At 42.0% G+C, this 57,671-nt stretch carries 48 protein-coding genes (1 of these 48 running past the window's edge); 35 read left to right on the top strand and 13 right to left on the bottom strand.

Going from position 1 to position 57,671, the window contains the following annotated elements:
- Both DV872_RS18165 and DV872_RS26645 read left to right on the top strand, forming a co-directional pair.
- A protein-coding gene (locus tag DV872_RS18165) for a YifB family Mg chelatase-like AAA ATPase (RefSeq protein ID WP_114631370.1) crosses the window boundary here: on the top strand, window positions 1-563 show its final stretch. It extends 994 nt beyond the left edge of the window; 563 of the gene's 1,557 nt are visible here — the last part of the coding sequence; the start codon falls outside the window, past its left edge; it ends in the stop codon at window positions 561-563.
- A gap of 144 nt (window positions 564-707) precedes the next feature.
- Window positions 708-2,759, top strand: a complete 2,052-nt coding sequence (locus DV872_RS26645; RefSeq protein WP_158547043.1) for a methyl-accepting chemotaxis protein — start codon at window positions 708-710, stop codon at window positions 2,757-2,759.
- A 211-nt stretch (window positions 2,760-2,970) separates the two neighbouring features.
- Here the strand turns inward: DV872_RS26645 and DV872_RS18155 are convergent, their stop codons facing one another.
- The 3 genes from DV872_RS18155 to DV872_RS18145 all read right to left on the bottom strand — a co-directional run bounded on the left by DV872_RS18155 (window position 2,971) and on the right by DV872_RS18145 (window position 4,881).
- A complete protein-coding gene (locus DV872_RS18155) occupies window positions 2,971-3,288 on the bottom strand; it encodes a CcdB family protein (RefSeq protein ID WP_114631369.1) in 318 nt (105 codons plus the stop codon).
- The gene (locus DV872_RS18150; protein ID WP_158547042.1) at window positions 3,288-3,506 is read right to left on the bottom strand and encodes a type II toxin-antitoxin system CcdA family antitoxin; all 219 of its coding nucleotides are present in this window, start codon (window positions 3,504-3,506) and stop codon (window positions 3,288-3,290) included. The genes DV872_RS18155 and DV872_RS18150 overlap by 1 nt, the downstream gene beginning before the upstream one ends.
- A 148-nt stretch (window positions 3,507-3,654) precedes the next feature.
- The gene (locus DV872_RS18145; RefSeq protein WP_114631367.1) at window positions 3,655-4,881 is read right to left on the bottom strand and encodes an ROK family transcriptional regulator; all 1,227 of its coding nucleotides are present in this window, start codon (window positions 4,879-4,881) and stop codon (window positions 3,655-3,657) included.
- A gap of 169 nt (window positions 4,882-5,050) precedes the next feature.
- On the opposite strand from DV872_RS18145, the gene DV872_RS18140 reads away from it, so the two are divergent.
- From DV872_RS18140 to DV872_RS18100, 9 genes are all read left to right on the top strand, one after another.
- Window positions 5,051-6,157: a Gfo/Idh/MocA family protein gene (locus tag DV872_RS18140; protein ID WP_199563512.1), complete on the top strand. Its 1,107-nt coding sequence runs from the start codon at window positions 5,051-5,053 to the stop codon at window positions 6,155-6,157.
- A gap of 7 nt (window positions 6,158-6,164) precedes the next feature.
- Complete coding sequence (locus tag DV872_RS18135) at window positions 6,165-7,277, top strand: Gfo/Idh/MocA family protein (RefSeq protein WP_114631366.1); 1,113 nt, start codon at window positions 6,165-6,167, stop codon at window positions 7,275-7,277.
- A 49-nt stretch (window positions 7,278-7,326) separates the two neighbouring features.
- Window positions 7,327-8,364, top strand: coding sequence for an ABC transporter substrate-binding protein (locus tag DV872_RS18130; RefSeq protein WP_199563511.1), 1,038 nt, complete (start codon window positions 7,327-7,329; stop codon window positions 8,362-8,364).
- An 82-nt stretch (window positions 8,365-8,446) separates the two neighbouring features.
- The gene (locus tag DV872_RS18125) at window positions 8,447-9,934 is read left to right on the top strand and encodes a sugar ABC transporter ATP-binding protein (RefSeq protein ID WP_114631365.1); all 1,488 of its coding nucleotides are present in this window, start codon (window positions 8,447-8,449) and stop codon (window positions 9,932-9,934) included.
- The gene (locus DV872_RS18120; RefSeq protein WP_147283206.1) at window positions 9,900-10,898 is read left to right on the top strand and encodes an ABC transporter permease; all 999 of its coding nucleotides are present in this window, start codon (window positions 9,900-9,902) and stop codon (window positions 10,896-10,898) included. The genes DV872_RS18125 and DV872_RS18120 overlap by 35 nt, the downstream gene beginning before the upstream one ends.
- Window positions 10,895-11,857: an ABC transporter permease gene (locus tag DV872_RS18115; protein WP_114631363.1), complete on the top strand. Its 963-nt coding sequence runs from the start codon at window positions 10,895-10,897 to the stop codon at window positions 11,855-11,857. The genes DV872_RS18120 and DV872_RS18115 overlap by 4 nt, the downstream gene beginning before the upstream one ends.
- A gap of 57 nt (window positions 11,858-11,914) precedes the next feature.
- Window positions 11,915-13,051, top strand: coding sequence for a Gfo/Idh/MocA family protein (locus DV872_RS18110; protein WP_114631362.1), 1,137 nt, complete (start codon window positions 11,915-11,917; stop codon window positions 13,049-13,051).
- 12 nt (window positions 13,052-13,063) lie between these two features.
- Complete coding sequence (locus tag DV872_RS18105) at window positions 13,064-13,981, top strand: sugar phosphate isomerase/epimerase (RefSeq protein WP_114631361.1); 918 nt, start codon at window positions 13,064-13,066, stop codon at window positions 13,979-13,981.
- Complete coding sequence (locus tag DV872_RS18100) at window positions 13,978-15,249, top strand: uroporphyrinogen decarboxylase family protein (RefSeq protein WP_114631360.1); 1,272 nt, start codon at window positions 13,978-13,980, stop codon at window positions 15,247-15,249. The genes DV872_RS18105 and DV872_RS18100 overlap by 4 nt, the downstream gene beginning before the upstream one ends.
- A 65-nt stretch (window positions 15,250-15,314) precedes the next feature.
- Here the strand turns inward: DV872_RS18100 and DV872_RS18095 are convergent, their stop codons facing one another.
- Window positions 15,315-17,633 (bottom strand): AraC family transcriptional regulator, encoded by a 2,319-nt coding sequence (locus DV872_RS18095; protein WP_114631359.1) that lies wholly within the window; start codon window positions 17,631-17,633, stop codon window positions 15,315-15,317.
- A 192-nt stretch (window positions 17,634-17,825) separates the two neighbouring features.
- Here DV872_RS18095 and DV872_RS18090 point away from each other — a divergent pair, with 192 nt between their 5' ends.
- The 4 genes from DV872_RS18090 (at window position 17,826) to DV872_RS18075 (ending at window position 23,405) form a co-directional block, all read left to right on the top strand.
- Window positions 17,826-18,740 (top strand): sugar ABC transporter permease, encoded by a 915-nt coding sequence (locus DV872_RS18090; RefSeq protein WP_230391599.1) that lies wholly within the window; start codon window positions 17,826-17,828, stop codon window positions 18,738-18,740.
- Window positions 18,734-19,633, top strand: coding sequence for a carbohydrate ABC transporter permease (locus tag DV872_RS18085; RefSeq protein ID WP_114631358.1), 900 nt, complete (start codon window positions 18,734-18,736; stop codon window positions 19,631-19,633). Before DV872_RS18090 ends, DV872_RS18085 begins: the two co-directional genes overlap by 7 nt.
- A 31-nt stretch (window positions 19,634-19,664) precedes the next feature.
- On the top strand, window positions 19,665-21,308 hold the full coding sequence (locus tag DV872_RS18080) for an ABC transporter substrate-binding protein (RefSeq protein WP_114631357.1): 1,644 nt from the start codon (window positions 19,665-19,667) through the stop codon (window positions 21,306-21,308).
- Between the two features lie 69 nt (window positions 21,309-21,377).
- A complete protein-coding gene (locus DV872_RS18075) occupies window positions 21,378-23,405 on the top strand; it encodes an alpha-amylase family protein (RefSeq protein ID WP_114631356.1) in 2,028 nt (675 codons plus the stop codon).
- A 112-nt stretch (window positions 23,406-23,517) separates the two neighbouring features.
- On the opposite strand, the gene DV872_RS18070 is transcribed toward DV872_RS18075, so the two are convergent.
- The 6 genes from DV872_RS18070 to DV872_RS18045 form a co-directional block, all read right to left on the bottom strand.
- A complete protein-coding gene (locus DV872_RS18070) occupies window positions 23,518-24,714 on the bottom strand; it encodes an MFS transporter (protein ID WP_370446659.1) in 1,197 nt (398 codons plus the stop codon).
- A 112-nt stretch (window positions 24,715-24,826) separates the two neighbouring features.
- A complete protein-coding gene (locus tag DV872_RS18065) occupies window positions 24,827-26,176 on the bottom strand; it encodes an MATE family efflux transporter (RefSeq protein ID WP_199563510.1) in 1,350 nt (449 codons plus the stop codon).
- A complete protein-coding gene (locus DV872_RS18060; protein ID WP_158547041.1) occupies window positions 26,173-26,616 on the bottom strand; it encodes a MarR family winged helix-turn-helix transcriptional regulator in 444 nt (147 codons plus the stop codon). Before DV872_RS18060 ends, DV872_RS18065 begins: the two co-directional genes overlap by 4 nt.
- 262 nt (window positions 26,617-26,878) lie before the next feature.
- The gene (locus DV872_RS18055; protein ID WP_114631353.1) at window positions 26,879-27,769 is read right to left on the bottom strand and encodes a carbohydrate ABC transporter permease; all 891 of its coding nucleotides are present in this window, start codon (window positions 27,767-27,769) and stop codon (window positions 26,879-26,881) included.
- 10 nt (window positions 27,770-27,779) lie between these two features.
- A complete protein-coding gene (locus tag DV872_RS18050) occupies window positions 27,780-28,625 on the bottom strand; it encodes a carbohydrate ABC transporter permease (protein WP_114631388.1) in 846 nt (281 codons plus the stop codon).
- Window positions 28,626-28,687: 62 nt separating this feature from the next.
- The gene (locus DV872_RS18045) at window positions 28,688-29,998 is read right to left on the bottom strand and encodes an ABC transporter substrate-binding protein (protein WP_158547040.1); all 1,311 of its coding nucleotides are present in this window, start codon (window positions 29,996-29,998) and stop codon (window positions 28,688-28,690) included.
- A gap of 338 nt (window positions 29,999-30,336) precedes the next feature.
- Here DV872_RS18045 and DV872_RS18040 point away from each other — a divergent pair, with 338 nt between their 5' ends.
- The 9 genes from DV872_RS18040 (at window position 30,337) to DV872_RS18000 (ending at window position 42,383) form a co-directional block, all read left to right on the top strand.
- A complete protein-coding gene (locus DV872_RS18040; RefSeq protein ID WP_114631351.1) occupies window positions 30,337-33,789 on the top strand; it encodes a hypothetical protein in 3,453 nt (1,150 codons plus the stop codon).
- 112 nt (window positions 33,790-33,901) lie between these two features.
- Window positions 33,902-34,789 (top strand): glycosyl hydrolase family 17 protein, encoded by an 888-nt coding sequence (locus tag DV872_RS18035; RefSeq protein WP_199563509.1) that lies wholly within the window; start codon window positions 33,902-33,904, stop codon window positions 34,787-34,789.
- A gap of 15 nt (window positions 34,790-34,804) precedes the next feature.
- Window positions 34,805-35,728 (top strand): glycosyl hydrolase family 17 protein, encoded by a 924-nt coding sequence (locus DV872_RS18030; RefSeq protein WP_114631349.1) that lies wholly within the window; start codon window positions 34,805-34,807, stop codon window positions 35,726-35,728.
- A gap of 66 nt (window positions 35,729-35,794) precedes the next feature.
- Complete coding sequence (locus DV872_RS18025) at window positions 35,795-36,967, top strand: ROK family transcriptional regulator (RefSeq protein WP_114631348.1); 1,173 nt, start codon at window positions 35,795-35,797, stop codon at window positions 36,965-36,967.
- A 10-nt stretch (window positions 36,968-36,977) separates the two neighbouring features.
- Entirely contained in the window at window positions 36,978-38,315 is a 1,338-nt protein-coding gene (locus tag DV872_RS18020; RefSeq protein ID WP_114631347.1) for a glycoside hydrolase family 30 beta sandwich domain-containing protein, read from the top strand.
- Window positions 38,316-38,354: 39 nt separating this feature from the next.
- Window positions 38,355-39,077, top strand: a complete 723-nt coding sequence (locus DV872_RS18015; RefSeq protein WP_199563508.1) for a Crp/Fnr family transcriptional regulator — start codon at window positions 38,355-38,357, stop codon at window positions 39,075-39,077.
- A 95-nt stretch (window positions 39,078-39,172) separates the two neighbouring features.
- Complete coding sequence (locus DV872_RS18010; RefSeq protein WP_114631387.1) at window positions 39,173-40,396, top strand: FprA family A-type flavoprotein; 1,224 nt, start codon at window positions 39,173-39,175, stop codon at window positions 40,394-40,396.
- A gap of 20 nt (window positions 40,397-40,416) precedes the next feature.
- On the top strand, window positions 40,417-41,115 hold the full coding sequence (ric, locus tag DV872_RS18005; RefSeq protein WP_114631345.1) for an iron-sulfur cluster repair di-iron protein: 699 nt from the start codon (window positions 40,417-40,419) through the stop codon (window positions 41,113-41,115).
- A gap of 86 nt (window positions 41,116-41,201) precedes the next feature.
- Window positions 41,202-42,383, top strand: coding sequence for a DUF438 domain-containing protein (locus DV872_RS18000; protein WP_114631344.1), 1,182 nt, complete (start codon window positions 41,202-41,204; stop codon window positions 42,381-42,383).
- A gap of 28 nt (window positions 42,384-42,411) precedes the next feature.
- Here the strand turns inward: DV872_RS18000 and DV872_RS17995 are convergent, their stop codons facing one another.
- Window positions 42,412-46,779, bottom strand: coding sequence for a DEAD/DEAH box helicase (locus DV872_RS17995; RefSeq protein WP_114631343.1), 4,368 nt, complete (start codon window positions 46,777-46,779; stop codon window positions 42,412-42,414).
- 109 nt (window positions 46,780-46,888) lie between these two features.
- Between DV872_RS17995 and DV872_RS17990 the strand changes: the two genes are divergently transcribed.
- From DV872_RS17990 to DV872_RS17970, 5 genes are all read left to right on the top strand, one after another.
- Window positions 46,889-47,278: a YbaN family protein gene (locus tag DV872_RS17990; RefSeq protein ID WP_114631342.1), complete on the top strand. Its 390-nt coding sequence runs from the start codon at window positions 46,889-46,891 to the stop codon at window positions 47,276-47,278.
- Window positions 47,279-47,302: 24 nt separating this feature from the next.
- Window positions 47,303-47,842: a cupin domain-containing protein gene (locus DV872_RS17985; protein ID WP_114631341.1), complete on the top strand. Its 540-nt coding sequence runs from the start codon at window positions 47,303-47,305 to the stop codon at window positions 47,840-47,842.
- The gene (locus DV872_RS17980) at window positions 47,842-48,774 is read left to right on the top strand and encodes a YafY family protein (RefSeq protein ID WP_114631340.1); all 933 of its coding nucleotides are present in this window, start codon (window positions 47,842-47,844) and stop codon (window positions 48,772-48,774) included. The genes DV872_RS17985 and DV872_RS17980 overlap by 1 nt, the downstream gene beginning before the upstream one ends.
- Window positions 48,775-48,862: 88 nt before the next feature.
- On the top strand, window positions 48,863-49,309 hold the full coding sequence (locus DV872_RS17975) for a GyrI-like domain-containing protein (RefSeq protein WP_114631339.1): 447 nt from the start codon (window positions 48,863-48,865) through the stop codon (window positions 49,307-49,309).
- A 62-nt stretch (window positions 49,310-49,371) separates the two neighbouring features.
- Complete coding sequence (locus DV872_RS17970; protein WP_114631338.1) at window positions 49,372-50,013, top strand: GyrI-like domain-containing protein; 642 nt, start codon at window positions 49,372-49,374, stop codon at window positions 50,011-50,013.
- A 29-nt stretch (window positions 50,014-50,042) separates the two neighbouring features.
- Here the strand turns inward: DV872_RS17970 and DV872_RS17965 are convergent, their stop codons facing one another.
- On the bottom strand, window positions 50,043-51,215 hold the full coding sequence (locus DV872_RS17965) for an iron-containing alcohol dehydrogenase (protein WP_114631337.1): 1,173 nt from the start codon (window positions 51,213-51,215) through the stop codon (window positions 50,043-50,045).
- 140 nt (window positions 51,216-51,355) lie between these two features.
- On the opposite strand from DV872_RS17965, the gene DV872_RS17960 reads away from it, so the two are divergent.
- From DV872_RS17960 to DV872_RS17935, 6 genes are read left to right on the top strand one after another with little or no spacing between them, the layout of a single operon-like run.
- Entirely contained in the window at window positions 51,356-51,967 is a 612-nt protein-coding gene (locus tag DV872_RS17960; protein ID WP_114631336.1) for a TetR/AcrR family transcriptional regulator, read from the top strand.
- Window positions 51,968-51,981: 14 nt separating this feature from the next.
- Window positions 51,982-52,887: an HlyD family secretion protein gene (locus DV872_RS17955; protein ID WP_114631335.1), complete on the top strand. Its 906-nt coding sequence runs from the start codon at window positions 51,982-51,984 to the stop codon at window positions 52,885-52,887.
- Complete coding sequence (locus DV872_RS17950) at window positions 52,880-53,806, top strand: ABC transporter ATP-binding protein (RefSeq protein WP_114631334.1); 927 nt, start codon at window positions 52,880-52,882, stop codon at window positions 53,804-53,806. Before DV872_RS17955 ends, DV872_RS17950 begins: the two co-directional genes overlap by 8 nt.
- Window positions 53,803-54,540, top strand: a complete 738-nt coding sequence (locus DV872_RS17945) for an ABC transporter ATP-binding protein (RefSeq protein ID WP_114631333.1) — start codon at window positions 53,803-53,805, stop codon at window positions 54,538-54,540. Before DV872_RS17950 ends, DV872_RS17945 begins: the two co-directional genes overlap by 4 nt.
- Window positions 54,541-54,543: 3 nt before the next feature.
- Entirely contained in the window at window positions 54,544-55,650 is a 1,107-nt protein-coding gene (locus DV872_RS17940) for an ABC transporter permease (RefSeq protein WP_114631332.1), read from the top strand.
- Between the two features lie 2 nt (window positions 55,651-55,652).
- Window positions 55,653-56,765: an ABC transporter permease gene (locus DV872_RS17935; RefSeq protein ID WP_114631331.1), complete on the top strand. Its 1,113-nt coding sequence runs from the start codon at window positions 55,653-55,655 to the stop codon at window positions 56,763-56,765.
- A gap of 109 nt (window positions 56,766-56,874) precedes the next feature.
- Here DV872_RS17935 and DV872_RS17930 read toward each other — a convergent pair whose 3' ends face one another.
- Complete coding sequence (locus DV872_RS17930) at window positions 56,875-57,492, bottom strand: N-acetyltransferase (RefSeq protein WP_114631330.1); 618 nt, start codon at window positions 57,490-57,492, stop codon at window positions 56,875-56,877.
- Window positions 57,493-57,671: the final 179 nt, after the last annotated feature.

Here is a 57,671-nt window from a genome sequence, read left to right as displayed (position 1 = left end):
GGGTGACCCTGGTCCGGGCAGGGAAGTCCTACTGGTTCCCTTCAGATTTTCAGTTGATCATGGCGGCCAATCCCTGTCCCTGCGGCAATATGGGTAGAGGTAATTCTGTCTGTATCTGCACGGAACTGGAGATAAGCCGCTACTGGAAAAAAATAGGTGGGGCGTTGATGGACCGGATTGATATCAGGATGCCCGTGGAAGCGGTAGCACCTGAAGTTCTCCTTACAGAAAGTGAGGAGAGTTCTGAAGATCTCCGCTTGAAGATTGATGATGCCGTGGAGAGGCAGAAACATCGGTATAAAGAGATAGGAATTTACAGGAACAGGTCCCTTTCCGGGGCAATGACTCAGGAGTTCTGTCCTCTAAGTAAAGATTTAGAGGAATATTTTACCTTGATGGCCAGGAAAATCAGTTTTTCCTCCCGGGCCTGTCACTCTGTTCTAAAAGTAGCCCGTACCATTGCTGATCTGGCAGGTCATGAAAATATCCAAAAGGAGGATCTGGAGGAAGCCGGGCAGTACAGGCGGTATGGGGACAGCAGTTTATTCTGGAATGAGGGGTAGAACCCAGGGAGTGTCTGAATACTGAGATAGAACGACCTTTAATAGAAAACAGTTTTAGAATTGGATTTCTGAATTATTATAAAAATATTGGAATCATGAGTTAAATGAATAACTTTCTCCTATACTTTATGTCGGGAGATCAATATGAAAAAAATGGGTTTGTTATTTAAAACATCTGTTTCTATAGGCTTTATTACAGTTCTTCTTCTAGCAATTCTTTTAATCATGGTTTCAACAATTTCAATTAATAATGTTAATGATAATATTGCAATAATCACTAAAGAAACAGCTAGTAATTATGCACAGATAGTTAAAAATTATCTGCAGGAACCACTTGATGAATCAAGATCTTTAAAATCGATTTATCAGGGGATTGTTCAAAATCAGAAAACAATTGAAATCAGTAGAGACGAGTCCAATCTTATATTGAAATCCTATATTGAGGATCATCCAAAATACCTGGGAGTATATGTTCTTTTTGAGCCGGATCAATTTGATGGGCAGGATGATGTTTACAGAAACACATTGCATCATGATGAAACCGGGAGATATATCCCTTACTGGTATCTCGATGATAACGGAAAAGGTGCTATTGATATTCTAATGGAATATGAAGAGGATTCTTCCGGCTGGTACCAGTATCCAAAAAGAAACAATCGTGAAGCAATACAGGACCCTTTTCTATATCCAATCGGTGGAGTTGATGTTCTGATGACAAGCCTTACAGTTCCTATTCAAAACGTATCAGGAAATTTTATTGGTATAGCCGGAATCGATGTCTCAATTGATGAAATAGCACAAATGGCCGCAAATCTTAAAATAGAAGAGTATGAGGATGCTTATATAACGATTTTTTCACAAAATGGTATTGTTGCAGGTAGTCAAAATGTTGAATGGCTTGGTCAATCAGTTGAGGATATCATTGATCAGAATGATTATATCCAGTCTATTAAATCTGGTAAATCTTTTTCAACTGATGTTGAAAATAATGGAAAATTGTACTTCACATATGGAGTTCCTTTTAATATTGGTTATACCGATAGCCAATGGATGGTAACTTTCAGTGTAGCCCGTAATGAGCTCTATCAAACTGTAAACCGTATGATAAGTATTTTTGTGGTTATTGGTTTGGGATTTCTGCTAATACTGATGTTTGTGGTTTTTATTATTATTCGAAGCATCACTACAAGTGTGAAACAAATCACATTAATGGCATCAGATGTTTCAAAAGGTGATTTAACCCGTGAGCTAAAGTTAAACCGCAATGATGAAATTGGTATCATGGGAAATACTCTTCATTTGATGGGTGACAGCCTCTCTGAAATTGTTTCGAATGTTAGAAAATCAGCTCTAACAGTGACTCAAAGCAGTAGCGAAATAAATAAAACGGCTCAATCCTTAAGTCAGGGTGCTTCAGAACAGGCCGCATCCGCTGAAGAAGTCTCTTCTTCTATGGAGCAAATGGCTTCAAATATTCAACAGAATACTGAAAATGCAAAAAAAACAGAATCCATTTCAGAACAAGTTTCTATTGATGCCGAAGAAGGTGGAAAAGCAGTTGCTGAAGCTGTCGTCGCTATGAAACAAATTGCAGAAAAAATTTCAATAATCGAAGAAATTGCAAGACAGACTAATCTTCTTGCTTTGAATGCCGCAATTGAAGCAGCCAGAGCAGGAGAAGCAGGAAAAGGATTTGCTGTTGTCGCTTCTGAAGTCAGAAAACTTGCAGAGAGAAGCCAGAGTTCAGCTACAGAAATTAGTAATCTATCTACTTCTTCTGTGAATATTGCAGTAAAAGCTGGTGAATTATTGAATCAACTTGTTCCAAGAATTAGAGAGACAGCTTCACTTGTTCAGGAAATCAGCCATGCCAGTGAAGAGCAGAATTCCGGAGTTGAACAAATCAACATAGCACTTATACAACTGGATAAAGTAGTACAGCAGAATGCTACATCATCTGAAGAGATGGCTGATACTGCTTCGGTGATGAATAATCAGGCAGTTGAGTTGAATTCATTTATGAGTTTTTTCACACTCAAGAAGCGATATAGAGATACTGAACAACTACAGTCTACTAACTCAGAAAAAAAACATATTACTCATGAATCAATGATTAATGAAAAAAAGAGCATAGAAACAAGACTCACTCAAATTGATTCAAAGGATAATAAAGATTCAGACTTTACTGAGTTCTAGATATTCAGACGTTTGGTAAAAAATCTCTTTTGTCATGAACTGTGAAAAATCATATAATTCTAATTAAATAAGGAATATGTTGTGTCTACCACTATCCGGATTGCTACAGTTCGATGCAAAGAGGGTATTTTTTCCTATAAAAAAGTACTATTACATAGAATACTGCTAAAAACTCTTGTCTGTACAATACTGGAAGAGGCGGGTGCCTGTTTTAAAATCCGGTAAACAATAAATCAATGGCAGATGTAAATTCTTGTCTCAGAGCTGCAGCATTCATGACTCTCTCACCCATCAATTCAAGGGGAACGGCCGCCAATTCTGATATGAATATTATATATTCTTCATTTTCAATACTTATAGGGATATGAATCCGGGAAATTTTCTGGTCTGAATAATCTGCTTCTTTTCTGAGAGGTGCAACAATTCTGCTTACCAATAGATCCATTGGATCAGATTGAAGGTTGATAAGAAAGGGAACCACCTTTGAACTTTTCTGATTTTTATTTCTGAATATATCAAATTGATTCATTAAAAAGTCCTCAATTCATCACTGAATACACCATCTTCAGTAATGCGCTGATTATATCTATTGAGATTGGCTTTATTTTCTTCGACCCAGTCTTCTTCAGCCTTCTTTTTTAATTCATCTTTTATTGCTTTTTCAAGTAGGGTTGAGATCACTATATTCTGACTCTTTGCAGATTCCAGTAATTCCTTGTCTATACTCACATTTGTTCTCGTTTTCATGTGCATAGATTATCACATTAAATGTGTGTAGTCAAAATATTCATAGAGCGAGAGGGAAATCAACATCCCTCAGAATTATTGAATCCAGTTATATCTCAGCTTGGAGAGATCTTCTGGTTCATGGTGGTTTAAGAATTCAAATAAACCTTTATAATTTTTCTTCAATTGTTTTCGTGAAATTGGGTGATGAGAAAATGTCTTCTATGATCAGACGGCCTGAACCGATTGGTCCGCATTTATCCTGCAGGTCCGTGTATCTTATCTGCAGGTCTATGGTAGCGATGTGAGTTGCTCTCCGGAGAATCTCTTCCCTTATTGCAGAAAGGAATAAATTACCAGAATTAGTGATCCCACCGCCGATTACAACCATTCCGGGATTGGCAAAGATGACTAATTTAGCCAGGACACTACCTAAATTCTTTCCGCTCTCCTTAATGATTCTCAAAGCGAACATATCTCCCATCTGGGCAGCTTCACCGACATCCTTTGATGTCACCTTATGATTTTCAGTAAGTTTTTTTTCAAGAAGGGGACTGTCTCCCGTCATTGCGACTTCAAGACCCTTCTTCGCTATGGCAGGAGCTGCAGCGATTGTCTCAAGACATCCAATATTACCGCAGTGACAAAGCTTTGTTTCCCTGTCTAAAGCGATATGTCCTATATCTCCGGCACTCCCTTTTGCACCTCTGTATACTCTGCCTTCCATGAAAAGGCCACATCCTATTCCATTACCCACTTTTACAAATATGAAATCATTTTCATCCTGGGCGATTCCCGAATATGCCTCTCCCAGAGCCATTACATTAACATCATTATCCAGTAGTACAGGACATGAGAAATGGTTTTCATATATGGATTTTATCGGATATTGATGCCACAGCGGTAGATTTGGAGGTGTTTCTGTAATTCCCTGATGAAAATCAACAGGAAAGGGAAAACCGAGACCGATACCCCATAAGTCTTTTTTTATGATTTTGGCTTCGGAGATGAGTAAATCTATTTTTTCAATGATAAGTTTGTTGATGAACTTGGGATCCAGAATCGATTCAAGGTCGTAGACTGCTTCTTTGATTGTTTCCATTCTAAGATTGAAAAGACTGATACTCAGGCGGTGAACTCCCAAAAATACACCCAGGACGTATCCGGCATCAGGAACGATTTCAATCTGTAATTTTCTGACGGTATTTCCAGATTCTTTCGGTTTTATTTCCCTGATGATTCCTGTTTCTATCAATTTGTTGATTTGAAGAGACACAGTAGATTTAGCAAAACCGGTTTTGGCAACTAAATCGGTTCTATTTATGGAACCTTCATTCCTTATTATGTTGAATATAATCGAATCAGCAGATGGAGATACATAACTAGTTTTTCTCATTTTAACTAAATTAAAGGATCATCACCGGGAAGTCAATACCTAATTCTTATAAGATCGATAGTCGTACAAAAGTGTTTGACAAAAGACGAATAAGGTTTTACCATAATTCTAAAATAAGCTGAATAAAAAATCTTACGAATCCTTCGTTCTTGCCTGGACAGGATGATAAATGAAGCAGCATGAAAACTGTGAAATGGAGATAGATGTGATTAAAGTAGCAGGAATAGAATTCTCCCACTTACATATGGGTGATAATTTGAGAATGGTTTTTGAACATCCTGAGGCAGAAATCTGCGGAATCTGTCATTCTGAAAAATCACTGATGGGTCAGGCTGTTCAGAATTTTAAAATTCCGGAAAATAAAATTTTTACTGATTGGGAAGAGTGTATGAAGCAGACACAGCCCGATATAGTAATACTTTGTCCTCCAACAGCCGAACATACCCTGTGGGTAGAACGGATCGCTGCCTATGATGTCCATATCATTTTGGAAAAACCATTCGCCTCTACTCTGGAGGAGGCTGACAGGATCATAAATATACTTAAAGGCAGGAACAAACTTTTTGCCGTTAACTGGCCGCTGGCCTGGTATCCACCTCATGTTAAAGCAAAGGAGCTCCTCGATCAGGGTCTTATCGGAGATATCCGGGAGGTCCATTTTTATGATGGAAACAGGGGGCCTCTCTGGCATCTGGCTGATAAGGTTGAAACAAGTGCAGAAGAAGTGGAGAGAGGGAAGACCAAAAGCTGGTTCTATAAAAAAGAATTCGGCGGAGGGTCACTCCTTGACTACCTTGGTTATGGAACGACCCTGGGTGCCTGGTATCATGGCGGGGCTAAACCTCTGGAAGTTAGTTCTTCAACATTTCAGACTGAAGGACTTGAGGTCGATGAACACAGCATTACGACAGCCCGTTTTGAATACGGTCTTTCAAAATTTGAGACCAGGTGGGGCACTTTTACTGATCCCTGGGTCTATCAACCTCAGCCTAAATGCGGGTTTTATCTTGTAGGGACCGAGGGGACAATCAGCAGTTTTGATTTTGAAAAAACTGTACGGGTTCAGACCCGGACACACCCCGAAGGGATAGAGTATTCCGCCGATTCTCTGAAAGCTCCCTTTCATAATCCCGTGGCCTATATGATTCACTGTATCCAGAACAGTCTTTCCATTGAGGGACCCCTCTCAATAGAAATGGCCCGGATAGGACAGCAGATAGTTGACACAGCTTTTATATCTGCAAAATCAAAGAGAACTATGGATCTCATAGGGTAAGTGCGATATGGAAGATAACGAGAGTTATGGTTTAGGAAAAGTCGGGAGCACAAAAAGATTTGAGGCTCCTCTAATTGAATATATGCCTCCCAAGCCCCGTCATTATAAACCTTCAATAGCACTTATCGGCTGCGGCGGGATATCAGAACAGCATCTGATTGCCTATACAAAAGCCGGATGGAATATTTCGGTACTCTGTGATGTTAACCGTGAAAAGGCTGAAGGGGCTAAACATAGATTTAACCTGAGCTCAAGAATTGAAGAGAACTGGGAGAATCTGATTAATGATGATGAGATAGATGTGGTTGATCTGGCTGTTCATCCCAGGGTAAGGGATAGGATGTTTGAACCCTTTATCAACAGAAAAAAACATATCCTGTCTCAAAAGCCTTTTGTTACGGATATCGCGAGAGGGGAGGAAATCGTCGCTAAAGCCAGGGATGCCGGTATAAAACTGGCAGTGAACCAGAACGGGCGATGGTCTCCCCATTATTCCTATATAAGAGGTTTGATAGATGAGGGAGCCCTGGGTGATATTCAGGCGATCCGTCATTCAATATCCTGGGATCATACCTGGACTAAGGGGACTCCTTTTGAGGATATTCATTTTTTAATACTTTATGATTTCGGAATCCACTGGTTTGATCTGCTTGCCTGTTTTCTGAAAGGGCGAAAGGTAAATTCAATCTATGCAAAAGCTTCTTTTGCTGCAGGTCAGGATGTAAAACCTCCCTTTTTATCTTCTGTTATCTTTGATTATGAAGGGGGACAGGCATCCATCGATTTCAATGCTTTGACCCGTTACGGTCAGGAAGACAGAACTCTTGTCATCGGAAACCGGGGAACGGTTGAAAGCGTTGGTCTGGATTTATTATCACAAAAAGTAACATTCAGCTGTGAATCCGGTCAGGCCACTCCCGAATTGAAGGGAAGCTGGTTTCCAGATGGCTTTGTCGGTTCCATGGGTGAACTATTGTGTGGAATCGAGGAGAACAGGGAGCCTTCAAATAATGCTGCGGATAATCTCCTCAGTCTCCGTTTTTGTTTTGCGGCTCTTAAAAGTGCCAAGACAGGTCGCCCCGTTGATCCCTATGAGTCCGGTCTGTCTATAGTTAAGTGAATTCCCTATCCGTTGGAATGGGTTAATTATATTGTTAAAGGAGATCTTTATGAAAAGAAGTCTGTTATTTCTGTGTGTGATGATGCTGATCGGTAGTCTTTCCGCTTTTGCCGGAGGACAGGGTGAAGATGGAGAAGGTTATACTATCGGTATCAGTAATGCCTGGGTTGGAAGTGAATGGCGTACTCAGATGGTGGATGATGTAAAAGCTGCTGCCCAGCCTTATATTGATCAGGGACTGATTAAAGAGATCATTGTTCAGAGTTTTGATGTGAGCACTGAAGGTCAGATCGATCAGATCAGAAACCTGATTTCCAGCGGTGCAGATTTAATTCTTGTAAATCCTGCAGATGCCACTGCTTTGACCCCTGTTATCGCTGAAGCTAAATCCCAGGGAGTCATTGTTATCGGGACAGATACAGAATTATCATCTCCTGATGCCGTCAATGTTGCTATTGATCAGAAAGAGTGGGCAGCAATTTCCGCCCGCTGGCTTGTTGAAAAACTTGGTGGAAATGGTAATGTTGTATGTATAAACGGTTTTGCCGGACACCCTGCCAATTCAGCCCGTGTTAAAGGGTATACAGAAGTATTTAATTCTTATCCCGATATAAAAATCCTCAATGAAGTCAATGCCGACTGGGATAATGCAAAAGGTCAGGCTGCCATGGCTGATATGCTTGCTACATATCCTGATATCAATGGTGTATGGGTTCAGGATGGTATGGCTGCCGGTGCTTTCAGAGCTATTCAGGCTGCCGGAAGAGATGACATATTCTCAACTGGTGAAGCCAGAGTTGACTTCCTGAAAATGTGGAAAGAGGAAGAACTGGATATGATTGGTGTTGCCAATCCTCCGGGAGCAATGACTTCCGCATTCTTTGTAGGAATGCAGATGCTGGCCGGAAAGGAATTCAAGGATGGAATCTTTGAAGGTGCCTATGGAAACACAATTTATGTTCCTGTCCCCACAGTTGTGACAAATATTAACTTCGATACAGTCTACAATGCCTATAAAGACTATCCCGATTACTTTGCTGTTGACGGACATCTTACAGAGGCCCAGGCTGCTGCTTATTTTAAATAAGAGATTTCTATTAGCGTAAATTATTGTTCCCGGAGATACTGAAAGTATTCTCCGGGATACATATTCTCAGGATAGGTATAACATGGTTCCACTGTTAGAGCTCAGAGGTGTAACTAAAAGGTTCGGGGGGGTGCAAGCCCTCAGTCAAGGAGATTTTGTTCTTAATAAGGGCGAAATTCACTTTCTTGTAGGAGCCAACGGTTGCGGTAAAAGTACCCTCAGTAAAATTATTGTATGTGCCCTTGAAAAAGACGGGGGCGAGATTTTCTATAAAGGCGAGACTCTTAAACTTACAAGTCCGGCGGAAGCCCGTAAAGCGGGGATTGCCGTAGTATTTCAGGAATTGAGTCTTGTTCCTGACTTAACTGTTCAGGAAAATATGTTTCTGGGGAGTCAAAATCAGGGAACCCTGGGTTTTGTCGATTCAATATCTCAGAAAGAGATCTGTGAAAAGGCTCTCAGTCGCTTCAATGATGTCCTTTCTCAGGATATTGGCCCTGAAACTCCTGTGACCCACCTGTCTGCGGATGAACGGCAGATCGTTGAGATTCTAAAGGTCCTTATCCGGGAACCGGAGGTCATTATTCTTGATGAAGCGACTTCATCACTCCATGCTGCACAGGTAGAGATCCTTTTTGACATAGTCAGAGAGTTGAGGGATAAAGGATGTTCCATCATTCTTATCTCACATAAAATGAAAGAGCTTTTCGAGATAGGCGATAGAGCCACCATCATAAGAAATGGTGTAACCGTCGCCACTGTAGATTTGAAATCAACAACACATGATGAAATTGTCACTCATATGGTGGGTGAAGAACTTTCATCTTCTCAAAAAGAGGAGAGAGAGATCAGTGATCATGTACTTCTTGAAGTTAAAAACCTCAGTGCCCAGGGCTTGAAAGATATAAATCTCTCTCTCAAGAAAGGAGAAATCCTCGGTTTGAGTGGACTGCAGGGACAGGGACAGTCTGAACTTCTATTGACTCTTTTCGGGAACTCTCCTGATTTTAGAGGGGAGGTCTTGCTGGATAATAAACTTATGGGATTAAAATCTCCCGGTCACTGTATACGGGACGGTTTTTCTTATATCTCCGGCGATAGAAAAAAATACGGTGTATTTCAGATCAGATCAATTCTGGAAAATACAGTGTTGGCTCATATTAGGAAAAAGGGGTTCCTTTTTTTCAGTAGAAAAACACTAAAGATATCAGTTCTGCCTATATTGGAAAGACTCGGTCTTGTCTATGACAGTCTGGATCATTCCATCTCAAATCTGAGCGGTGGAAATCAGCAGAAGGTTATAATTGGCCGATGGCTGATGACCAATCCCAAGATAATACTGATGGATGACCCCACAAAAGGGGTGGATATAAAAACTAAAGAAGAGCTTTATACCTTGATGAAAGAACTTTGTGATGCAGGAGTTTCAATCCTTTGGAATTCCTCGGAAGATCAGGAAATCCTGAAGAATGCAGACAGGGTCCTGGTTCTGAATGAAGGCAGAATTGTTGATGAGCTCAGTGGGGAAAGATTAAGTGAATACGAACTCTATAAAGCCGCAATGGCTTAAAATAGATTGGAAGGAACGCTTCCGGAAGACTCCCTATTTACTGGGAATTGTGATTGTAATAATTCTTATGATCCTCTTGGGAATTCGTAATCCGAAATATTTGAGAATTGCTTCTCTGACAGTAAAGCTGAAGTCATGGATGCCATTATTATTTGCATCCTTCGGGCAGACCTTTGTCATTCTAACAGGGGGTATCGATCTTTCCCAGGGAACTATGATTGCCCTTGTAAATGTTATTGTTGTTCAGCTGGTGATGTATTTTGAAGGATCTATGCTGGGGATCATCATTGCCGTATCTGTCGGCCTTCTTGTGGGAACCGCCGCAGGGATAATTAATGGATTAATTTTAACCAGGCTGAGACTTCAGGCTCTTATTACAACCTATGCAACGGGAGTCATCTGGAGAGGTCTGGCTCTGGCAGTTATGGGAGAACCGGGAGGTCAGGTTCCCATGAGTTTTTACCATTTTTTTTCAGGTAAATTCCTATATATTCCGGTTGCTGTGTACTTACTTGGTTTTTCTATACTTCTGTATGTCTTTCTGCTGAAGAGAGGGACGGTCACAGAACTCAAAGCTGTTGGAGGATCTACAATGGCCGCCTTTGAGTCCGGTGTTAATGTAAATTCAAAAAAAGTCATGGCATACGGGATCTGCGGATTTTTTACTTCTCTGGCAACCCTGGCCATTATCGGCGAGACTATTTCAGGGAGTCCTCTTGCGGGTACGGGCTATGAACTTGAAGCCATCAGCTCCGCTGCCATCGGAGGAGCGAGTCTTTCAGGAGGATTCGGAAGCCCTATTGGAAGTCTTTTTGGTGGAGTCATAACCCGCCTGATAAATGATGTCATTTTTTTCTATGGTATAGATGTTAAATACCAGCAGTTGATGCAGGGAGTCATTATTATTCTTGCTCTATCCTTCGGATCTTTGCTGGCTCGGTCTTTGAGCAGGAGAGATAAATGAGTTCTAATAATATATTATCCAGACTTAAAAATCCTACAGTCATAGCCGCCGGCATCGCAGTTCTTCTGCTGATCATCGGCGAGATGAGAGCTCCCGGATTTGCAAGTTTTTCTCAGATTATTAATATGCTGACTGTTGCTTCATTCCTGGGAATCGTAGCCGCCGGGCAGAACCTGGTAGTCCTATCCGGAGAGGGAGGGATTGATCTTTCTGTTGGTAAAGTTGTTACTCTGGGAGCCATTATAGGCGGAGCCATAGCCAATGGTATGGATTCAGGTGTTCTTACGGCTTTTGCGGTGGTTATGATAGCTACATTTTCTGTTGGTCTACTGAACGGCATCGGAGTGACTCTTATTGGAATTCCCCCTCTTATTATGACTCTCAGTATGGGGATTGTTGTTGAATCGATCAGTCGTTTTATAACGGGGGGACTTGCTGTAAAAGGGGCAACCCCTTTTATGCTTATGGTCGTCACAGGGCGTTTTCTGGGCATCCCCGGTATTGTTTATATCTGGATTCTATTTACCATCCTGTTCATTTTGTTTCAGAGAAATTCGCAGTTTGGAATGAGCCTGTACACTATGGGCAGCAACAGTAAAGCAGCACGTTTGTCGGGAGTGAATGTCAAATGGATCAGAATCCTCACATATGGACTGAGTTCCATGCTTGCCGGTCTAGCCGGATTCCTGTACCTGGGATATCTGGGATCAATCTATAATATCTCTCTTGGAAATAAATATAATCTCTCTTCTGTTGTTGCAGTTGTGGTGGGAGGGGTCTCTCTTGCGGGTGGGAAAGGCGGTTACCTAGGCGTGGCTGTCGGTTGTATTCTGCTGCAGTTTCTCGAGAGCTTTCTGACTGTTCAGAGCATTCCACCGTGGGGAAGAGAAATTGTTATGGGAATAACACTCCTGGTTCTATTGACTGCCTATGCACGGGAAACCAAGCTGCGCCAGTAATATAAAGAGCCGGTAATTGAAAGTAAATGAGTAATTTTATTAAGGAGATCATCAACTATGACTTATGATAAAAGCGTAGCGGTAATAGGATGCGGATTTATAGGTCCCGTTCATATAGAGGCATTGAGACGTTTGGGAATAACGATCAAAGGTGTATTGGGAAGCAGTCCTGAAAAGTCAAAAAAAGCCGCTGAAGCCCTGGGACTCGGGGTAGGATATGATTCTCTGGATGATCTTCTTAAGGATGATGAAATTGGCGCTGTCCATATTACATCTCCCAATAAATTTCATTTTGAACAGACAAAAAGATGCCTGGGAAGCGGTAAACATGTGATGTGTGAAAAACCACTGACCATGAACTCATCTGAATCGGCCCGCCTGGTTGAAATAGCTTCAGACAGCGGTTTGATCACCGGGGTGAACTACAACATTCGTTATTATCCCCTTAACATCGAATCAAAAATCCGCGCCGGAAAAATGGGAGCTATCCATGAAATCTATGGCGCCTATGTGCAGGATTGGCTTCTGGAGAAGACTGATTACAACTGGCGCGTACTATCCGATGTCAGCGGCCCTCTCAGGGCTATCGGCGATATCGGTACACATTGGCTGGATTTGATCTGTTTCATAACAGGCAAAACAATCGATTCTGTCTGCGCGGATCTATATACAATTCATCCTGTCCGAGAGCGTCCTGTGGGAGAAGTGGAAACATTCTCCAATAAAAAAGCATCAAACCTTGAAGAAGTTCAGATTGATACGGAAGACGGTGGAAATGTGCTTATCCGCTTCACCGACGGCAGTCGCGGAAGTCTCAGGGTTTCTCAGGTTGCGGCAGGAAGAAAAAACAGGATCAGCTATGAAATCTGCGGTGCTGAAGAGACAATCGCATGGAATGGCGAGTCTCCCAACAGTCTCTGGATCGGTAAAAGAGATGAGATGAACAGTAGGTTGATCAAAAATCCCGCTCTACAGTCAGAAGAAGCTAATTACTTTACCAGCTATCCCGGAGGTCATGCAGAAGGTTTTCCTGATAGTCATAAGCAGTGCTTTAAGGCTTTTTATGATGCCATACTCGAGAATAATCCCCCCGTTCCTCACCCCAGCTTTAAAGACGGTCATAAAGAAATGCTTCTTTGTGATGCAATATTAAAGAGTGCCCGGGAATCCAGATGGATAAAAATCAATAAATAAAGGAAGGATAAAATGATTGAATTAGGATTTGCATCTGCCATCGTACCAGATTTAAATTTTGATGCTGTAATAGATAAGGCCTCAGAAATCGGTTACTCCTGTGTCGAAGTAATGTGCTGGCCCAAAGGAAAGGCCGAACGAAGATATGCAGGAATTTCCCATATTGATATGGATACCCTGAATGATGAAGAGATTAGCCGTATTCAGGAAAAATGCCGGGCAAAAGGGGTCAGTATCAGCGCTCTGGGTTATTATCCCAATCCCCTTGATCCCGACATGGACGCTGCTGAACAGGCGGTAGATCACATTAAAAGTGTCATACGGGGATCTGCCCGACTGGGTATTGGCAAAGTAAATACATTTGTCGGTAGAGACTGGACAAAATCTGTGGAGGATAACTGGCCCCGTTTTCTCAGTACCTGGAAAGACATCATATCAGTAGCGGAAGAGTTTAAAGTACAAGTTGGAATCGAAAACTGTCCTATGTTCTTTACAGACGATGAGTGGCCCGGTGGGAAAAATCTTGCAACTACTCCGGTTATTTGGGAAAGAATGTTCAATGATATTCCCTCTGATTACTTCGGATTAAACTACGATCCTTCCCATTTCGTCTGGCAGCAGATGGATCATGAAGCTCCTTTGCGGGACTTTTCTGAGAAAATATTCCATGTTCATGCCAAGGATGTCAGGGTAGACCGTCACAGCTTGAACCGCGTTGGGATTATGGCCAATCCATTGGAATACCATACTCCTAAACTGCCGGGAGCCGGAGAAATCAATTGGGGCCGTTTCTTCTCGATATTGGGAGATACGGGATATGATGGACCGGTTTGTGTAGAAGTTGAAGACCGGGTCTTTGAGGGAAGCGATGCAGCACGAATCAAATCTCTTGAGCTCTCATACAGATACCTGAAGAATTTTATAGCATGAGTAAGAAAGAATTTATAAATACAATAGAGCATCAGGGAGGGAAAATCCCTCTGGATTTCGGATCAGGACCGACAACGGGTATTCACTGCAGTGTCATAAGAGATCTGCGTCAACATTTCGGACTGGAGAATAAACCCGTTAAAATAGTTGAATCCTATCAGATGCTCGGTGAAGTTGATGAAGAGTTGAAAGGTATTTTAGGGATCGAAACTGAATCGGTAGCCCCCAGGAACGGAATGTTCGGTTTTGCCAATGAAGATTGGAAAGAGTGGAAAACTCCCTGGGATCAGGAAGTGCTCGTTCCCGGCAAGTTCAACACTGATGTTGAAGATAACGGTGATATTCTTATTTATCCAGAAGGGGACAGAGCTTCCAAACCCAGCGGTAGAATGCCGGCCAGTTCCTATTTCTTTGACAGTATTATCCGCCAGGGTACTTTTGATGAGGATAATTTGAAGCCTATGGATAATCTTGAGGAATTCGGACTCTGGGGACCGGAAGACATGGACTATGTAAGCAAAGAGGCGGATAGAGTCAGAGATCTGGATCGTTATGTCCTGGCTAATCTTGGTGGGACTTCACTTGGTGACATTGCTCTTATTCCGGCACCTTTCCTGAAGAATCCAAAGGGAATTCGTGATATTACGGAGTGGTATATGTCCACGGTCATCCGTACTGATTATATTCATGAAATATTTGAAAAACAGTCTGATATTGCTCTGGAAAATCTCAAGATGGCTTTTGCGTGCAGTGGTACAGCCTTTGATGCAATTTATCTCTGTGGAACGGATTTCGGTACCCAGAATTCAACATTCTGTTCGGCCGATACATTCAGGGCACTCTGGATGCCCTACTATCAAAAAATGACTGACTGGATTCATAAGAATACGCACTGGAAAGTGTTTAAACACTCCTGCGGGGCGGTTTCTTCATTTTATCCTTTATTTATTGAAGCGGGCTTTGATCTGATCAACCCGGTGCAGATCTCTGCAGAGGGAATGGATCCACGAATACTCAAATCTGATTACGGCAGAGATGTGGTCTTTTGGGGCGGTGGAGTGGATACTCAACAGACGCTTCCATTCGGCAGCCCTGAAGATATCAGGAAAGAAGTTCTGGAAGGGTGCAGAATCTTTTCGGAATCAGGCGGTTTTGTTTTTAATGCTGTTCATAATGTTCAAGCCGAAACACCTGTTGAAAACTTTATTGCGATGATTGACGGTTTGAATGAATACAACAGAATTTTTAATAATTCTTTGAATGAATAGCCCTTGTTGGGCAGATATTAATAAATAATGCCTCCAAATATAAGTGTATTAAATCAGCCCTGTAATCAGAAAATATCAAGCACATTTGTGACTTGAAAATCTGTCTTTCCAGATGGAATCAGCAGACTTTTTTTATATATGGTGGGAGAAACGTCGAATCTCCTTTTGAAAGCCCTTCTGAATGAATGGGCACTTCCATACCCTGTATTTTCTGCTATCGAATCGATTGTATTGCTTCTGGTTTTGAGTAATTCGCAGGCTTTTGTCAGACGAAGAGATTCAAGATATGAAGCAAATGACTGTTCGAATGAATCATAAAAAAAATGATACAGATAGGATTCCTTATAGCCTAATTGATCTGCAACAGCATCCAGATTAAGATTCTGATCTGAGTAATTTTTATCAATATATTTCAGGATTGTTTCTTTTAGATTTTGCAATTCTGTGTTGTTCAGTTCTGTTACTTTATGTACCAGCCGGGTGAACAGTTCCCTAATTATATTAAATTTTTCAATGGCTGATGTCGGTGATGATATTGTGTGTGTATCAATGGTACTCTTGTTATTATCCTGATATTTCTCATTAACTCTTATCAACGTATTCTGGAGTGTTTTGAGAAGCTGATTCATCATAAAAACTGAAAGGTTTCTCTTCTCAAAGTTCTCCCTATATATTACATCAAGAACTTCATTCATTTCATTAACTTGACCTGTTTTGATGTAAAGTATCAATCGGGATTCAAGATCAATATTGTATAGGAACACATCGGACCTTTGGGGTCGTTCATCGAAATTGCATATGGGCTTGTCCTTACCTATTGTAAGCATATAAGCCATTCCCTGAGAGGCCTCCTGATAAGATTTACATATGTCATTTATTTTTTTCTGGGATCGACCGCGTGACAACAGGATATTTATGCTGTTGTCCAGCTTCAGCCTCGAATGAAGTTGGGTCATATTTTTTTTCAATTGCTGAGTCTCTGATTCACCATAAATCCAAACGATATGTTCTGTATCAATCTGTAGAAAGTATCCCTTCTCTGAGAAAATATTCTTCCAAGTATTGATAATAACAATCCTTACAAGATCTTTTTCGGCAAGAATCTCATCATTGAGGTGTGGTCCGTAACCTTCTATGAAAATCAGAATTACATTATAAGGAGGATTGCCGAGTTCAATTTCATTATATTTCAACATGGCATCCATATTGCCTGAAAAGCTATTTTTACAGTTCAGCAACTTTTCAAGAAATGAGTTTCTGCTAAGTGGTATCTGCATTTTTTTGTAATCAAACAATTCTTTATTACTCTGAATGAGGTTTGTCATACCGGTTTTTATTATATCGAGATCATTGCCCCCACAATTGATATTATCCAATTGTTTCCTGGCGATATCTGATAATTCCAATACCGGTTTACTATTTCTATAGCTGAGATAGAGGGCGGATAGTGTTCCCAGAATTAATAAGAAAACAGTTATTGTTAAAATTATTTTCTCAATATATGAAATCTTTTGATCGATGTAGGTCGAGGGTAAAATGGATAATATTCTAAAGCCGGCTATTTTCGATGTTGTTTGAGAAATCAGCCATTTTCTGTTTTCAATTTTAAGGTTTTCAATGGAGGTTCTTTCACTGGATAATAATTCCAGAGGATCCAGGTTTAGTTCTGTATCTCCAAATGTAGCCAGCAATGAGTCACTGCTGTTAAAGAGATATACGCAGCCCATTTCTTCCCGATTTAGTCTCATAAGGAGAACTCCCAGTTTTTCAACATCAATGAAGCCCATAATATTACCCTTGAAATGCTTTCGGCTGAAAAAGGGAACAGACTGTATGAATGGAATAACTTCGTGAACGTTACCCGCAAAAAAAACATTTATTGCCGGAAGAAACGAGTAGTGGTGATAGGAGTTTAATATTTCCTTATTCCATTGTTCATATGTAAGATCTCCAAATTTAAAAAAATAATCGTAATCATTTTTAATCTCGGTATGAACTCTTTCGGTTGTAATTATAAAATCGTTTGCACGGGAATATACCAGCAATTCTTTAATAAAATCTGTGTTGATTGTATAAGAGTGAATTTCATAAGAGGCGAGCATCACTTTGAAGAAATCGGATGATCCCGAAGAAGGGGTTTCTGTATTCAAAAATGAATTTACATCGTTGTTCATTATCAAACGATTAATTGTGTAGTCAATATTTGCTAATTCCTTATCCAGTATCTCTATACTGTCCTCAAGGAACTGCTTATTTGAAAGAATGATATCGGATTCGACCATCTTCGCAGTGCTCATATATATTAAAACTGATGAAACGATTGGAATCAGAAGAAATAAAAGGTAGGAAATAAGAAACCTGTGAATAATTTTATGCTTTTTCATTTATCCCTCCTTTCGTGGAATTCTATCATGAATAAAACAACGATAGTGAAAAAATAAAAATTGTACTTTGTCTTAAAAAATGTACCTCCTCCAATAATACGCTTTGTACCTCTGATAAAAAATTGTCCCTTTGACGATGAGAAAAGCAGGCATACACTTGCAACACATGGACTTATATTTCAGGAGGATTTTTTGACAGATTTAAGAATTGCGGGACGGAAGGCAAAAAAACATTGGCAGTTTTATGTTATAATTCTTTTACCGCTACTCTATTTGATTATTTTTAAATATATACCAATGTTCGGTCTTCAAATCGGATTTAAGCAGTATAGAGTTTCTAAAGGAATTTGGGGAAGTGAATGGGTCGGTTTGAAGAATTTTATAAGGTTCTTCTCCTCACCTTCGAGTATGCAGATAATCTGGAATACCATATCCCTGAGCCTATATAGCATTCTAATCTCATTTCCCTTTGCCATTATACTTGCCGTTGCTCTCAATGAGGCTGCAAGTAAACGTTATAAGAAATTTACTCAGATGATTACCTATATGCCTTATTTTATTTCTACAGTAGTCCTTGTTTCCATGATCATACAGTTTACTGATACAAGGATGGGACTGGTAAATCATTTTATCGGGCTATTCGGAATGAAACCGGTCAATTTCATGGCAAAACCAGATCTCTTCCGCCATATTTATGTCTGGACTAACGTCTGGCAGACCACGGGTTACAATGCCATCATTTACCTGGCCGCTCTCACCACTATTGATCCGCAATTGTACGAGGCGGCGAAAGTCGATGGGTGCTCGAGAGTTCAAAAAATCTTGCACATAGATCTTCCTGGAATACAGTCTACAGTAATAATTCTACTCATTCTCAATATGGGCTACGTCATGAGCATCGGGTTTGAAAAAGCTTATCTAATGCAAAACGGGCTTAATCTGCAAACATCGGAAATCATCTCTACCTATATTTACAGAATCGGACTGATCAATTCTGATTTCAGTTTCTCTACGGCTGTGGGATTTTTCAACTCGATTATTAATCTGGTTCTGCTGCTGACAGTAAACAAACTGGCCAGAAAAACAGGAGAAACAGGATTATGGTAAAAAATAAAAAAATAAAACAGCTGAAATCGGACAGGTTTTTTGATCTGGTAAACAGCATTTTCCTTGGATTCTGTGTTTTGTTAGTCTCTTATCCACTCATTTACATCCTAAGTGCTTCCATCAGTGATCATAGAGCTGTGGTATCAGGAAAAGTATGGTTTTTTCCAGTGGGATTTGATCTAACTGCCTACAAGGCCGTATTTAGTAATAAAATGATACTTAGTGGATATTCAAATTCAATTTTTTATATGATAGTTGGTACCGCTCTGAGCGTGTTTCTTACTATTCTGGCAGCTTTTCCTCTCTCTAGAAAAGAGTTTTACGGCAGAAACATCTTTATGGGAATATTCCTGTTTACGATGCTATTCTCCGGTGGTCTTATTCCAACATACCTGGTTGTTCAGAAATTAGGAATCATTGACACCAGGCTGGCCATGGTCCTTCCCAACGCCATGGGTATATGGAATGTGATCGTCACCAGAACCTATCTGAAATCCACTATTTCCGATGAACTCTACGAAGCGGCGCAGCTCGAAGGTTGTTCAGATATCAAATTTCTCTTTTCATTTGTAATACCCCTGTCTGGGCCTATCATCGCTGTCATGTCACTCTATTATGCCGTTTGGATATGGAATGCCTATTTTGATGCTTTGATTTATTTGAAAAGCCGGGAACTGTTTCCTCTGCAGATCGTGCTGAGAAATATTCTGATTCTCAATCAGACAGATGGGGGAATGGTAAAGGACATAAGCGTTATGGCCCGTAAACAGGGGCTGGCAGATGTCCTGAAATACGCACTGATCGTTGTGTCCAGTGCCCCTTTGCTTATAATTTATCCCTTTGTTCAGAAACATTTTGTGAAAGGAATCATGATCGGATCTGTCAAAGGATAAAAATATTTATTTTATTTAGAAGGAGTTTTTTATGAAAAAAGGGACCATTGCAATGATGATTTTTATTGCGCTGGCTATTGTGTCTCCGGTATTCAGTTCAGGATCTAAGGAAATAGAAGAAGGTGGAAAACAAGAGAAAGAACTGACTTTTTTGACTGTTGAAGCCGTTTATATCGAAGATTATGACACAAATGATTTTACAAAACACATGGAAAAAAGGTCCGATGTAAAAATCGATTGGGAGACAATACCTGAACAGGCAATGGAAGAAAAACTGAATCTGGTTTTAGCCAGCGGTGATTATCCCGATGTCTTTTTTGGTCTCAGCTTCACTGATGATAAGCTTTCGCTGTATGGTACAGAAGAACAGCTGCTAATGCCTCTCAATGATCTGATAGATCAGCATATGCCGAATCTTAAAAAAGTGCTTGATTCTATTCCTGGTGCCTGGGGTGCTATAACCAGCCCTGATGGTAAAATCTACGGATTACCTTCATTTAATATTTGCTACCATTGTGAAAATGCCAATAAGATGTGGGTCTACAAACCGTGGTTGGATACACTAGGCTTGGAGATGCCCAGGACTACTGAAGAATACGAAGAGATGCTCATAGCCTTTAGAGATCAGGATCCCAACGGAAATGGAAAAAATGATGAGATCCCTTACGCCGCGGCTATTAAAGCCTGGCATGCTACTGCGGACCTTTTTCTGTTGAATTCTTTTGTCTACACAGATATCGATTCCAGAATAGATGTTTCACCCGAACGCTACATTGGATTCTATGTTGATAAGGGAGAAGTTAAAACAAGTGTCGATACCGATGGGTACCGTGACGGACTACGTTATCTCAATAAACTATACAGCCAGGGACTGATCTTTCCAGGATCATTTACTCAGGATGGTTCTCAGCTGGTTCAGCTTGTTGAGGGAAGCGATGAACCCGTAGTAGGTGTAACAACAGGAGGATGGGGAGGTGTATTCTCAGATTTCGGTGGTGAGCGATATAGTAATTTCAGACCCCTCGAACCACTTGAAGGTCCCAATGGTGTACAGTACACACCTACCTATCTATCTGCACCGATTCCCGGTAGTTTCGTTATTGCTGCATCTTGTGAATACCCTGTGGAAGCCGTTCAGTGGGTAGATTATCTCTACTCTACAGAGGGAACGCTTCATGCTAGAAATGGTCTTGAAGGTGTTAACTGGAGATGGGCCGTAGACGGTGAATTGGGGCTCGACGGGGAACCGGCCATATGGAAGCAGCTGATTCCCTGGAATGATACAGATCCTCAGAATGAGTCATTTCTAGAAGTCGGTCCTCGCGCCATGACCAGCGAATTCAGATTGGGACAGGTAACTGAACAGGATCTGGATATGTATGGACAGGACGGGATTGAAAAAATGCTTTTCGAATCCACAAAGGACCTATATAAGCCTCACGCCGATGCTTCCATGGCTCTTCCCAGATTAAAATTCCTCTCTGATGAAGTTTCAGAGTTCGCGACCATAAGAACCGAATATGCCAAATATGTGAAGCAGTCTCTAATACAGTTCATCGTAGGAGATTTGGATATTGAATCAGACTGGGATACCTATATTACCAATCTAAATAAACTGGATCAGGCTGATTTACTGGAAGTTTCCCAGAAAGCCTATGACCGTCAATTCAAGTAAAAATATCAAATAAAAATATAACCGCTTTCCAGAAATACGGGAAGCGGTTTTCCCATTGGAGAAAGATTCATGAAAGAACTATCCTATCGCCAGATACATATGGATTTTCATACAGGAGATCAAATCCCCAGAGTGGGCAATGAGTTCAAAGGAGATGAATTCGCTTCAATTCTGAAATCGGCAGATGTCGATTCTATCACCTGCTTTGCTCGTTGCCATCACGGCTGGCTTTATTATGATTCAAAAAAGTTTCCAGAGCTTGTACATCCCAGTCTGGAACAGAGAGACCTTCTTAGAGAACAGATCGAGGCATGTCATAAAGAGGGAATACGAGTACCCATCTACACGACCATTCAATGGGATGGGAAAATGTCCTACGAGCATCCCGAATATTGTGTTGTTACTCCTGATGGAGCCATAGATGGATATAAGCCTCATGAGCCAGGTTTTTATTCATTTCTCTGTGTCAACACAGCTTATCGGGACTTTTTGAAAGAGCATTTAAAGGAAATTCTCACGACATTGCCAGTTGATGGAATCTTTATGGATATAGTCCAGGAGCGCGACTGTTCCTGTAAGTCCTGTATGGATGGGATGAAAGAGAGGGGATTTGATGTTCTGAAAAAAGAGCAGAGGATGAAATATGCCCATATTATGCTGAGAGAGTTCAAAAAAGAAATATCATCATTTATACGCGAGTACAATGATGACTGCTCAATCTTTTTTAACGGATCCCATGTAGGTCCCGGAATCAGAGACTCTCTCGGTTCTTATACTCATCTCGAAGTGGAGTCTCTCCCATCAGGCGGGTGGGGTTATACTCATTTTCCCCTGGTTTCCAGATTTACGAGAGGACTGGGAAAGGAGTTTGTCGGTATGACCGGAAAGTTCCACACCAACTGGGGTGACTTCCACTCATATAAAAATAAGGCGTCCCTGGAATATGAGTGCTTCAATATGCTCGCTCAGGGTGGAGGTTGTTCAATCGGTGATCAGCTGATTCCTTCGGGAAAAATCGATCGGGTAGCTTATGATCTGATCGGATCAGTGTACAAATCAGTGAAAGATAAAGAACCCTGGTGCAGAAATGCAGAATCTTTGGCGGATATCGGTGTTTTTAATCTGGAAGAATGGTCTGTGGGAGAAAATCCAGCAGCAATGATCGGTGCTCTGCGGCTTCTCGAGGAACCGGGATTGCAGTTTGATCTTATTGATAGTCTATCAGACTTTAAGAAATACAAACTTATTATAATGGCGGATCTGGTTCCTGTCGATGTGACACTGAAAACAAAGCTGCAGGCATATCTGGACAACGGTGGAAAAATTCTTGCTTCCTTTGAGTCTGGTTTGGTGGCTTCGGGAAAAAAATTTGCTATGGAATCTTTTGGCATAGAAAAAATCGAAGTCGACGATAGAGACTGGAAGGGAGATAAATCATCCGGAAAGGATTATCATACCAATGACTACTGCGATTTTATAATCCCTGAAGGGGAATTCTTCCGTGGATTGCCGAAAGTGGAACACTCTATGTATATTCGCGGTTTGTCGGTTAAGGCCGGAAAGAATACAGAAGTGCTTAGCAATACAGTTAAACCCTGGTTCTATCGGGACCCTGATCATTTCTGCGGCCATCAGCAGACATCTTCTTCAGGAGAAATAGGTACACCGGCTGTTACCTATGGAAATGATATCCTGTATTTCTCTCATCCCGTGTTTACAATCTATCGTAAGAAGGGACCTCTCTGGATTAAAAAAATGGTATCAAATGGGATTGAAAAGCTGATTAAACCCAGAATCTCTCATGACGGTCCTTCGACTCTCAAGGTCATGGTCAACAGGCAGACACAAGAAAGACGATGGATAATTCATCTCCTTCATTACATACCGGAGAAAAGGTGTGAGCAGATTGAAATTATTGAGGATATCATTCCTCTGTATAATATTTCATTGTCTCTGCTGTCAGAACACCGGCCTCTTGATATTACAGTTGTTCCTGAGATGAAAAAAGTTGAATTTACTTACGACTCCCATAAGGCAGATTTTTCAATTTCGAAGATAGAAGGTCATTGTATGGTAGAAGTCAAATATGGTGATTAGTAGTCAAATGAAAATAGAAGAGTTTCTGATTAAGGTTCAGGTCCGAACATTAGCTCCTTTCTGTTAGCATAGCTCCGAATATTCCTATGTTACCGAAAATCTGAATTAAAGCTCACGACTCTGTCATGTCAGCAGTTTCTCCCTGTCGTTGTATTCTCAGTATAAAAGGTATTGCCATTAACAAAAGAAAAGAGCCTGTGATATAGGATAGTCCAATGGAATAAGCCTTTGAGAGGTAGCCTAGGGAAGGCTGGCCAATTATACCACCGCCATTCCCGATAAGTGAGTCAAAAGAAATAACAGTTGCTCTCTGTTCTTTAGGAATTAACTGGTGCATGAAACTTTGTTTTATAGGCATAAATAGTCCCAATGCAGCCATAAATAAGAAAAGGAATGATAAAGCAGATATGAAAGTGCTTGAGATTCCGATTCCCGCAGCAAAAACAACTGCCATTGATGCCGATGCGAGCATTATGGTGGTTCTCTTTTTAACTCTTGCAATAAGGGGGTTCACCAGAGAATTGCCTAGAATCTGTGCAAGAGCAATTGAGGCCGCAACGAGACCTGATATCCATACTGCCTCTCTATTTCCTATAAAATCCAGTAAGTAGGGTTGTGACGCATAAAAACCCCACATCATAAATGCAGAATGGAAAAAAGAAACGATCATAAACAATCTGAGGGTTTTATGATTCCAACCTGCATCCAGGGAATCTTTTGTGATCCTCTTCAAATGGTTCATAAAGTTTTTGCTTTTGCCAAGAGGAGTAAATCCCTGTTCCTTCATGAAAAATGAGGCGAATATAAATAACAGGACTAAGGCTGTTGCCCTGGCAATATAGGGTATTTGAAGATTAATATACCCCATTCCACCACCGGCTATGGTTCCCAGTATCATCATAATTCCAGATATAGACGCAGCTCGGGAAAAGATACTGTCCAGAGGACCTGTGTATCCGGCGGCATGAAGCTCATCAACAACCCAGGCTTCAACAGCACCGGAATAAAAAGTGAAACCAAGGCCAAGGATAATCGAAAAAATACAGAAAAATAGTAATCCTCCATTGAATTGAGATACTGCAACATAACCTATGGTACCCAGGAATAGAATGATGGTTGAAACAAGAAAAGAAAACCGGCGTCCTTTTGTATCTGCAAAGACTCCAGTTGGTATTTCAAAGAGTGTCATACTGGAAGTAAATACTGCATTGGCAATAAACACTTCAAATATATTTAAACCGGAATTAAGAAGAAACAGAGTATTGATTCCCCAAATAAATGAGGCTGATAATGTATATAAACTGCTGATTATATAGAAACTATATTTGACCTGCTTTATATTCGTTTATATCACTCCTGATAATTCTTACTTCATCTGTTAAATATAATTCAATATCACCTGTATCATCTCCTTTTTGTTTTCATGTCGGATGTATAACAGGCAGTTTTATGATATACCGTCGTGCAATGTAATATGAAACCGGACCTATTAAAAGAAGAGAGATCGAAAGGGCTCCGAATATTCCCTGGATGCCGAATAGCTTTGAACCGACGTATGCCATTGGTATATAAAGCAGGAACATCTGAATAAGGCTGATCAAGGCTGCCTGAATAGGTTTTCCTGTAACCGACAGGCTTGTTATTGAAAGATCCATTATACTTCTGAAGAAATACGCTATTGGTACAATGCTTAGATATATTATAATAACCTCTATTACTTTTTCATTTTTATTGAACAGACCCCCGAGAAAGCCGCCGTTTAATAGAAGAATGATATAGATAATGATGCCGTAAAACAGTGAGAATAATCCGCTGAGCTTAAGACCCTTCAGTACGCGATTTTTATTACCTGCACCGAGGTTCTGTCCGATAAATACAGGTATTACCGAACTCAATGCCATAACAGGCAATAGAGCAAACATCTCAAGCTTTCCGGCTACTCCGAATCCGGCCACCGATTCGCGCCCATATGAGGCAATTAAGCGGATGATGATAGCTGCTCCCAATGGAATAATCATCTTCGAAAGGGCATTCGGTATGGCCACAAATAACAGTTCTTTCCATACCTCAACTATCTTAGATGGATTTGCAAAAGATATGATTTTTTCACGCTTAATCAGTACCCATAGGGCGACTGTAAATGTTATTCCCCGGGCTGCAACGGTGGCAATTGCTGCCCCTCGGACTCCCAGTTCAGGAAAAGGGCCGATTCCAAAAATTAATAGTGGATCAAGAATTGTATTTACTATAGCCGCGATCAGCATTACCATCGAAGGAATCTTTGTATCACCAAGACCTCTGATTGCAGCATTTCCTACCATGGGAATGACAACAAATACAGCTCCAAAATACCAGATTCTCATGTATTCTTTGATGACCGGCAGAGTCTGCTTATCGGCGCCAAGTGCTCTAAACAGCGGTTCAATTGTCAGCTGTCCGAGTAATACAACTAAGATGACTATCAATACTGATAGCCCGAGGCCCCAGCTGATTATATTTTTCAACTTAGTTCTGTCGTTTCCTCCGGCGGCCTTTGACACAGCTGCAGTCATTCCGACTCCCAGTCCGTGAGAAACACTGCTTACTACGAGAATAACAGGGAAAGTAAAAGAGAGGGCTGCAAGTTCAACTGTTCCCAGTCGGCCTACAAACAGAGTATCCATCAAATTGAAGATACTCATTCCTAAAATTCCAAACATCATGGGTGCGGCAAGGCGCAGCAGTACGGATGCTTCTTTATCATTTGTGATCATAATGTATCTGTCAGTCAATATAATTCCTTCTTTTCTTTCACTTCGTGATGTATGTTATTCAGCATTAAACCGAGCAGTTTAAGAGATTGATCGCATTCTTCCGAAGTCATACCCTCTTGAAGGATGTCTCTTGATCCTTTCAGGATCGTTTTTATTTCAGGAAGTATATCCCTCCCTTTTTCAGTCAGATAAAGGTTATAGAATCTCTTGTCCTGTATGTTCTGTTTCTGGACGATGTATCCCAGTTTTGTAAGTTTACGTACTGCCTTCGCTGTAGTAGCTTTATCAATTGCAAGAAGATCACTTAAATCTTTCTGATTTATTCCTTCATTCTGTACAATGTTTATGAAAAAAAGATATTGTCCGCTCCCGACTCCACTATTAGAAAACTGTCTGTTCAGATAAATCTGAAGATGACGGTAGATTGATGATATGTAATAACCATGGGATTTTGACATATTGACCTCTGTTATAGGGCTGTTAATAAGTAAAAGGTTGCAGGATAGCATGTCATTGCAACTATTTATATTGAATTTAGTAGGTTATTGCAACTATGTCAAGAGATTGTCTATTATCGGATACTCTTGAAGACGGAAAGTTTATGATCTGGATAATCTGCTTCTTTTTTAAATAAAGCCCCAAACCTTCCAGTGCGGGAAGATTCGGGGAAGTATGAAATACAGAGAACAGCTGTGAGTCTGCCGTTCTCTGTTTGAGGAGCTATTTCTGCAGCCTGTCGGTGATCAGTTTGTTTATGAATGTCATAAACATGATGATGATAAACAGTATCCAGGCTATGGCCGAGGCCTTTCCGAAACGATTAAAGTTGAAACCTGTCGCCAGTAGATAGTAGGCACTGGTCAGTCCGGCATTTTCCGGTCCACCCATGTATTCGTAGCCTCTCATCAGTACGAAGGGTTCTTCAAAAAGCTGCATACCTCCGATGATACTGAGAGACACGGCAAAGAAGATGATAGGCATGAGCAGGGGCACCGTAATATGCCAGTGCATTTTGAATCCCCTGGCACCATCGATGGATGCCGCTTCATAGAGGGATTTGTCTACTGACTGCAGCCCCGCCAGATAGATGATTGTGTTCCAGCCTATAAATCTCCAATTCACCATGATAGAGATACTTGCCTTGATGGCAACCGGGTCCTGAACCCATTTCACACCAGAGCTGTTGAACCAGTTTGTCAGGATGTAATTCAGCCAGCCGTAATTTTGATCATAGAGCTGGGAGAATACCAGGGCGATGACAACGGTACTGGTGATATAGGGCAGAAAATAAAGGATCTTGAAAAAGTCTCTTCCCTTCAGGTTCTCATTGTTCAGCATGATGGCCAGGGGGATGGCAAAGACATGCTGAAGCAGAGAGCCGAACACAAGAAGGATAAATGTTGTATTCAGGGAGTTTTTGAAGAAGGGATCTGAGGTCAAAAGGCTAATATAATTCCGAAGTCCACGGAACTCCTGAGGTCCGGCTACGGTCCATTTGAAGAATGATATGGTTATGGAGTAAAAAATGGGAAAGAGTCCAAAAACCAGAAAAAGGATAATAAAGGGGCTGATAAATATATAAGGAGCGATCTTTTTGTTTGTTTCTACCATGTGAGGCCTCCTAACCTTTTACACTGCCGGCGGTCAGGCCGGAGATTATCTGTTTATTGAATACGACAAACACTATGATGAGGGGCAGCACCGCCAGGAGTGTTCCGAACATCAGTCCCCCCCGGTCACCATCCATCTGCATGAAGAGTTTGGACAGGGCTACGGGGATTGTTGTTTTATCTATATTAGGCAGCATGACAAGGGCTCCCAGAAAGTTGTTCCAGCTGTTGATAAAAGTCATGATTCCAAGGACGGCAATCCCGCTTTTTGAAAGGGGGAAGCCAACCTTGAGGAGTATGCCGAACTCTGTCAGTCCGTCGATCCTTGCTGCATCCAGGAGGGCATCGGGAATGGACGTCTGCATAAACTGAGTCATAAGCAGGATTCCGAAGGCGTTTGCCATTCCGGGTACGATCAGAGGCAGCCAGGTGCCGTACCATTTAAAAAATACCATCATCTTGAAGAAAGGGATAATATTGAGAAATGGAGGAATCGCCATGGTGCTCAACAAGAGGAAAAATATTGCTTTTTTCATCTTGAAATCATATTTCGCCAGGGCAAAACCACCCATGGTACAGAAAAATATGACTGTCACAGTTGATAATAATGCAATTCCCATACTGTTGAAGAAGTTAGTTGGAAAGGGAATATCCTGGAAAAGGGCTACCATATTATCCATCAATGATGATTTGAAGAAAATATGCGGAGGATTTCTATAGGTTTCGGTTCCTGGGACTGTTGCGAGAACAAACATATAGTAGAAAGGGAAACCGAAAATAAAGACAAATAGGGAAAGCAAAGTGTAAAGAGACAGCTTCTTTCCTGATTTGACAAATGATCTGTTGAATTGAGTCATTTTAATGCCTTCTTTTTGATAAGGGGAGGCGCAGTTAACCAACGCCTCCCCTTTATATAAAGTTAATCAACTAGAGCAGAAATACTGGCTAAGGCAGTATTATAAGAATCTTCAATTGATTTGCCGTTCACAAGAACATCCGTAAGTGCGTTTGAGAATACCGACAGTACGGCAGCATCATATTCACTGACAGAGGCACTGGGGATCTCGCTTGCTACTTCCGCATAAAGCTGGCGAATCTTCTGTCCGCCGAAATATTCTACAGGCTCATCCATGATGGGATCATTGAATACAGTTGTGAGAGCGGGGAAGGCATCAATCGTAGTAAATGTAGTGATCTGAGCATTAGCACTGGTACCCAGATATTTGATCACTTCCCATGCCACGGCTTTCTGTTCGTCTGCAACTTTTGCAGGAATGGCAAGATAGGTACCGCCAAGAGCAGCAAGTGTATTCCCCGGCAGTTTTGTGACTCTCCAGTCTCCTGCTGTATCAGTGGCGATCCAGGTCTTCAGGGCACCGCCGAACCAGGCTCCATTAACAGTTGTTACGACGGTGCCGTCTGCAAAACTCTGTGTCCAGGGTCCGGTCCATGCGCCGAGATCACCATCGATTCCAGCCTCGCGTATTTCCTTCACCAGTCTCAAGGCGCCTGTGAACTTTTCCTTGGGTTCAAGAACCTTGCCTTCACTGTTGAACCAGCCCCCTTTACCACCGTTCAAGGGGGTCATGGCCACATCGCTGGCATTGGGGATGGCGAATTGATCATTAACGCCGTCTCCATCTCTGTCCCGGGTCAGTTTTTTACCGATTTCAATATATTCGTCCCATGATGCAAGATTTTCAACAGAAACTCCGGCTGCATCAACAATGCTTTTCCTGTAAAACATTACAGCGGGGGCAATGTCTACGGGGAAGGCAACAAGATGACCCTTACGGGTTGTAGCATTGGACATGGCGAAATCTACAACATCCTTTCCGGCATCAATCGCATTGTAGGGAGCCGCTGCCAGGTTTGTCAGGCCGCCGCCTTCTACAAACTTTGCCACATATCCCACTTCAAGAGCTTCGATATCATTGGTCGCCTCTCCGGCAGCCAGTACGGTTGTCAGCCTGGAGTGATGTCCTCCGAAGTCTGCAGTCTGAAACTCAATGGTTATGTTGGGGAATTTGGCTTTAAAATCCTCTGTAGCCATGACGGCCTGGTAGGCTTTTTCAAGGTCACCATAGCAACCGATACTGAGATTGTAACTTTTTTCCGGATCATAGGCAGGGATCTGTGCAGCCTCTGCACCCTTCTTTTCTTTAGAACATCCGACCATTGCCATTGCCATCAGCAGGCATGCTAAAGCAAGTGATAATCTTCTTTTCATCATTCTTCTCCTCCATTCGAAAACATAAGTTGTTGTTAACAACTATGTGATCTTGTACCCTTTTATATTATTTGTCAATGTTTTTTTTATGCCAAATGATATCTCCCCGGGAATATGTGGGGAGACTGATTATATTAAATTAAATATTTGTGGTCATAAGTATAATAAATATATATAGAGTGGGTATATAAGGTTTTAATTTCTGCTTTATCATTTTGCAGGGCTTACCGTGTTTAATCAGGAATAAGAATTGCATGATGGATAGATTTTATTGACAACCCGCTGACTCCGTGGTATATAGTTGATAGTGAGAACTATATAAGCAGGGGGAGCATCCTATGCCCGAAAAAACCGATTCTTTCTTTTTCAGAGACTTTTCGAGTGAATCTGGAGATGTTACTGGATCTTTTATCAGTGATAAGGGAGAGCGTTATTACAGGATTGAGAATGTCGATCAGATCCAGCCTTTTTTTATGACCCTGACAAGTCCCTCGGATCACTGGCTTTTTGTTTCATCCACCGGAGGATTATCTGCTGGGCGCACAAATCCCGAGCATGCTCTGTTTCCCTACTATACAGTTGACCGAATCACGGAAAACAGTGAAAACACCGGAAGCAAGACTATCATCCGGGTTCAGAACGGTGAGGGTTTTCATCTCTGGGAGCCCCTTTCCGACAGGTATGAAGGGCTGTACCGGATCGAGCGCACTCTCTCAAAGAACCTGAGCGGGAGTAAATTGATTTTTGAAGAGATAAATCACGACCTGGAAATGAAATACAGTCTCCTCTGGACAACATCTCCCCTCTATGGACTTGTCAAACAGTCCCGTCTGACAAACCTTTCCACCCAGAACCGGAAGATCTCCCTGCTGGATGGTATCCAGAATACTCTGCCGGGAAATATAAACTCTGACACACAGATCAGGCTCAGCAATCTGCTGGATGCCTACAAGCGGAGTGAATATGATCTTTCCGCGGGGCTGGGACTCTTCAGCCTGAGTGCCGAGTTGGTAGATAAGGCCGAACCCAGTGAATCTCTTTATGCAAACACATGGTGGCAGCGGGGACTGTCCTCTGAAGCAGTCCTTCTTTCATCCCGGCAGATCTCATCTTTCCGGAAATCCGGTGACGTTAAGGCAGAACGTGATATCAAGGGGAAGCGGGGTGCCTTTTTCATTAAGACTGACCTGACATTGAACGCAGGGGAGGAGAGACAGTGGTATTTCTGTGGTGAAGTGGATCAGACTCACAGCAAAATCTGTTCCCTGAGGCAGTTTCTGAGCCGGGATAGCGAAGAGATCCTTAAATCCCTTGAGGCTGATATCGACAGGGCTACTGAAAAGCTTCTGCAGATCATTGGTCGCAATGACGGACTGCAGATTTCAGGACGGGAAATGTCTGCAGTGCACCATGAGGCGAATGTCCTGTTTAATGTCATGCGCGGAGGCTATCCGGTGAATCTTGAAGAAATCAGCCGTGATAAATTCCTTAAATATTTTTATCAGCGGAACAGAACCCTCCCGGAAGAGGAGATGATTCGCCTGAGAAATCTTCCCAAGTCAATGACTCTTCAGAATCTTCTGGATTGTGCAGCAGCGGCGTCACATCCGGATCTCAAGAGAATTGTCGGTGAATATCTGCCTCTTACCTTCAGCCGGAGGCATGGTGATCCCAGCCGCCCCTGGAACTATTTCAATATTGATCCTGTGTCGGAGGATGGCTCTCCCGAAATTGGCTATGAGGGGAACTGGCGTGATATCTTCCAGAACTGGGAGGCCATGGTGAGATCCTTTCCCCAATTTGCATTCACCACAATCCGTCTTTTTCTTAATTCAACCACAGCAGATGGATATAATCCCTATCGGATAACCAGCAGCGGAGTGGACTGGGAAAAGCCGAATGAGGATGATCCATGGTCTAATATCGGCTACTGGAGCGATCACCAGATCATCTATCTCACAAAGCTTCTGGAAATAGAGGAGGATCATTTTCCAGGACGTCTGCTGGAAATGATGAACCTGGACGAATTTGTCCATGTGGATGTACCCTACCGGATTAAACCACTTCAGGATATTCTGCAGGACCCCAGGAATACCATTGAATTTGATTATGAGAAAGACAGAAAACTGACCGATTTAAAGCAGAATATCGGTGCCGACGGATCTCTTCTGAGATACGCCGAAGGTGAGATCGTTCAGGTCTCCATGGTGGAAAAACTGCTTGTTCTTATACTGGCGAAGATGGTTAACTTTATCCCCGGCGGCGGTATCTGGATGAATACTCAGAGACCCGAGTGGAATGATGCCAACAATGCTCTGGTGGGATACGGGCTCTCCATGGTTACCCTGACCTATCTGGACCGTTTTGTATCTTTTCTTCTCACAATTATGGAGGGATGGGAAGAGAGCTGTCTGCTTCACAAAAATACCCGGGAGCTTTTTACGGGCATAGAGTCTGTGCTTCTGGAAAATGAATGTTCCCTTCAAGATGGATTTTCCGATGAGAGTCGTAGAAACATCCTGATGCAGCTGGGAACTGCCGGCAGTGATTACCGGGATCAGCTGTATTCACAATCCTACTCCATGGAAAAGGTCCAAATTGATTCATCGCGAATATACTCTTTCATGAGTCTTATAAGAAAATTCCTGAAGAGCAGTATTGATGAAAACTTCAGAGAGGATGGTCTTTTCAACTCATATAACCGTCTTAATATAGGTCGGGACGCAGCGGGCATCGCTCATTTGTATGAGATGCTGGAGGGGCAGGTTGCCATTCTCAGCTCTCCCGAACTTAGTGTCGAACAGGCCGTCGGAATACTGGAGAAAATGCCCGTCAGCCCTCTGTTCCGGGAGGATCAGAACTCTTATATGCTGTATCCCAACAGGGATCTGGCGGGATTCCTCAAAAAGAACCGAATAGACGAGAAGGATCTAAAGAATTTCCCTTCTGTGGTAAAAGCTGATTTTCAGAGCCTTGAGGGGGTACTGGAGACAGATGAAGAGGGTCTGAGTCATTTTTCTCCTGATTTCAATAACAACACATTTCTGATAAAGGCTCTGGAAGAGAAAAGAAAAGCGGGATTTTCTATTTCGGATGATCTATTCGATGAACTTCTGGATTTGTATGAGAAAAGCTTTAATCATAAGGATTTTACCGGTCGATCGGGAACCTTTTTTGCTTATGAGGGGCTTGGTTCCATCTACTGGCATATGGTTTCAAAGCTTCTGCTGGCGGTACAGGAAAAACTTGTCACAGCCTGGAAAGATGGAGAGACCGAAGCCTTAGTGAATCTGAAAAAAGCGTATCGAAATATTCGGTCAGGCCTTGGATATCATAAAACACCCGACAACTACGGTGCATTTCCATCGGATCCATACTCCCATACCCCCCTGGGTTCTGGTGCAAAGCAGCCGGGAATGACAGGTCAGGTGAAGGAAGAGGTCGTAACACGGCTTCTGGAGACTGGAGTGCATGTACAGAACGGCCGGCTCCACTTCACTTCGGTTCTTGTGGATGATGAGGAGTATCTGCCTGAAGAGGCGGATTTTATGTATTTCGATATTCATGAGAATAAAAACACAATACCTCTGGGGAAAGAGTCATTCGGATTCACATTCTGCTCTGTTCCCATAATTGCGGGGAGAGGCACCCCTCGTCTGACTGTTCATTTTGCGGATGGCGGGAAAAGAGTATCAGACCAGCTTGTCTGTACGGTAGATGAAAGTCTCTCACTTTTTACCCGGCAGGGTAATGTAGAAAATATTGAGGTTATTTTCCCATATGGGGAGTAGATGAGGCTTCAGCTGGGGGTTCCGGTGGAAGTCACGGCTGCAGGTCAGGGATATTTTTTATATCAAGAAAACAAATTGGAGGCATAAATTGTCCAGTAGAGGAAATCGTTTAATGTCCCTTGCAGGAAGGGATTTTTCAAAAAGCACGAACAGAGATTTAGAACTTCAACTCAATAAAGTTATAAATGAGAGAATGCATGGTCTATGTTTCAGCCCCTATCTTGAACATCAGGGGCCTGGTGATCAGATCAGTGAAAAACAGATAAGAGAGAAAATTGAGCTTATAAAACCCTACACAAAATGGATCAGAATCTTCTCTTGTAGTGATGGGAACGAAGCCATTGCCGAAATCGCCCACGAAAATGGACTAAAAACCATGGTGGGAGCCTGGATCGGGAAAGATTTTGCTAAAAATGAGATGGAGATAGAGAATCTGATCAGCATTGCACAGAAGGGATTTGTGGATATTGCAGCCGTGGGGAATGAAGTTATGCTCAGGGAAGAGCAGAGCGAAGAAGCAATGTTGGACTATATCAACAGAGTGAAGAAGGAGATTCCGGAAATCCCTGTGGGATATGTGGATGCCTACTATGAGTTCTGTGACAGACCCTCTATTACAGATGCCTGTGATGTTATTCTGGCCAACTGTTACCCATTCTGGGAGGGATGCAGTCTTGAGCATTCTCTGCCGTATATGAAGGATATGTACCACCGTGCTAAAACTGCAGCCAAGGGGAAAAAGGTCATTATCTCTGAGACAGGCTGGCCAAATATCGGTACTAAATTCCATGGCGCCGTCCCTTCCAGGGAAAATGCAATGAAGTACTTTATCAATTCTTTTAAATGGGCTGAGGAAGAAGACATTGAAATCTTCTATTTCTCCGCATTTGATGAGGCCTGGAAAATTGAGGATGAAGGAGATGTCGGTGCATACTGGGGTCTTTGGGATAAAAGCGGAAGCATGAAGTATCCTGTTGAATCTATAATTAAAAGTGTTTGAGATACAGGATTAAAAATGTCAGAAAATGAATTTAAAAATGCCATATGCTATTCCGGTTATCGAATGGGGCAGCGCCCCGGGGGAGAGTCTCCCTCCTATGAACAGATAAAAGAGGATCTTTTTATTTTGAAGGAACACTGGAGCATCCTGAGGCTGTATGACTGCAGCAGGCATGCTGAGACCGTTCTGAAAGTCATCGAGAAAGAGAAACTGGATCTTAAGGTCATGATAGGGGCCTATATCGAAGCCGAAGTTAATAATGAGAATTGCCCCTGGGGGGGAGGAAGCCATCCTTCCCAGGTCCTTCAGGAGAATATCCGCAGTAACAGGCAGAATATTAACAGGGTCATCGAACTGTCCAATAGATACCCCGAATTGATCTCCTCAATATCCGTCGGAAATGAGGCTGCTGTTGACTGGACCGATCATATGGTCCCGGTGGAGAGGATTCTTGAATATGTCAGGATGGTGAAGAAGGGGGCCCGGCAGCCCGTGACCTACTGTGAAAACTATGTTCCCTGGACGGGTAAGCTTGAGAAGCTGGTAGAGGAGCTTGATTTTATCTCTATTCATACCTATCCCGTCTGGGAGTACAAAAACATTGAGCAGGCCCTGGATTTCACCAAGGAAAATTACTATAGCGTAGCAAATAGATATCCCCACAAGGCGGTGGTAATTACCGAGGCGGGTTGGACGACAAAATCCAATGGCCGGGGCATAGAACCCGGCAATGTCAGCCAGGAGCTGCAGGCTGTTTATTATAATCAGCTGATGGAGTGGTCCAGGAAAAATGATATTCTGACATTTGTTTTTGAGGCTTTTGATGAGGACTGGAAGGGTTCCGGGGATGCCCTGGAACCGGAGAAACACTGGGGCCTGTTTACAATAGACCGGGAACCCAAACTGGTGATGAAGCAGCTTAAACGGATGTATGCCTGATTTTCCCGAAGGGGATAGGTAGACAAAACAGACGTGAACCAATAATATTTCAATGGTCATAAAAAAATGCGTGTAGTACAGAACAGTAATAATATTATAAGAGTTCTCAAATCTATCTGGCTGAAGCCGGGAATAAGCAGGATCGAGGTATCGAAACAGCTGGGGCTGGATAAGTCTACGGTGACTATCGTAGTCAACCGTCTGATGGAGCTCGGCTTTATTGAAGAGATACAATCCTCTCTTACCCCCTATACCGGCGGGAGACGTCCCATCGGACTCTCTCTAAAGGAACAGGTTGGTGTTATTCTGGGAATTGAGATCCAGACCAATTCTTATCATGGGGTCATCCTTGATCTGAATGGTTCGATCATCTCAAATTTCACTGGTGAGATTCTTGGAGTGAGGGATGTTGTATCCACGTTTCTTGATATATACAGAGAGGCCTATCGGAAGGTGGAAGCTCTGGGACTCCCCCTTCTGGGAGTGGGTGTCGCATTTTCGGGACTGATCGATCCCCACAGAGGATTCATTATCGAATCTAATCCCCTGGGTGTTCATACGGGTCTGGACTTCTATCGGGAGATAAAGCCGTTTATTCCGGTGCCCGTATTTATCGAAAATGATGCCAATTGCGGCTGCTGGGCTGAATTGAATATCAACAATCGTGACAGATCACGGAATTTTCTCTTTGTTCTGGGTGAATTCAGAAAAGCACGCATCTTTGAAGATGATTCCAGGGTTCTTGCCCTGGGAATGGGTGTTGTTCTCGGGGAGAGGGTTCTTTACGGGAAGGATTTTGCCGCCGGTGAATATAAGAGCCCCGGATGGAAGGCTCCCAATAAAACCCAGTTTTCCATCTCCGATGAGCAGCTGGCCTCCCTGGATGATGACCGGCAGATTGTAGAGAGTGTCAGGACAGAATTAACACGGGATATAGCCTACCTTGCGAACATTCTCAATCTGAGCAGAGTGACTTTCGGTGGGGATATTGTCAACTATTTTGACCTCCTTGAGGATTCACTGAAGCAGGAGATCCGAACTAATACATCCTATGAAAAATACAGTGATGTAGAAATCACCATGTCGGGTAACCGGGAATATACGGTAAGTTACGGGGCAGCCTGTATGCTTATAGAAAATCTCTTTCTAACCTACGAGAATTCCTTTGAGAATCCCTGGAAGCAGAAAGTGGGGATCGATCTATTCAACAGCTTCTCAGAAACAATCCAGCAGTCTTGAGAGTCTTTATATGAAAATAATCAAAACAGTCAGAACCGCACAGAAAACTGGTGAGAGACTGAGTTCCATTCCCAATGATGAGATCTCATCTGTACGGGATCATAAGACTGTTATTACCGTCGATTCCGAAATCACTTTCCAGAAAATGCTTGGTTTCGGAGGCGCCTTTACCGAAGCCGCCGCCGTTACTCTGTCAAAAATCAGCGGGGAGCTGAGACAGGAAGTCCTTCGCATGTATTTTGATCCGGAGGACGGGCTGGGGTATAACCTGGGGCGGGTACATATTCACAGCTGTGATTTTGCCCTTGGAAATTACAGCTATGTGGAAGAGAATGACAAAGAGCTTAAAACCTTCAACATCGAACATGACAGAGCGTTGATCATTCCCCTGATCAGAGACGCCATGAAGCAGTCAGGCAGAGAGCTCACACTGTTGGCCTCTCCCTGGAGTCCTCCCGCCTGGATGAAATCCAACAGGGATATGAATCATGGGGGAAAGCTTCTGGATGAGTACAAGGATTCCTGGGCTCTATATTACACAAAATTTATCAATGCTTATCAGAATGAGGGCATTCCTATCTGGGGAATCACCGTCCAGAATGAGCCGGACGCCGTTCAGACCTGGGATTCCTGTATCTATTCGGCTGAAGAGGAACGGGATTTTATAAAAAATCATCTGGGTCCCGGGCTCCATAAGGCGGGAATGGATCAGGTCAGGCTCCTGATATGGGATCACAACCGGGATATTATTGTAGAGAGGGCCAGGACTGTTCTGGATGATTCCGAGGCTGCGAAATATGTATGGGGAACCGGTTTTCACTGGTATGTTTCCGAAGAATTTGAAAATATCGGTCAGGTGCATGAGCTTTTTCCGGATAAGCATCTTCTCTTTACAGAGGGCTGTCAGGAAGGGGGCTGTAAAATCGGAGAATGGTTCACAGGCGAGCGCTATGGCCGTAACATGATTGGTGACTTCAATAACTGGTGTGAAGGCTATCTGGACTGGAACCTGGTACTGGATGAGACAGGCGGCCCCAACCATGTAAACAATCTCTGTGATGCAGCTGTAATAGTGGATACTGTCAATAAAAAGCTGATATTCAACAGCTCATACTATTATATTGGACAGTTCAGCAAATATGTTCAGCCGGGAGCCTCGAGAATATTTACAGATTCAAGAATAGACTTTATTCATTCAGCTGCGTTTATCAATGAGGATGGAACTCTTATTTTAATAGTGATGAATGAAGGTGACATTGATAGAGATGTAAGCATTGAATGTAATGGAGATTATTTGAATGTGCAGATAATGAGTCACTCAATTATAACATATGTATTGGAACCTTAGATTTGATTTAATAACTATACCATCGTATATTAAATTTTGATGGAGAGAAATCAAATGGATCAGGATCTATGCAGTACATGCCGCAATAATCTTTGTGCTAAAAAAGTCTCTATCTTTTCATCCCTGGATGATAGGGATATAAACAATATTGTGAAATTGACAGGACATAAAAACTATTTTAAAGGGGACTTCTTATGTCATGAAGGAGATCTTTCTTCAAAGCTCTTTATCGTAAACGAAGGTAAAGTTAAGCTGTCAAAATTTAATAAAGATGGAAAAGAACAGATCCTGAGGATACTCTCCAATGGATCTTTTTTTGGGGAATTTTATTTATTCAGTGACAATGAACCATATAACTTTTCAGCCATAGCCATATCAGATGTAAAAATCTGTACTTTATCCAAATCCGATATGGATGTACTTCTAAAGGATCATCCAGAGATCAATCAGAAGATTCTTGCTGAGATATCCAGAAGACTTATTCAGACTGAGAACCTGGTACAGAATCTCTCTACAAATGATACAAGTTCTAAAGTTGCCTATGTATTACTGAAGCTGTCTGAAAGGTACGGTAGAGTTGAGAACGATCAGATTCATGTTGAAATCCCCATCAACAGGGAAGAGATGGCTAATTATGCCGGTGTTACAAGAGAAACCATGAGCCGAAAACTCAGTTCCTTTGAACAATCAGGGATTATCCGGACTAAGGGTCATAAGATGATAATTATCATAAATAAAAAAGCCTTAATGGATTTAATTTAAGAAAAATCTAAAATGTGTTTCAAATCACATTATTATCCTTGAATCTCATTTATCTTCAGATCATATCAAAGAGAAATGATTATCTGGAGGATAATATGAGTATAAAATTAAATGACAAAACATCATGGGTTGGAAAAGTAGATAACCGTGATGTTCCCTTTCACAGACTGGTTCTGACAAAAGGAACCACATATAACAGCTACCTGATTAAATCTGGAAAACCGACAATTATTGACACTGTGGATATCTCTTTCGGAAAAGAGTACAGGGATAATCTGGAAAAAGAAATTGATCTGGCAGAGATTCAATATATCGTAATCAATCATACAGAGCCTGATCATTCGGGTGGTTTGAGAACTCTGGCGGCCAAGGCTGTGAATGCAGTTATTGTCTGTACCAAGCCGGCTGTTTTTGAGCTGAAAGAGATGTACAAACTCCATGACAGAGAGTTTCACATTGTTAAAACTGGAGATACCCTCGATATTGGCGGTAAAACTCTTTCATTTATTGAAACTCCTTATCTCCACACCGAAGAGACAATGCTGACCTACTGTATTGAAGATAAAACTCTTTTTTCCTGTGATGTTTTTTCCACACATGTCGCCAGTGAGAATCATTTTAATGACAGAGAGAGTAATGATATCCTTGAAGATTTCAAGGTTTACTACAAACTGATTATGCATCCTCACAGGATGTATGTAAAAGAGATGATTGAGAAGATTAAAGATCTTGATATTGAAATAATAGCACCTTCTCATGGATATATTTTAAGAAAAAATGCTCGGGATTTTATTCAGATATATGATGATATGAGCAGGAACATCAACTCTACAAGAAAAGCATTGGTTCTATTCTCTTCCATGACTGGTAATACAAAGGAAATTGCCGGTGAAATAAAAGAGATCTATGATGATAATCATATAGAGATGAACATGGTTGATGTGAATAAAACAGAACTCGATGATGTAATTTCAGAAATAAAAGCTGCGGATATTGTATTTTTCGGAACATCCACACGTTATGCAGATATGATCGGGAATCTTGAACCAGTGTTGAAAAAACTGGAAGATATTGACCTTGGTGGTAAATGTGCAGTTGCCTTTGGTTCCTATGGGTGGAGTGGAGAACCGATCGAAATCATACAGGAGTATTTGAATGCTTCTGGATTCAATACTCTCAATACCAGTGACATTGTTAAATCAACCGGTATGACTGATGTCTATTTTCCCATAAGAATCCGGTTTTCGTTGAATAAAGAGAGCAGAGAAACATTAAAAAGGGCTGTTTACCATACAATTGATCAGGTAATGGCAGAGTAAGGAATTAAAGGAAATAAACAATGAAAAATATTATAGATATAAATAAATCACTCGGTGAAATCGTTACAGCTTATCCGTCGACGGTTCCTGAACTGAGCAGGTACAAACTGGATTATTGCTGCGGTGGAAAAGATACCCTGGCTGAAGCTCTAAAAAATATGAACCTTAATGAGCAGGCTGTTATAAATGATCTTGAAAAGGCTGTAGAACAAGCCATTGAATCTGATAAGGTGACAAGAGACTGGAGTGGTGCATCTATGAGCACCATCATCAGTCATATTTTGAATACACATCATGTCTTTATGAAAGAAGCCCTGGCTGAATTGAATAACCTGATGTTTAAAATTCTTAAAGTTCACTTTAAAACAGATGGAGAAACCCTGCTTCAGGTCCACCACCTGTTCGGAAATCTCAAGACAGAACTGGAAGCACATCTGGTTAAAGAAGAGGAAAATCTATTTCCTATGATTATTGAATATGAAAAGAATAACAGCGACTCTTTGAAATCACAGATACTGAAGTTTATAGAAGAGACTGAAAGTGAACATGATACGGCAGGAGATGTTTTTAAGGAACTGGCCAAAATAACGGGTGATTATACAGCTCCTTCCAATGCCTGTGGTTCATATAGAAGAACATATTATCTACTTAATGACCTGGAAAAGGATACATTCAATCACATCCATCTGGAAAACACTGTACTCTTCGGCAAACTCTGATTCTTTGACATAACATGTCTGGCTATTTCACCCCCCCTGTATAAGAATATAAGTATAGCCGTGGAATAAAGATACCGGGAGATGTTATGTCGGAAAGTATCCAGAATAAAGAAGATCGAAAAAGAGAACTGAGTGAAATAATCGGGAATCTGAAGACTGACCAGGATATTCCGAAGATGAAAAAGAGGTTTTCCACCCTATTGAAGGATCTCAGTCCTGAAGAAATAGCCGAGGCGGAACAGGCTCTGATTGCGGAAGGCGTTCCTGTGGAAGATGTACAGAAGCTTTGTGAAATTCATGTTGCTGCCTTCGAAGATTCCCTGAAGAAAAGCTTTCGCAGGGATAAAATGGGAAGAATCCTGGCCGGGCACCCTGTTGATACCTACAGAAAGGAAAATATAGCCTTAAAGAAACTGCTCAAACAGCTTAAACGATCTATCAGGAAAGCTGAGCCTCTGGGTTATATTATTCATCAGATCAGTCTGGTGGAGAATCATTATGTTCGAAAAGAAAATCAATTGTTTCCCTATCTGGAAGGGGTGGGATTCTCCGGGCCCTCAAAGGTTATGTGGGGGAAACATGATGAAATACGTGAGTTAATGAAAGAGATAAGCCAAAGCCTTGAAGCTGATAATTTGGCTGCAAGCCGTAAAAAAAGCAGTGTTTTGATTACTTCCATGAAAAGAATGATCTTTATGGAGGAAAAGATTCTTTTTCCAACTGCCATGAGAAAACTACCCGAGTCCACATGGAAAGATATTCGCCGTGGTGAAAATGAAATCGGATATTCCTGGGTTAAACCGGGTAATCTCTGGGACCCGGATATCCTTCCCGTAGAAATAAAGAATTCGAATAGTGTAGATAGTGCAGAGATTGATCTTTCTGTGGGTAAACTTCTTCCAAAACAAATAGATCTTATGTTAAAAAATCTTCCACTGGATATTACCTATGTTGATGAAAATGACCGTGTCAGATATTACAGTCAGGGGAAGGAGCGGATTTTTCCCCGTTCACCGGGAATCATCGGGCGGGACGTGCAGAACTGTCATCCTCCCAAGAGTGTACATATAGTTCAGAAAATTGTTGAAGATTTTAAGACTGGAAAACAGACGGAAGCGGAATTCTGGATTCAGATGGGAGAAAAATTTATTCATATCCGCTATTTCCCACTTTTTGAAGATAAGGTATATCGCGGAGTCATTGAAGTCAGCCAGGATATAGCGCCCCTTCGTGCTTTGGAGGGTGAAAAAAGGCTCCTTGACGAATAACTATCGTCTGAGTAACAGTTTATTTTACTCAGCGATTACCTTTGATTATTCCACTGAGAATAAAAACACTGTAATTATCCCTGAACCCGGCTTGTTTGAGAACTTCTTTATAGGGACTCTCCGAAATAGCTACTCCATTGACGGTCTCTACCTTTATGGATTTAAGAGGATTAAACTCCCGGCTGAGAAGCACCTTGAAGAAACTCAGAGCCTCCAGGGAATCCACTGCTTTTTCATCTGTAAAGAAATCCAGATCTTTTCCGTTCCGTTTGGAGAAAAGAATGGGGTTCTCTCCACGAAAGACCATATGACTTCCCTGCAGCCTGCCTGGGTAATTCCCTTTGAGAGCGTCGACCTTGATTCCTGATAGTGAGGCAGGGTCGGTACAGTTCATCCAGTACATATTCTCTTCATCCATGGGCTCAGATAATTCACGCAGAGCCTCCCAGCTGGCAAATTGTATGCCTCGTATATCCTCAAAGAAGTAGCCCGATACGCATTCCCCTGAGAGTTCCATCAAGCGAAGTGTCCGGAAAACAGCATTCCAGTTCAGCTGTTCTGTTTCTCTTTCCAGGAGCTGACGAAAAAGAACTCCATAGCGGATAAAAAGCTGCCTGATCACATCCCTGAGACGTTCATCTCTTTCGATTAGATCTTCCTCATCATAAATAGACTCGGTAAGGAACCAGCGCCCTTCCACGGGTCTGGAGTTCGACCAGCGGTTAAAACCGCCTCTACTGATCCTTCGGCCTCCGCTTTTTCTTTCAATGTCCTTGAAAGATTCGGCTTTGAATTTGTTCAGAATCCCTGTTCGGACAGTTCCATAGTGGTCGTTGCTGAGACGCCCGTTCCAGCACTGTTCCCATAGAAATGAGACCAGGTCAGTGCTGCCTTTCTGACTATGTTCCTTTATATCCCAGAATGTAAAACTTCCTCTCTTATCGGGAAGAAGCTGGTCAAGTTCTGCATCACTGCTTTCTTTTTTTATAAACAAAGACTGCTCTTCTTCAAAACAGAAGGCAATCTTCTCTTTCCCGCAGCCGTACCATAAGAGAGAACTCTCCTGAAAGAGGGTATCAAGCCAGGATTTATAGTAGGGCTGCACCCTTGAGGGAAAATAATCACTTTCCCAGAGGGAGGCTTTCCCGCCAAATGCTACCAACTTTTCAAAAACTTCCTGCAGCTGTTCCTTGCCTGATCCGGCCCGGGTCAGTGACTGATGCTGAGCCAGGAATAACTGCAGCTTCTTTATAGGCAGAGCCTTGAATTTACTCCGTCCCTTTCTTCTTTTCAGACGGAAGAGTATTTCCAGGTTCTCAGCAGTACAGAACTGATCTGTTTCGGCATTTTCGGTGAGTACATCGATTATCAGCTCTTCAGATTCTCTCATGGTCTCCAGGAAACCCAGAATATCTTTTTCCTGTGCGGGATAAATTGAACAAAGAGTCTCCATATATTCTGGTCCGGAAAAACTGATCCACCGGGGGAGGATAAAGTCAATTTCTGATGTAAATCCTGCTTCTTTATATTTCTTTTTATAATTAGATGAGATTACTAGAACTTCACTGCTTAAACTCGTCTCCCAGAAGACAAGCTTTTTCTCTGTCTCAGTTATCATAGTCTCTGATTTATCCGGCAGATCTCTAGTCAGGACTGATTTCATCTCATCCCATTGAGTCAGGGGGATGAAAATCCTCTCCTCAACCCAGTCAAACAGGTCATCAGCCGTGGGGGGGCAGTAATCTGGATAGGTTCTCTGTAGTTTTTGATTGAACTCTACAACAAGTTCTTCAGACAGCATGGGTCTGAGTCCCGATTCATGGACAATCCCTTTTATCAGATCCTCACGAAGATTGGACTGTCCCCCTAAGGGAGTATCATCTTCGTACATTCTCTGGTTGGTATGGTCATAAATAATTCCCGAGGCAAAGGGGGAGGGTGTCTTGGTTGTTACTTCAGTAACTTTTATTTGCCCCTCTCTCAACTCATCCAGCATCTGGGTAAGGGAACGCATATCAAAATCATCATAGAGACAGGAGCGCCATGTCTCTGTGAGGATAGGGAAATCTTCATATCGGCTTACGGCCTGCAGAAGCTTCTTTGACCTCAGCCTTGTAAGCCATAAAGGAGTTCTCTGTTTGAAAGATTTTCTTGGAAGCAGAAGAGCCCTTGAACAGTTATGTCTGAAGCGGGCTCCGAAAAACATGGTGGATTCCAGTCTCTGTCTGAGCAGTTTTTCCAGATTATCACCGTCTACCAGAGATAGAACATCATTGATATCAAATTGATGGGGCAGATCAAGGATAACCGCATCATCATCACAGTATACCTGCAGCGGATAACCATGTTTATTCTCCCAGGCCTGAGAAAGGGCTTCACTGTAGGGAAAGTTCAATTTCCCGCCCCACACTGTGTGGAGGATAATTTGATGACAGTCAGTTCTATTTAAGGGATCATTGAAGTGCTCTATAAGAAGATGAGTCCGATGGGGCAGTGCTCCGTCCACATGATCTCTCTGTCTTTTCATAAAGGAGAGGAGGGCTTCGATTGCATCATCTTCCATAGAATAGCTGGATTTGAGAACCCTTTGGATCGAGGATTCTCCAGCTATCCCGGGCTTACTGAGTTCAGTTTCGAAGAATTGAAGAAGGTCGAGGATTTTCGTGGAAAAGAAAAAGTCCCGTCCATTAGGGTCTGCCTTCCAGAAGGGGCTCATGGCTCCCTGTGAATCAGAAGGACTTACCTCTACAGAGCGGTCATTTATATTATCAATTCGCCAGGTCTGGGCTCCCAGTGTGAAGAAGTCACCATGAGATCTTTCCCAGACAAACTCTTCATCCAGTTCTCCAATTTTAGCACCATCCCCGTGGATTCTCAGTTCATAATATCCCCTGTCGGGAATGGTTCCTCCGGACATGTAGATCACACGTTCGGCGCCGTCTCTTGCTTTGGCTGTATTCTCAATCTTATCTATATTCAGCCTGGGTTTGAGTTCTCCGATCCGGGTATCACTGTATCGTCCGTTGAGCATCTCCATTACCAGATCAAAGTGTTTTCTGGGCAGGGTATGCCACATATAAACTGATGTGATGAAAAGGTATAGCTCATCAAGGTTCCATTCCCTGGTACAGCACATGGACAGGAGGACCTGAGCCAGTACATCCAGAGGATTGACCGGAACATCCAGTTCCTCAATTTCACCATCTTTGACGGCTTTTGCGGTAACTGCAGACCGGATGATATCATTCCCGAACATGGGGAAGACAGTGGCGCGGCTTACATCACCGACATTATGTCCTCCCCGACCGATTCTCTGAACAGTTGAGGAGACCGAAAAGGGAGCGGATATGAGAATTACTTCTTCGATATTCCCGATGTCTATTCCCATCTCGAGAGAACTTGTGGCAACAATAGCCTTGAGTTCTCCATTTTTCATCTTCTGTTCTACAAAATACCGGATTTCCCTGGACAGGGAACCATGGTGGGCAAAAGCGATGGTTTCTCCCACATGCTCATTGATCATTCGGGTAACTTTTTCAGTCTGTCTTCTGCTGTTACTGAAGATCAGAGTTGATCTGTTTGCCTCTATCTTCTTAACAATATTTTCAATTACACCAGGCCAATGAGATTGTTCTCCTTCAGGATTTTCGGGGAAGCTGACATTGATTTCATATTGTTTTTTTATATCCGAGTGGATCAGCTTTATCTGTCTTGGACGCAATGTTTCTTCCGCATATTCCCTGGGATAGAATCCACCCAGCAGAGATGCAACAAGAGACATGGGCCTTACAGTAGCCGAGAGTCCGATTCTTTGAAACTCACCGTTTATCAGAGTTAATCTCTCAATGGCTGAAAGAAGATGAACACCCCGTTTATTGGCAGCTACCGCATGTATTTCATCAAGGATAACAACAGAGAGGCCTGATAAAATTTTTTCTGCAGCACCCGATGTCAAAAGTATGTTGAGACTCTCAGGAGTTGTAATGAGTATTTCCGGAGGGCGCCGCACCATTTTCTGTCTGTCAGAGGAGCTGGTATCACCGCTTCTTATGCTGATATTGATTTCAGGAAAGGGAACTTCATTTTCTTTGAACCTGGCCTTTAACTCAGCAAGGGGCTCAGTCAAATTCTGTCTCACATCATTATTGAGAGCTTTCAGGGGGGATATATACAGGACCCGAACCATACCCCCGGGCCATTCCCCTGTTATCAGCTGGTTTATGGACCATAGAAAGGCGGCAAGTGTCTTACCGCTTCCTGTGGGCGCTGTCATCAGTGAATGAGATCCCGAAGAAATTTCTTTCCATCCCCGTTCCTGAATATCTGTAGGACTTTTATATTTTGATAAAAACCACTCCTGTATGAGTGGATGAAATTGCATCATATGTTCAGTCATGGTCTGTCAGTTCCTCGGGTTCCTGATGTATTTATTCTAAGAACATATTATACCGCATCAATTTTATATTGTAATGAATTGTATTTATGCATCATTATAAGTTCATATTATGAAGAAAATAATTTTATTTATTGCCGGTCATATTTTTCTATCTCTCGGAATCATAGGAATTGTTCTTCCTGTTTTACCAACTACTCCATTTTTACTATTATCTGCAGCCTGTTATATGAAAAGCTCAGAGAAGATGTACACATGGCTGATCAACCATAGGGTTCTTGGACTCTATGTAAGATCATATATTAAATATAAAGCAGTCTCTCGAAGAGCTAAAATCACCTCTATCTCTGTATTATGGGTAGTTATGATAAGCACTATTCTCTTTTTCATTACTTTGTTATGGATACGAATACTCCTGATTTTCATTGCAATAGGAGTAACTCTATACCTGGTCCAAATCACAACTTTGACAAAAGAGATGGTGGAAAGCTTAGCTGAGTGATTGTAATATCAACAGGAGTCATCAATGCTGCAGAAAGTGAAAGACATAATTAAACATTACAGCCTGAAAGAACTTCCCGTGGAAGGGACCCTATATAAAAGGACTTACTGCTCTAAACGGGAATTAGGGACGGGAGAGCCCTGTGGCAGTGCCATAATAGCCCTGTACTGTGATGAGCCCCCCAGTGTTTCACTCTTTCATAAACTTACATCAGATGAGATCTGGCATTTTTATGGAGGAGACCCGCTACGCCTTGTGCTTCTTTATCCCGATGGTTCCAGCAAAGATATTATTATGGGAAATGATCCCCTTAAGGGGCAGTATGTTCAATTTGTAATACCTGCTGGAGTCTGGCAGGCCGGTCATATGGTAGAAGGGGGAACTTACTCTCTTTATGGATGCACCCTTGCCCCGGGATTTACTCCTCATATGTTTGAAGCTGGTGTTTCTGAGGATCTCTTCATTATTTATCCCGACAGAGTTGATGATATTACCAGGTTCGGCTGCAGTAATGAGAGTATTACCATGCCGGAAGATGTGGATTCTCAAGGAAAGGGAGTATAGTGAAAATTGACCGCCTTCTATCCATAATTGTTTATCTCCTGAATCATGAACTTGTCAGTGCCAGGATTCTGGCCGAGCGTTTTGGAGTGACCGTCAGGACTATCCAGCGGGACCTGGAGTCCATAGAACTGGCTGGCATTCCTGTCATCTCTGTCCTGGGACCCAATGGCGGTTACGGTATTATGGAGAATTTCAAAATTGACCGGCAGCTGGTCTCTGTTGAGGATCTTTATTACATCATCACCTCCCTGCAGTCTGTGTCGGATACTCTGACAGATGATAAAATGGACGGTACCCTGGAGAAGATTAAAAATCTTCTTCCGGCCCGGGATACCGATTTTTTAAGTGAGAGGAATGGGAAACTGTCTATAGACTTTTCAATGCTGGGAGGTGACCCGAGACATCAGGAATCCTTCAAGATCATCAAGGACGCTGTAGATTCGGAAAGGCTTCTTCAATTTACTTATACCAATAACAAGCTTGAAACTTCATTCAGGACTGTAGAACCCCTCACCATAGCTTTTAAATGGAGAGCCTGGTACCTTTTTGCCTGGTGCCGGGATAAAGAGGGTTATCGCCTCTTCCGGACATCCCGTATGCGGAATCCCGAGATCCAGCCCATTCATATAAAAAGAAAAGAACTTCAATTTGAGGAATATCTCCTTAATCAAAATCAGAGTAGCAATACCAAAATGGTAGATCTTTTACTGAACTTTGATCCATATATTATTTCTCTGGTGGAAGAATTTTATACTAAGGAAAACTGTAATATTGAAGCCGACGGCAGTCTGACTGTGAAGACAAAGATGCCTGCAGACGGTTGGATGTACGGCTTCCTTTTATCCTATGGAGAGTATGTCACTGTCCTGAAACCTCCCTCTGTTCGGGACGCATTGAAAGAGATGGCAGAGAAAATCCGGAAAAAATACTGAATCTGAAATATGTACGACACAGGGCTGTCGTATATGCCGTTTTATACTCTATTTATCAAGTTAGAATGACAATGATAAGGAGTGAATAATGGAAATTAAAGAAGTTCAGATCAGAAAGACAGTTATGATTCGTACAATTACACCGGTAAGCAACATTTCGGATGTGATGGGCGAGGCATTTACCGAGTTGGGGGCCTATATGGAGAAAAATAGTATAGCTTTTGCCGGCCCTCCCTATGCAAGGTACTACAATATGGATATGGAGGCTCTGGATGTGGAGATGGGCTTTCCTGTTGCATCGGAATCTGTGGGTACGGGCAGGATTAAAGTCGGTGAACTTCCTGCCGGAAAAATTGCATCAGCAGTTCATGTCGGCCCCTATGATAAACTGGAAGAGACATATATCAAGCTGATGGAGTTTGTAAAAGAGAAGGGGCTGGAAGCAGAGGAGTGGATGTACGAGTTTTATCTCAACTCTCCCATGGAAGTGAAGCCTGAGGAACTGCAGACGGAAATCTGTTACCCTCTGAAATAAAAAGTCTTTGTTAACTCGGCCCGGTTGTATAACCGGGCAATATTTATGAAAAAGGGATTTGTATGAAACAGGAATGGAGAAAAAGCGAAAAAAATATATACCTTCCAAAAAGTATGCCTGAATTGACTGATATTCCTGAATACAGGTTCCTGACGATTACAGGCGAAGGACGACCCGGCAGTGATCATTTTTCAGAGTGCATTTCTGTTCTGTATTCACTTTCATATGCATTGAAGATGACACTAAAAAAAATTACGCAGAAGCCTGAGGATTACAGTGACTATACAGTTTATCCTCTGGAGGGAATCTGGGATCTTAAGGAGGAGGCAAAAAGAAATTATACCGGTCAGCTGGATAAGGATGATCTGGTCTATAAATTAATGATCCGACAGCCTGATTTTATAAATGAAGACTTCTTCAATGAGATACTCAAGATCACCATGAAGAAGAAACCCCATCATCTGCTGGAGAGAGTCGCATATGAAAGAATAACAGACGGAAGATGTGTCCAGATGCTGCATATCGGCAGTTATGACAGTGAAACCGCCAGTTTCAATGTGATGGAAGATTTTGCAGAAAATCACAATATGAAGAGAATCTCAAAAGATCATAGAGAAATATATCTGAGTGATTTCAGGAAAATTCCGGTAGAGAAGCTCAAAACTGTTTTACGGTTCAAGGTTCAGAATAAACAAGTCTTATAATCCTCATGAGAACTGTCTCCTTCTGAAACTTATATACACATTGAATAAACTGTCTTGATATCCTGATCCGAATATCCCTGAATATTCCATAGTTCAGACAGGGTTTGAACCTGTTTTGTCAGCTCATCAAAATCGGGAGATGAGATGCCTGCTTCTTCGAGGCTGAGTGGACAGGCAATGGATTTTATATATTCTTCAAATCGGGAAATAACCATGTCACAGGCAGTCATTTTATCAAGCTCTTCCAGCTCATTCATATCCAGAATATTTTTTCCAAAGAGAATAATTCTGTGAGATATTTTTTCTTTCATAAACTTGAGCCATGCAGGCATGACAACAGCCAGTCCGGCTCCATGACTTATGTCATAGAGGGCACTGAGGGGATGTTCAAACATGTGACTTGGTATGGCTGCACCCTCAAGACCTGCATTGGCAAGGCCGTTCCAGGCCAGGGCTCCGGCCCACATTATTGAGGCTCTTGCATCATAGTCTTCAGGATTTATCATTACCCGGTTCAGAGATTTCATGACCCCCTTACTCAGGCCCTCAATAAATCCGTCCTGTATGGGAGAAAAGTCTGCAGTTGTTGTGAAATAGCCTTCAAGCATGTGGCACAGAATATCGAAACAGGCATAGGCCGTATATTCAAGGGGAATGGTAAAAGTTACCAGTGGATCCAAAAATGCAAGTTTTGGAACCAGAAGTGGTGACCTGATACCGAATTTCTCTCCTCTGGCAGGATTCGTCAGAACTCCGGCAGCATTTGTTTCTGATGAAGTCGCCGGTTGAGTCTGAACGGCAATGATTGGAAGAGCTTTTTTTACAGTTGCCTTTTTGGAATAATAATCCCAGAGATCTGAATCTGCATAATACCCTGCAGCAATACCCTTTGATTCATCAATGACACTTCCCCCTCCTGCAGCCATTATGAAATCGACCGATTCTGCACGGGCTATTCTTATACCTTCCATAGCATGGGGGAGTATGGGATTGGGCTGTACTCCCCCATACTCAACAACACGGATGCCATTAACAGACAACTCTTTATATATCAGATCATACAGACCGCTTTTTTTTAAACTGCCTTTTCCATAAAGCAGAAGTGCTGTTTTTCCAAAGGGGAGTGATTCTTTTCCGATTCCGGAAATAACGCCCCGGCCGAAAATTACTTTCGTTGGTGAATAAAACTCAAAATCTTTCATTGGGGAATTCTCCTTATTCTGTACTGGATGATTATTATATCATGTCGGGAGGGGGAGGTTGTGAGTAATAATAAAATCTATACTCTTGACAGCCTTGATTGATAGATCTATTAATAGATCTATTAAATAAGGGTATTAATATGGAAAAAGAAAATAATATGGAACAGGATATTCTGGTGGAAGCCGAGGCGCTTTTTCTTGAAAAGGGCTTTAATATGGCAACCACAACGGAGATTGCTAAAAGAGTCGGCTGTAATCAGGCTCTGGTGCATTATTACTACCGGACTAAAGAGAAGCTGTTTGAAGCTATCTTTTATAAGAAACTGCATGTTTTTATTTCAACCTTCGGCCAAGTTGATCAAAGAGATCTCTCATTTGAAGACAAACTTATTCATAAAATTGAATCACACTTTGATGTTTTATTTGAAAATCAGAAACTGCCTTTTATGGTTTTGTCTGAGATGATTATAAACCCTGAGAGGAGAAAGTCCTTCAAAGCCATGTTGTCTGAAAATTCAATAGTCTTCAGTCAATTTGTTTCAGATTTTGAAAAGGAGATTCAAGCCGGGAGAATCCGGAAAGTGTCTCCGATCGATATTCTTTTTAATGCATTAGCTCTGAATCTTTCAGTTTTTATCATGAAACCCTTAACCATGGAATTACTCGGTCTCCATGAGGAAGGATTCAATGACTTTGCAATGAATCGAAAAAAAGAAAATGTAAAAGCAGTTCTCAACAGTTTGAAACCATGAATAAGGATTCGATAATGAAAAAAATATATTTAATTCTGGTTGCCATAAGTGCATTTTTTCTATTCTCCTGTGATAGTTCAGATAAAGAGATTTATGCCTCAGGAACCTTTGAAGCCAGGGAGGTTATTGTCTCTTCCAGGCTTAATGGTGAAATCCTGGAGCTTGATATCACTGAAGGGGATACAGTTCAAAGCGGACAGATCCTCGGAATAATTGATTCGGTGCAATTGGAATTACAGAAGCAGCAGCTCCTTTCTTCCATTAAAAGTGTTGAAGCAAGACGCCCTGATATGAATGCCCAGCTAGCACCTCTCTCTCAGCAGATCAGGACAGCAAAGAAGGAAGAGCAGCGGATTAAAAGCCTTTTCAAGGTCGGTGCAGCAACAGAGAAAGATTATGATGATATGTATGCTCAGCTCTTATCCTTTGAAAAACAGTTCGCCGCATTGGAAAGTTCTCTGAAGAAGAGTAATAACGGGATTAGCGAGGATCTGTTGTCTCTGGACATTCAGGTAAAACTGATTGATGAGCAAATCGGGTACTCAATGATTACAAGCCCCCTGGGCGGCAGAATTCTAGCCCAGTATGCTGAGCAGGGAGAATTTGCAGTACCCGGAAAAGCCATAGTTAAAATTGCAGATCTGAATAAGATGTTTCTCAGAGCCTATGTTACATCAGCGCAGCTGACAGATCTTAAGCTTGGACAGTCTGTAACTCTTGTTGCCGACTTTGGTGAAAAGGAGAACAGATACTATGAGGGCACACTTTCATGGATATCTGATAAATCTGAATTCACTCCAAAGACTGTTCAGACAAGAGATGAACGGTCCAATCTTGTGTATGCCGTAAAAGTTGATGTTGAAAATGACGGTTATCTGAAGATCGGTATGTATGGCGGTATGAAAATATCAAATGAATAATCCCATAATACAGGTTCATAATATTTCCAGAAAATATGGGAAGGTTCAGGCCCTGCAGGATATCAGTTTTGATGTTGAAGATGGTGAAATCTTCGGGATCATAGGTCCTGATGGTTCCGGGAAGACCACCTTATTCCGAATACTCACGACCCTTCTTTTAGCCGATTCAGGAACTGCCTCTGTAGATGGCAGTGATGTAGTTTCAGACTACCGAACCATCAGGAAGGCTGTGGGTTATATGCCTGGAAGGTTCTCCCTTTATCAGGATCTGTCTGTTGAGGAAAATCTGGATTTTTTTGCTACTGTTTTTAATACCACCATCAAGGAAAACTATCATCTGGTGCGTGATATCTATGTTCAGCTTGAGCCCTTCAAGACCCGTAAGGCGGGAGCTCTTTCGGGGGGGATGAAACAGAAACTGGCTCTCTGCTGTGCACTGATTCACAAGCCGAGGGTTCTTTTTCTGGATGAACCCACAACGGGAGTTGATCCTGTTTCCCGTAAGGAATTCTGGGACATGCTGGGTAAGCTTAAATCCCAGGGCATTACGATTCTGGTATCCACTCCCTATATGGATGAGGCCGGAAGATGTGACCGTATAGCCCTTATTCAGGATGGCTCTTTTCTTAAAATTGATACCCCTGAGAGTATTATTGATCAGTTTGCCTATCCCCTCTGTGCGGCGAGAAGCAGCTCCACATTTTCTCTTTTAAAGGATCTACGTGATTATCCCGGGGTCCTGAGCTGTTTTCCATTTGGAGATACCCATCATGTGACATTCAAAGATGAGTCTATTTCAATGGATGATCTGGAGTTCTATCTGGAAAGTAAGGGGCATACAGAGATCAAGCTGTCTATGATTCAGGCCAGTATTGAAGATTGTTTTATGAATCTCACCATTGATGGAGATTCCCTATGACTGTAATCAAGACAGTGAATCTCACAAAAAAATTCGGTCATTTTACAGCGGTTGATCATATAAGTTTTGAAGTCGAGAAAGGGGAGATATTCGGATTTCTGGGCGCTAATGGAGCCGGTAAAACAACCGCCATGCGAATGCTCTGCGGTTTGAGCAAGCCCAGCTCAGGGGAAGGATCGGTAGCCGGTTTTGATATTCACAAGAATCCCGAGATGATCAAACGCAATATAGGTTACATGAGTCAGAAGTTTTCTTTGTATGAGGATTTAACTGTACGTGAAAATATTCGCCTATATGCAGGTATATATGGAGTCCCCGATAAGGAAATAGCTCCGAAGACAGATCTTCTTCTGGAGGAGCTTGGATTTTTGAGTGAGAAGAATACCCTCGTAAAATCCCTCCCTCTGGGATGGAAACAGAAACTCTCCTTTTCGGTGGCAATTTTTCACGATCCTGTCATTGTTTTTCTTGATGAGCCTACCGGGGGAGTTGATCCTTCGACAAGACGTCAGTTCTGGGAGCTTATTTACAAGGCATCAGATAGGGGGATTACGGTATTTGTAACAACCCACTATATGGATGAGGCGGAATACTGCAACAGAGTTTCTATTATGGTGGATGGAAGGATTGAAGCCATGGACAGTCCCGGGAATCTGAAAAAACAATTTGAATCTGAGTCAATGGATGACGTTTTTCAGAAATTGGCCAGGAAAGCCACAAGGCAGGCGGACTAAGATATGAAACAGTTTATTGCCTTTATTAAAAAGGAATTCTATCACATCTTTCGGGATACCTGGACCATGGTAATTCTTCTGATACTGCCCATTGTCATGCTGATACTCTTTGGATATGCACTGTCCACAGAAGTGAAGAATACTGCTGTTGCTGTTTATGACCCCTCAAAAGATGCAGCAACTCAGCGGATTATATCTTTACTGGAAATGAGTGAATATTTTTCTATTCATGATGTTCTGGAATCTCCTCAGCAGATCGAAGAGGTTTTTCAGGAAGGAATCGTCAGTCTAGTCGTTGTTTTCAGTGAAGACTTTTATGATAATATGCTTCATACAGGGGATGCGGGTGTACAGCTTATTGTGGATGGAACTGATCCGAATACCGGAGTCTCCATCAGTAATTATGCAAGTGCAATCATTGCCGACTATCAGAAAGATATTACAGGTCTCTCTACTATTCCCTATCAAATCGTTGTAACTCCCAGATTTCTCTATAATCCCGAGATGGAAAGTTCCTATAATTTTGTACCCGGGGTAATGGGTATGATTATCATGCTGGTCTGTGCCATGATGACCTCCATCTCCATTGCAAAGGAGAAAGAGACGGGCACCATGGAAATCCTTCTTGTCTCTCCCATGAAACCCCTGCTCATCATACTCTCCAAAGTGGTTCCCTATTTCTTTCTTTCAATTATCAATCTCATGACTATCCTGTTGATGGCAGTATTTGTTTTCGGAGTGCCTATTGCCGGAAGCTTCGGGGCACTGCTGTTTATCTCACTTCTATACATTTTTGTATCCCTGGCTATCGGTTTATTGATCTCTTCAATTGCAGGGTCCCAGATTGTGGCACTTCTTATATCCGGTATGGCTCTGATGATGCCGGTTATGTACCTGTCCGGGATGATGTTTCCTGTTGAAAATATGCCGGTCTTTCTTCAGGGGATATCTCAGATAATACCTGCGAAATGGTATATTACTGCTGTAAAAAATATAATGATTAAGGGCCTGGGATTTACAGCCATCATCAAAGAAACAGCTGTACTCTCCCTGATGGCTGTATTCCTGATTACGGTGAGCCTGAAGAAATTTAAAATAAGGCTGGAGTAGGAATGATAAAATACCTGATAGAAAAAGAATTCAGACAACTATTGAGGAATCAATTTCTTCCCCGTCTCATTATCATGTTTCCATTGATGGTGCTCCTCTTCCTTCCTCTGGCCGCGAATTTTGAAATCAAGAATATCAATATAACCGTAATGGATAACGATCACAGTTCCTATTCAAAGGATTTGATTCAGAAGATTATATCCTCAGGATATTTTAAATTGACTGAAGTCTCTTCAGATTACAAGTCGGCAATCATCAGTATTGAATCTGATAAATCAGATCTGATTCTTGAAATTCCTCAGAATTTTGAAAAAAATCTTATTAAAGACAAAACAGCCGATCTGATGGTATCTGTTAATGCTGTAAATGGAACAAAAGGCGCCTTCGGGAGCTCCTATCTTTCCAGTATAATCATGGATTTCAGTTCTGATATACGCACTCGACTTGGTCTGATTGGAAGCAGGAATAATGCTCCCTTTTTTCAGGTCATCCCCCAGTTCCGTTTCAATCCCCATCTTCGTTATCCGGTATTTATGGTTCCGGCACTGATGGTAATGCTGCTGTTGATGATCTGCGGATTTCTACCTGCTCTCAATATAGTGGGGGAGAAAGAAAAAGGGACCATGGAGCAGATCAATGTAACTCCTGTCAGGAAATCCACCCTGATCCTGTCAAAATTGATTCCCTTCTGGATTATCGGTTTTATTGTTCTGACAATCAGTTTTGCAGTAGCCTGGATTTTTTATGATCTGGTACCGGCGGGAAATATTCTGATTATATATCTTTATGCTTTTATATTTATTCTCGGCATATCCGGTTTTGGGCTGGTGGTCTCCAATTATGCAAACACCATGCAGCAGGCTATGTTTATGATGTTCTTTTTTGTTATTACATATATATTTATGAGCGGTCTTTATACTCCGGTCAACAGCATGCCTGACTGGGCTCAATTCTTAAGTATATTTGTACCCCTGAAGTATATGATCGAAGTATTGAGGATGGTTTATTTGAAGGGGAGTGGTATTCAGGATCTGATCAGCCAGCTGGTGGCCCTCCTGGGTTTTGCAGCTTTTTTTAATATCTGGGCCGTGCTGAGTTATAGAAAAATAAGCTGATCAGCAAGTGATTCTTATGAAAATAGAGGGCTTTGCATCAGCTTTGATTAGCTTTGACCAGCTGTATTCAGTTGGATGAGGTCAAATCTCTCTATAAAATAACTGTTTCTCAGTCTGCTTCCCTTATCATTCCCCATTGAGGAAGATCAATGACGGGGTGGTCGATGCGGTCCAGTTTTTTAAACCCGAACTTTTCATACATACTGATATTCTTCTCGGTCGCTGTCTCAAGATAGATCGGTATTCCAGCATCATTACTCTCTTCTATGACAGCTCTTAGAAGTTTACCACCAAAGCCCTGTCCCTGATATTCAGGAGAAACACCGAGAATAATCAGATATATATACTCTCTTCCGGCCATTTCCTTTCTTCGGGCAGCTTCCAGGGGAGCAAAAATAATCTGCATCTCTTTCAGTATTTTTGTTCCGATCTTCATGGCATATGATATAGATCCGCTTCGTAATCCTCTCCAGAATGTCATCTCTCCCTTATCTCCAGGCACCCAGGCCGCCATTCCTTCAATCTTTTCTGAAGGAGCATATATCTTTCCATATTTGAGGCAATACCTGGCAGGACTGCTGAAAAAGCTCCTTTTTTGATCTTCTGCCGCCTGGGATAGAACCTTCTTCCAGACAGGATCGGTACTGAATGCATCAGCAAAAACGGTACCTGCTTTCAGAATATCTTTTTTCTGTAACTTGTAGAGTCGATCCAATTGTTCAGACATGAGAAAACCTCCTGTTTGAGTCTAATTATATGATAGTTTACTGTATAATATATCACAGCTGTCCAAGATAATTTGAAAGGGGTTTTATAAAAGCCGATCTCCGTTTATTCTTAAGTCGACTAAAACAATACAACAAAAGGAAATCGGCTATGAGTCATCATACTACAACGTTTGGACAG

Source organism: Oceanispirochaeta sp. M1 (assembly GCF_003346715.1).
Lineage (GTDB): Bacteria > Spirochaetota > Spirochaetia > DSM-2461 > DSM-2461 > Oceanispirochaeta.
The sequence above is the reverse complement of the archived record's forward strand: the minus strand, read 5'-3'. Positions and strand labels throughout refer to the sequence as shown.

Bases quoted from the DNA above. Each gene is read 5' to 3' on its own strand.
- DV872_RS26645 (WP_158547043.1), top strand. From the start codon at position 708: ATGAAAAAAATGGGTTTGTTATTTAAAACATCTGTTTCTATAGGCTTT.
- DV872_RS18155 (WP_114631369.1), bottom strand. From the start codon at position 3,288: ATGAATCAATTTGATATATTCAGAAATAAAAATCAGAAAAGTTCAAAG.
- DV872_RS18150 (WP_158547042.1), bottom strand. From the start codon at position 3,506: ATGAAAACGAGAACAAATGTGAGTATAGACAAGGAATTACTGGAATCT.
- DV872_RS18145 (WP_114631367.1), bottom strand. From the start codon at position 4,881: ATGAGAAAAACTAGTTATGTATCTCCATCTGCTGATTCGATTATATTC.
- DV872_RS18140 (WP_199563512.1), top strand. From the start codon at position 5,051: ATGAAGCAGCATGAAAACTGTGAAATGGAGATAGATGTGATTAAAGTA.
- DV872_RS18135 (WP_114631366.1), top strand. From the start codon at position 6,165: ATGGAAGATAACGAGAGTTATGGTTTAGGAAAAGTCGGGAGCACAAAA.
- DV872_RS18130 (WP_199563511.1), top strand. From the start codon at position 7,327: ATGAAAAGAAGTCTGTTATTTCTGTGTGTGATGATGCTGATCGGTAGT.
- DV872_RS18125 (WP_114631365.1), top strand. From the start codon at position 8,447: ATGGTTCCACTGTTAGAGCTCAGAGGTGTAACTAAAAGGTTCGGGGGG.
- DV872_RS18115 (WP_114631363.1), top strand. From the start codon at position 10,895: ATGAGTTCTAATAATATATTATCCAGACTTAAAAATCCTACAGTCATA.
- DV872_RS18110 (WP_114631362.1), top strand. From the start codon at position 11,915: ATGACTTATGATAAAAGCGTAGCGGTAATAGGATGCGGATTTATAGGT.
- DV872_RS18105 (WP_114631361.1), top strand. From the start codon at position 13,064: ATGATTGAATTAGGATTTGCATCTGCCATCGTACCAGATTTAAATTTT.
- DV872_RS18100 (WP_114631360.1), top strand. From the start codon at position 13,978: ATGAGTAAGAAAGAATTTATAAATACAATAGAGCATCAGGGAGGGAAA.
- DV872_RS18095 (WP_114631359.1), bottom strand. From the start codon at position 17,633: ATGAAAAAGCATAAAATTATTCACAGGTTTCTTATTTCCTACCTTTTA.
- DV872_RS18085 (WP_114631358.1), top strand. From the start codon at position 18,734: ATGGTAAAAAATAAAAAAATAAAACAGCTGAAATCGGACAGGTTTTTT.
- DV872_RS18080 (WP_114631357.1), top strand. From the start codon at position 19,665: ATGAAAAAAGGGACCATTGCAATGATGATTTTTATTGCGCTGGCTATT.
- DV872_RS18075 (WP_114631356.1), top strand. From the start codon at position 21,378: ATGAAAGAACTATCCTATCGCCAGATACATATGGATTTTCATACAGGA.
- DV872_RS18060 (WP_158547041.1), bottom strand. From the start codon at position 26,616: ATGTCAAAATCCCATGGTTATTACATATCATCAATCTACCGTCATCTT.
- DV872_RS18055 (WP_114631353.1), bottom strand. From the start codon at position 27,769: ATGGTAGAAACAAACAAAAAGATCGCTCCTTATATATTTATCAGCCCC.
- DV872_RS18050 (WP_114631388.1), bottom strand. From the start codon at position 28,625: ATGACTCAATTCAACAGATCATTTGTCAAATCAGGAAAGAAGCTGTCT.
- DV872_RS18045 (WP_158547040.1), bottom strand. From the start codon at position 29,998: ATGAAAAGAAGATTATCACTTGCTTTAGCATGCCTGCTGATGGCAATG.
- DV872_RS18040 (WP_114631351.1), top strand. From the start codon at position 30,337: ATGCCCGAAAAAACCGATTCTTTCTTTTTCAGAGACTTTTCGAGTGAA.
- DV872_RS18035 (WP_199563509.1), top strand. From the start codon at position 33,902: ATGTCCCTTGCAGGAAGGGATTTTTCAAAAAGCACGAACAGAGATTTA.
- DV872_RS18030 (WP_114631349.1), top strand. From the start codon at position 34,805: ATGTCAGAAAATGAATTTAAAAATGCCATATGCTATTCCGGTTATCGA.
- DV872_RS18025 (WP_114631348.1), top strand. From the start codon at position 35,795: ATGCGTGTAGTACAGAACAGTAATAATATTATAAGAGTTCTCAAATCT.
- DV872_RS18020 (WP_114631347.1), top strand. From the start codon at position 36,978: ATGAAAATAATCAAAACAGTCAGAACCGCACAGAAAACTGGTGAGAGA.
- DV872_RS18015 (WP_199563508.1), top strand. From the start codon at position 38,355: ATGGAGAGAAATCAAATGGATCAGGATCTATGCAGTACATGCCGCAAT.
- DV872_RS18010 (WP_114631387.1), top strand. From the start codon at position 39,173: ATGAGTATAAAATTAAATGACAAAACATCATGGGTTGGAAAAGTAGAT.
- ric (WP_114631345.1), top strand. From the start codon at position 40,417: ATGAAAAATATTATAGATATAAATAAATCACTCGGTGAAATCGTTACA.
- DV872_RS18000 (WP_114631344.1), top strand. From the start codon at position 41,202: ATGTCGGAAAGTATCCAGAATAAAGAAGATCGAAAAAGAGAACTGAGT.
- DV872_RS17995 (WP_114631343.1), bottom strand. From the start codon at position 46,779: ATGACTGAACATATGATGCAATTTCATCCACTCATACAGGAGTGGTTT.
- DV872_RS17990 (WP_114631342.1), top strand. From the start codon at position 46,889: ATGAAGAAAATAATTTTATTTATTGCCGGTCATATTTTTCTATCTCTC.
- DV872_RS17985 (WP_114631341.1), top strand. From the start codon at position 47,303: ATGCTGCAGAAAGTGAAAGACATAATTAAACATTACAGCCTGAAAGAA.
- DV872_RS17975 (WP_114631339.1), top strand. From the start codon at position 48,863: ATGGAAATTAAAGAAGTTCAGATCAGAAAGACAGTTATGATTCGTACA.
- DV872_RS17970 (WP_114631338.1), top strand. From the start codon at position 49,372: ATGAAACAGGAATGGAGAAAAAGCGAAAAAAATATATACCTTCCAAAA.
- DV872_RS17965 (WP_114631337.1), bottom strand. From the start codon at position 51,215: ATGAAAGATTTTGAGTTTTATTCACCAACGAAAGTAATTTTCGGCCGG.
- DV872_RS17960 (WP_114631336.1), top strand. From the start codon at position 51,356: ATGGAAAAAGAAAATAATATGGAACAGGATATTCTGGTGGAAGCCGAG.
- DV872_RS17955 (WP_114631335.1), top strand. From the start codon at position 51,982: ATGAAAAAAATATATTTAATTCTGGTTGCCATAAGTGCATTTTTTCTA.
- DV872_RS17950 (WP_114631334.1), top strand. From the start codon at position 52,880: ATGAATAATCCCATAATACAGGTTCATAATATTTCCAGAAAATATGGG.
- DV872_RS17945 (WP_114631333.1), top strand. From the start codon at position 53,803: ATGACTGTAATCAAGACAGTGAATCTCACAAAAAAATTCGGTCATTTT.
- DV872_RS17940 (WP_114631332.1), top strand. From the start codon at position 54,544: ATGAAACAGTTTATTGCCTTTATTAAAAAGGAATTCTATCACATCTTT.
- DV872_RS17935 (WP_114631331.1), top strand. From the start codon at position 55,653: ATGATAAAATACCTGATAGAAAAAGAATTCAGACAACTATTGAGGAAT.
- DV872_RS17930 (WP_114631330.1), bottom strand. From the start codon at position 57,492: ATGTCTGAACAATTGGATCGACTCTACAAGTTACAGAAAAAAGATATT.